The organism is Azospirillum sp. NS33, assembly GCF_059703765.1.
Map to the genome: position 1 here is coordinate 1 of NZ_BAAKJB010000023.1, position 55378 is coordinate 55378.

Annotated in this window: 53 protein-coding genes, 2 tRNA genes and 1 pseudogene (1 of these 56 cut by a window edge); 20 read left to right on the top strand and 36 right to left on the bottom strand. The window is 72.3% G+C overall.

The annotated features are described in order from the left end of the window. The 8 genes and pseudogenes from AC6H2I_RS19575 to AC6H2I_RS19610 all read right to left on the bottom strand — a co-directional run. A pseudogene (locus tag AC6H2I_RS19575) lies at window positions 1-968 on the bottom strand (hypothetical protein); the annotation flags it as partial. Between the two features lie 2 nt (window positions 969-970). Next, a complete protein-coding gene (locus AC6H2I_RS19580; protein WP_497502374.1) occupies window positions 971-1705 on the bottom strand; it encodes a flagellar motor protein MotB in 735 nt (244 codons plus the stop codon). Next, window positions 1702-2343 carry a hypothetical protein gene (locus tag AC6H2I_RS19585; RefSeq protein WP_497502375.1) on the bottom strand — a complete coding sequence of 214 codons (642 nt, stop codon included), beginning with the start codon at window positions 2341-2343 and terminating at the stop codon, window positions 1702-1704. The genes AC6H2I_RS19580 and AC6H2I_RS19585 overlap by 4 nt, the downstream gene beginning before the upstream one ends. A gap of 5 nt (window positions 2344-2348) precedes the next feature. After that, a complete protein-coding gene (locus tag AC6H2I_RS19590) occupies window positions 2349-3023 on the bottom strand; it encodes a protein phosphatase CheZ (RefSeq protein ID WP_497502376.1) in 675 nt (224 codons plus the stop codon). 216 nt (window positions 3024-3239) lie between these two features. After that, window positions 3240-4130 (bottom strand): MotE family protein, encoded by an 891-nt coding sequence (locus AC6H2I_RS19595; protein WP_497502377.1) that lies wholly within the window; start codon window positions 4128-4130, stop codon window positions 3240-3242. An 8-nt stretch (window positions 4131-4138) separates the two neighbouring features. Then, window positions 4139-4801: a DUF6468 domain-containing protein gene (locus AC6H2I_RS19600; protein ID WP_497502378.1), complete on the bottom strand. Its 663-nt coding sequence runs from the start codon at window positions 4799-4801 to the stop codon at window positions 4139-4141. After that, window positions 4798-5871: a flagellar motor switch protein FliM gene (gene fliM, locus AC6H2I_RS19605; protein ID WP_497502379.1), complete on the bottom strand. Its 1074-nt coding sequence runs from the start codon at window positions 5869-5871 to the stop codon at window positions 4798-4800. The genes AC6H2I_RS19600 and fliM overlap by 4 nt, the downstream gene beginning before the upstream one ends. Window positions 5872-5890: 19 nt before the next feature. Next, window positions 5891-6430, bottom strand: coding sequence for a flagellar basal body-associated FliL family protein (locus AC6H2I_RS19610; protein ID WP_497502380.1), 540 nt, complete (start codon window positions 6428-6430; stop codon window positions 5891-5893). Between the two features lie 467 nt (window positions 6431-6897). On the opposite strand from AC6H2I_RS19610, the gene flgF reads away from it, so the two are divergent. From flgF to flgH, 4 genes are read left to right on the top strand one after another with little or no spacing between them, the layout of a single operon-like run. Then, on the top strand, window positions 6898-7620 hold the full coding sequence (flgF, locus tag AC6H2I_RS19615) for a flagellar basal-body rod protein FlgF (RefSeq protein ID WP_497502381.1): 723 nt from the start codon (window positions 6898-6900) through the stop codon (window positions 7618-7620). Between the two features lie 28 nt (window positions 7621-7648). Further along, complete coding sequence (gene flgG / locus AC6H2I_RS19620; protein ID WP_497502382.1) at window positions 7649-8434, top strand: flagellar basal-body rod protein FlgG; 786 nt, start codon at window positions 7649-7651, stop codon at window positions 8432-8434. Between the two features lie 28 nt (window positions 8435-8462). Beyond that, window positions 8463-9224: a flagellar basal body P-ring formation chaperone FlgA gene (flgA, locus tag AC6H2I_RS19625; protein ID WP_497502384.1), complete on the top strand. Its 762-nt coding sequence runs from the start codon at window positions 8463-8465 to the stop codon at window positions 9222-9224. A 13-nt stretch (window positions 9225-9237) separates the two neighbouring features. Next, the gene (flgH, locus tag AC6H2I_RS19630; RefSeq protein WP_497502385.1) at window positions 9238-10014 is read left to right on the top strand and encodes a flagellar basal body L-ring protein FlgH; all 777 of its coding nucleotides are present in this window, start codon (window positions 9238-9240) and stop codon (window positions 10012-10014) included. A gap of 365 nt (window positions 10015-10379) precedes the next feature. Here the strand turns inward: flgH and dksA are convergent, their stop codons facing one another. Further along, on the bottom strand, window positions 10380-10799 hold the full coding sequence (gene dksA, locus AC6H2I_RS19635) for an RNA polymerase-binding protein DksA (protein ID WP_497502386.1): 420 nt from the start codon (window positions 10797-10799) through the stop codon (window positions 10380-10382). A gap of 162 nt (window positions 10800-10961) precedes the next feature. Then, entirely contained in the window at window positions 10962-11384 is a 423-nt protein-coding gene (locus AC6H2I_RS19640; RefSeq protein WP_497502387.1) for a flagellar assembly protein FliX, read from the bottom strand. A gap of 257 nt (window positions 11385-11641) precedes the next feature. Here AC6H2I_RS19640 and AC6H2I_RS19645 point away from each other — a divergent pair, with 257 nt between their 5' ends. From AC6H2I_RS19645 to AC6H2I_RS19680, 8 genes are all read left to right on the top strand, one after another. After that, window positions 11642-12784: a flagellar basal body P-ring protein FlgI gene (locus AC6H2I_RS19645; protein ID WP_497502388.1), complete on the top strand. Its 1143-nt coding sequence runs from the start codon at window positions 11642-11644 to the stop codon at window positions 12782-12784. Continuing rightward, a complete protein-coding gene (locus AC6H2I_RS19650) occupies window positions 12784-13167 on the top strand; it encodes a rod-binding protein (RefSeq protein WP_497502389.1) in 384 nt (127 codons plus the stop codon). Before AC6H2I_RS19645 ends, AC6H2I_RS19650 begins: the two co-directional genes overlap by 1 nt. Beyond that, window positions 13154-13702 carry a flagellar basal-body protein gene (locus tag AC6H2I_RS19655; protein WP_497502390.1) on the top strand — a complete coding sequence of 183 codons (549 nt, stop codon included), beginning with the start codon at window positions 13154-13156 and terminating at the stop codon, window positions 13700-13702. Before AC6H2I_RS19650 ends, AC6H2I_RS19655 begins: the two co-directional genes overlap by 14 nt. Before the next feature lie 326 nt (window positions 13703-14028). Next, a complete protein-coding gene (locus AC6H2I_RS19660; protein ID WP_497502391.1) occupies window positions 14029-15876 on the top strand; it encodes a flagellar hook-length control protein FliK in 1848 nt (615 codons plus the stop codon). 63 nt (window positions 15877-15939) lie between these two features. Beyond that, complete coding sequence (locus AC6H2I_RS19665) at window positions 15940-16680, top strand: flagellar hook assembly protein FlgD (RefSeq protein ID WP_497502392.1); 741 nt, start codon at window positions 15940-15942, stop codon at window positions 16678-16680. 204 nt (window positions 16681-16884) lie between these two features. After that, window positions 16885-17244, top strand: a complete 360-nt coding sequence (sciP, locus tag AC6H2I_RS19670; protein ID WP_497502393.1) for a CtrA inhibitor SciP — start codon at window positions 16885-16887, stop codon at window positions 17242-17244. Between the two features lie 175 nt (window positions 17245-17419). Then, a complete protein-coding gene (locus AC6H2I_RS19675) occupies window positions 17420-17593 on the top strand; it encodes a hypothetical protein (protein ID WP_497502394.1) in 174 nt (57 codons plus the stop codon). 167 nt (window positions 17594-17760) lie between these two features. Continuing rightward, complete coding sequence (locus AC6H2I_RS19680; protein WP_497502395.1) at window positions 17761-19200, top strand: M10 family metallopeptidase C-terminal domain-containing protein; 1440 nt, start codon at window positions 17761-17763, stop codon at window positions 19198-19200. Between the two features lie 67 nt (window positions 19201-19267). Here the strand turns inward: AC6H2I_RS19680 and AC6H2I_RS19685 are convergent, their stop codons facing one another. Further along, window positions 19268-19957 (bottom strand): alpha/beta fold hydrolase, encoded by a 690-nt coding sequence (locus AC6H2I_RS19685; protein ID WP_497502396.1) that lies wholly within the window; start codon window positions 19955-19957, stop codon window positions 19268-19270. Between the two features lie 225 nt (window positions 19958-20182). Between AC6H2I_RS19685 and AC6H2I_RS19690 the strand changes: the two genes are divergently transcribed. Further along, window positions 20183-20596 carry a DUF3830 family protein gene (locus AC6H2I_RS19690; RefSeq protein WP_497502397.1) on the top strand — a complete coding sequence of 138 codons (414 nt, stop codon included), beginning with the start codon at window positions 20183-20185 and terminating at the stop codon, window positions 20594-20596. 87 nt (window positions 20597-20683) lie between these two features. On the opposite strand, the gene AC6H2I_RS19695 is transcribed toward AC6H2I_RS19690, so the two are convergent. The 5 genes from AC6H2I_RS19695 to AC6H2I_RS19715 form a co-directional block, all read right to left on the bottom strand. Continuing rightward, entirely contained in the window at window positions 20684-20920 is a 237-nt protein-coding gene (locus AC6H2I_RS19695) for a type II toxin-antitoxin system Phd/YefM family antitoxin (protein ID WP_497502398.1), read from the bottom strand. A 105-nt stretch (window positions 20921-21025) separates the two neighbouring features. Further along, on the bottom strand, window positions 21026-21277 hold the full coding sequence (locus AC6H2I_RS19700; protein WP_497502399.1) for an AbrB/MazE/SpoVT family DNA-binding domain-containing protein: 252 nt from the start codon (window positions 21275-21277) through the stop codon (window positions 21026-21028). 189 nt (window positions 21278-21466) lie between these two features. After that, window positions 21467-21542, bottom strand: a tRNA-Lys gene (locus tag AC6H2I_RS19705). A 115-nt stretch (window positions 21543-21657) separates the two neighbouring features. Then, window positions 21658-24861 carry an efflux RND transporter permease subunit gene (locus AC6H2I_RS19710; protein WP_497502400.1) on the bottom strand — a complete coding sequence of 1068 codons (3204 nt, stop codon included), beginning with the start codon at window positions 24859-24861 and terminating at the stop codon, window positions 21658-21660. Further along, entirely contained in the window at window positions 24858-25946 is a 1089-nt protein-coding gene (locus AC6H2I_RS19715) for an efflux RND transporter periplasmic adaptor subunit (RefSeq protein ID WP_497502401.1), read from the bottom strand. The genes AC6H2I_RS19710 and AC6H2I_RS19715 overlap by 4 nt, the downstream gene beginning before the upstream one ends. Before the next feature lie 146 nt (window positions 25947-26092). Here AC6H2I_RS19715 and AC6H2I_RS19720 point away from each other — a divergent pair, with 146 nt between their 5' ends. Together AC6H2I_RS19720 and AC6H2I_RS19725 are read left to right on the top strand one after the other, a co-directional pair. Continuing rightward, a complete protein-coding gene (locus AC6H2I_RS19720) occupies window positions 26093-26725 on the top strand; it encodes a TetR/AcrR family transcriptional regulator (RefSeq protein WP_497502402.1) in 633 nt (210 codons plus the stop codon). A 168-nt stretch (window positions 26726-26893) separates the two neighbouring features. Then, window positions 26894-28513 (top strand): ABC-F family ATP-binding cassette domain-containing protein, encoded by a 1620-nt coding sequence (locus tag AC6H2I_RS19725; protein WP_497502403.1) that lies wholly within the window; start codon window positions 26894-26896, stop codon window positions 28511-28513. A gap of 33 nt (window positions 28514-28546) precedes the next feature. Here the strand turns inward: AC6H2I_RS19725 and AC6H2I_RS19730 are convergent, their stop codons facing one another. From AC6H2I_RS19730 to AC6H2I_RS19765, 8 genes are all read right to left on the bottom strand, one after another. Continuing rightward, the gene (locus AC6H2I_RS19730) at window positions 28547-31393 is read right to left on the bottom strand and encodes a PAS domain S-box protein (protein ID WP_497502404.1); all 2847 of its coding nucleotides are present in this window, start codon (window positions 31391-31393) and stop codon (window positions 28547-28549) included. 86 nt (window positions 31394-31479) lie between these two features. Further along, window positions 31480-31755, bottom strand: coding sequence for a hypothetical protein (locus tag AC6H2I_RS19735; RefSeq protein ID WP_497502405.1), 276 nt, complete (start codon window positions 31753-31755; stop codon window positions 31480-31482). Window positions 31756-31979: 224 nt separating this feature from the next. After that, window positions 31980-32055, bottom strand: a tRNA-Lys gene (locus AC6H2I_RS19740). Between the two features lie 125 nt (window positions 32056-32180). Then, window positions 32181-34079 carry a penicillin-binding protein 2 gene (gene mrdA / locus AC6H2I_RS19745; protein ID WP_497502406.1) on the bottom strand — a complete coding sequence of 633 codons (1899 nt, stop codon included), beginning with the start codon at window positions 34077-34079 and terminating at the stop codon, window positions 32181-32183. 25 nt (window positions 34080-34104) lie between these two features. After that, on the bottom strand, window positions 34105-34617 hold the full coding sequence (mreD, locus tag AC6H2I_RS19750) for a rod shape-determining protein MreD (protein WP_497502481.1): 513 nt from the start codon (window positions 34615-34617) through the stop codon (window positions 34105-34107). Then, the gene (gene mreC, locus AC6H2I_RS19755; RefSeq protein ID WP_497502407.1) at window positions 34614-35507 is read right to left on the bottom strand and encodes a rod shape-determining protein MreC; all 894 of its coding nucleotides are present in this window, start codon (window positions 35505-35507) and stop codon (window positions 34614-34616) included. Before mreC ends, mreD begins: the two co-directional genes overlap by 4 nt. A 92-nt stretch (window positions 35508-35599) precedes the next feature. Beyond that, complete coding sequence (locus tag AC6H2I_RS19760) at window positions 35600-36640, bottom strand: rod shape-determining protein (protein ID WP_435536355.1); 1041 nt, start codon at window positions 36638-36640, stop codon at window positions 35600-35602. 97 nt (window positions 36641-36737) lie between these two features. Continuing rightward, entirely contained in the window at window positions 36738-38300 is a 1563-nt protein-coding gene (locus AC6H2I_RS19765; RefSeq protein WP_497502408.1) for a 2-isopropylmalate synthase, read from the bottom strand. Between the two features lie 353 nt (window positions 38301-38653). Between AC6H2I_RS19765 and AC6H2I_RS19770 the strand changes: the two genes are divergently transcribed. Then, entirely contained in the window at window positions 38654-39910 is a 1257-nt protein-coding gene (locus AC6H2I_RS19770) for a hypothetical protein (protein WP_497502409.1), read from the top strand. Window positions 39911-39919: 9 nt separating this feature from the next. Here AC6H2I_RS19770 and AC6H2I_RS19775 read toward each other — a convergent pair whose 3' ends face one another. Next, a complete protein-coding gene (locus AC6H2I_RS19775) occupies window positions 39920-40384 on the bottom strand; it encodes a hypothetical protein (RefSeq protein WP_497502410.1) in 465 nt (154 codons plus the stop codon). A 233-nt stretch (window positions 40385-40617) separates the two neighbouring features. Here AC6H2I_RS19775 and AC6H2I_RS19780 point away from each other — a divergent pair, with 233 nt between their 5' ends. From AC6H2I_RS19780 to rodA, 4 genes are all read left to right on the top strand, one after another. Continuing rightward, complete coding sequence (locus AC6H2I_RS19780; RefSeq protein ID WP_497502412.1) at window positions 40618-41751, top strand: alpha/beta fold hydrolase; 1134 nt, start codon at window positions 40618-40620, stop codon at window positions 41749-41751. Window positions 41752-41797: 46 nt separating this feature from the next. Then, window positions 41798-42568, top strand: a complete 771-nt coding sequence (locus AC6H2I_RS19785; protein ID WP_497502413.1) for an RluA family pseudouridine synthase — start codon at window positions 41798-41800, stop codon at window positions 42566-42568. Between the two features lie 34 nt (window positions 42569-42602). Next, a complete protein-coding gene (locus AC6H2I_RS19790) occupies window positions 42603-43226 on the top strand; it encodes a TetR/AcrR family transcriptional regulator (RefSeq protein WP_497502414.1) in 624 nt (207 codons plus the stop codon). Between the two features lie 165 nt (window positions 43227-43391). Continuing rightward, entirely contained in the window at window positions 43392-44561 is a 1170-nt protein-coding gene (gene rodA, locus AC6H2I_RS19795) for a rod shape-determining protein RodA (RefSeq protein ID WP_497502415.1), read from the top strand. Between the two features lie 26 nt (window positions 44562-44587). On the opposite strand, the gene AC6H2I_RS19800 is transcribed toward rodA, so the two are convergent. The 11 genes from AC6H2I_RS19800 to cydB all read right to left on the bottom strand — a co-directional run. Beyond that, window positions 44588-45535: an MBL fold metallo-hydrolase gene (locus AC6H2I_RS19800; RefSeq protein ID WP_497502416.1), complete on the bottom strand. Its 948-nt coding sequence runs from the start codon at window positions 45533-45535 to the stop codon at window positions 44588-44590. Window positions 45536-45747: 212 nt separating this feature from the next. Beyond that, window positions 45748-46671 (bottom strand): LysR family transcriptional regulator, encoded by a 924-nt coding sequence (locus AC6H2I_RS19805; protein WP_497502417.1) that lies wholly within the window; start codon window positions 46669-46671, stop codon window positions 45748-45750. 150 nt (window positions 46672-46821) lie between these two features. Continuing rightward, a complete protein-coding gene (locus AC6H2I_RS19810) occupies window positions 46822-47877 on the bottom strand; it encodes a hypothetical protein (protein WP_497502418.1) in 1056 nt (351 codons plus the stop codon). A 130-nt stretch (window positions 47878-48007) separates the two neighbouring features. Then, window positions 48008-49336 carry a hemolysin family protein gene (locus tag AC6H2I_RS19815; RefSeq protein ID WP_497502419.1) on the bottom strand — a complete coding sequence of 443 codons (1329 nt, stop codon included), beginning with the start codon at window positions 49334-49336 and terminating at the stop codon, window positions 48008-48010. A gap of 157 nt (window positions 49337-49493) precedes the next feature. Beyond that, window positions 49494-50681, bottom strand: a complete 1188-nt coding sequence (locus AC6H2I_RS19820; RefSeq protein WP_497502420.1) for a sensor histidine kinase — start codon at window positions 50679-50681, stop codon at window positions 49494-49496. Further along, a complete protein-coding gene (locus AC6H2I_RS19825) occupies window positions 50678-51799 on the bottom strand; it encodes a cobalamin-dependent protein (RefSeq protein WP_497502421.1) in 1122 nt (373 codons plus the stop codon). The genes AC6H2I_RS19820 and AC6H2I_RS19825 overlap by 4 nt, the downstream gene beginning before the upstream one ends. Before the next feature lie 19 nt (window positions 51800-51818). Next, window positions 51819-52247 (bottom strand): response regulator, encoded by a 429-nt coding sequence (locus AC6H2I_RS19830; protein ID WP_497502422.1) that lies wholly within the window; start codon window positions 52245-52247, stop codon window positions 51819-51821. A gap of 301 nt (window positions 52248-52548) precedes the next feature. Beyond that, window positions 52549-53934 carry a PRC-barrel domain-containing protein gene (locus AC6H2I_RS19835; RefSeq protein WP_497502423.1) on the bottom strand — a complete coding sequence of 462 codons (1386 nt, stop codon included), beginning with the start codon at window positions 53932-53934 and terminating at the stop codon, window positions 52549-52551. 153 nt (window positions 53935-54087) lie between these two features. Next, the gene (locus AC6H2I_RS19840; RefSeq protein ID WP_497502424.1) at window positions 54088-54933 is read right to left on the bottom strand and encodes an MBL fold metallo-hydrolase; all 846 of its coding nucleotides are present in this window, start codon (window positions 54931-54933) and stop codon (window positions 54088-54090) included. Between the two features lie 29 nt (window positions 54934-54962). Further along, window positions 54963-55250, bottom strand: coding sequence for a hypothetical protein (locus AC6H2I_RS19845; RefSeq protein WP_497502425.1), 288 nt, complete (start codon window positions 55248-55250; stop codon window positions 54963-54965). Between the two features lie 107 nt (window positions 55251-55357). Then, on the bottom strand, window positions 55358-55378 hold the 3' end of the coding sequence (cydB, locus tag AC6H2I_RS19850) for a cytochrome d ubiquinol oxidase subunit II (RefSeq protein WP_497502426.1). It continues 1011 nt past the right edge of the window; only the last 21 of its 1032 coding nucleotides appear in the window; its start codon lies beyond the right edge, outside the window; it ends in the stop codon at window positions 55358-55360.

Genomic DNA, 55378 nt, shown 5'->3' on the forward strand with positions numbered 1-55378 from the left:
GCAACGGCAGCCGCGGGGGGCGTCCTGGCGGGCGCCTGGGCCTCTTCGGTCGCCGGCGCCGCCTCGGCGGGCGCGGCGGGCGGCGTGCGGGTGCCGGGGTTGTAGACGTCGACGACCACGGCGTTGCCATTGCGGAAACCGCGGACGTCGCCGTCGATCGGCGCGGAGAAGGTCACGCCGAGCCCGCCGTCGCCGGCCGTGAAGCCCTCCGCGTTGGCGACGTTGCGCAACCCCGGCCGCACCACCTGGGCGAGGTCGGCGGACGCCGGCCGGTCGAACAGCACGGTCACCGCCCGCCCGTCGCGCCGCACCGTGTAGTCCACGGCGGCCGGCCAGTCGAACACCATGCGGCTGTAGCCGGGATGGTCCGCGGCACGGACCTTGATCGTCCCGGCGGAGGGCCGCGCGGCGGCGGCCGGGCGCGTCTCCCCGGTGGCCGCCGCGGCCGGCGCCTCCGCCCCCGACGACGGGGCCGCAACGGCCGGCCCCGCCTCGGCGGCCGCTGCGGCGGTGGTCGTTGCGGCGGCGGCCGAGGTGGCGGCCGCTGCGGCGGTGGTCGTTGGAGCGGTGGCCGCTTCTTCGGCGGCAGCGGGCCGCAGGTCGATGGCGACGTGGTGGCCGTCGCGGAAGGAGGACAGGCTGACCGGCCGCGCCAGGGTGAACTCCACGCTGCGCCCGCCGCTGCCGAGGCGGGCCGCGGTGACGTAGGACGGCAGGCGGCGGAGCGCCTCGGCCAGCGAGGTTTCGATCGGCTGGCCGAAGGTGACGATCAAGGTGCCGTCGGCGACGCGGGTGTCGTAGTCGACGTGTTGCGGCCAGTCGAACACCATCCGCCCATAGGCGGGATGGGTGGCGGCGCGCAGCGACACCGACACCGCCGCGGCATCGGCCAGGGGCATCACGGCGAACAGCGCGGTGGCGGCCAGCAGGCCGCCGGCGCGGCGTTTCCAGCGTGCGGTGACGGCCATGGTCACCCCTCCCATTGGTCGCGGACCACGACATCGACGCGCGGGCCGGCCGCCGCCGGATCGCCGGTCGCGCCGCCCTCGCCGGCGCGCAACGTCGCCCGGGCCACCAGGTCCCGGCGATAGCCGGTTTCGCGCAGGGCCATGGCCACCGCCGCCGCGCGGCCGAGCGCACGGTCCCAGGCGTGGCCCGCCGGCACGTCCTCGCGTTCGGCCCGTCCGACGACCTCGACTCGGTTGCCGATCCGGCCGACCACCTGCCCCAGCAGGAACAGCGCGCGGCGCCCGGCGTCACGGAAGGCGGTGCCCTCCGCCTCGAACAGGAGATCGCCGGGGATGGCGATGACCAGACGATCGTCCTCGCGGTGCACCGCGATGCCGGAGAGGTCCGGGGCGCCGGCAACCTGGGTGCGCAGGATGACCCCGAGATAGTCGAGGTTGACCGCCTCGTGCCCCTCCAGGGACGCCGCGTTGAAGGCGGCGGTGGGGGTCGGGGCCCGGTCGCTCGGCGCGGGGGCGGTGGAGCGCGCCGACACCGCCAGCGACGAGGCCAGGGCCGCCCAGCGCTCCACCTCCGGCTCGCGCATGGCGTAGGTCATGACGAAAAACGTCAGCATCAGGCAGACGAGGTCGGTGAAGGTGAGCAGCCACGTCCCCCCCCATCCCGCGGCGGTGGTGGCGGTTGTGGTTGTGGCGCGCCCGCGGGACGCCATGGCGGCGCTGCGCGGCAGGCGGGTCACGGCGCGGCCTCCTCGTCGGCGCGCACGGAGAAGACGAAGCGGGCGGTGCCCGCCCGGCCGCGCTCGATGCCGACGCTGAGGGAATCGGCCGGGGCGCCGCGCCCCACCAGGTCGCGCGCCAGGGCGCCGGCGCGCTCCACCGGCCCCGGCGGCTGGCCCGGCGCGTCGGGCGCGAGGGCGACCAGGAACTCCACCTCGATCCGTTCCCCGGGCAGGGGCTGGCGCACCGCCTCGGCAACGCGGTCCAGCAGCCCGGTGCGGTCGAGCCGCAGCCGCGCCGTGCCCGGCACGAACAACCCGTCGGCGGGCAGCCGCACCTCCAGCCGTCGCCCGGGGGCGACGATCTCCACCTTGTCGACCGCGACCACCGAGGCGAACAGGTCGCCCAGGGTGTCGAGACGCTGCACCGCCAGCACGGTGCCGGAACGCGACGCCACGGGGTCGCGGCCGAACAGGAGGCGGGGGTCGATGGTGAAGCTCTGCTCGACCGACTTCAGCACCGCGCGGGCCCGACGCACGCTGTCGACCGAGATGGCGTTGAGAACGATGAAGAAGGCCAGCAGCAGCAGGAACAGGGACAGGTAGAGCAACATCCCGGCGTTGCTGGCGAACGGGGCCGTCTTGCCGGGGGTGGTCATGGCGCTCAGTCGAAGCTCGCCAGCAGGCGGTCGATCTCGTCCTGGTCGATCGCGTTGCCGGGCAGCTGGGGGCCGTGCAGCAGGCCGCCGTCGCGGTCGTCCGCGGTGGCGGCGGCGGGGGTGGCGGCCTCCGGGGTGACGGCGTGCCGCGCCTCCTCGCCGAACGCCACGAGCAGGGCGTCGACGTGGGCCTCGATGTGCTTGAGCGTCCGCACCACCTTGGTGATGCGCTGGCCGGTGATGTCCTGGAAGTTGCAGGCCTCGTAGATCGCCGTGACCGCGTCGTTGAGCTTCGCCGCCTGCGCCGGGTCGATGGCGCCAGCGACCGCGCCGATGGTGTCGCAGGCGTCGAAGATCGCGAAGGTGGCCTTCTCGGTGGCGCCGACGACGGCGTCCAGCTCGTCGGTGGCGGTGGGGATGTGCTGGTCGCGGATGTCGTTGGGCCGCAGCGTCGCCAACTCCGCCTTGGCGTCGTGGATGTAGCGGGCCAGCCCCTCCAGCTCCTTGTAGAGGCGGAGGTCGTCGGCCGACATGTCGCCACCCAGGCTGGACAGCACGCTGTGGACGATGTCCGCCACCTCGTCCCGGCTCAGCGGTTGCATGGCTTCCGTCCGCGCGGCGTCGAGCCGCTGGCGCAGCATCTTCTGATCGGAGAACGACGAGGCGTGGGGTGTCTGCATGGCGCGGGTCCGGCGGTCCAGAGAAGCGGTGGCGGCGCGTCGGTCGCGCCGTTCCGCGGCGCCCCGACCTGCCGGGGACGGCCGAACGACTCGCGGCCTGCGCCCGAGGGTCACCCTAGGGACTTTCGGTTAATCGCCCCTTAACGTCCTGGAATCCGGCGAGTCGCCGCGGCGGGAGAGACCAATCGGCAACACTGCTGCCCCAGGGCCGCGGTGCTACTGCGGCAGCGCCGGCAGGACCCGCCGCTCCACCAGGGCCGCGGTGACCTCCTTCGCCTTGAGCGGGTCCATCGCGGCGAGAATGGGCGCGGTCTTGCTTTCCTTCATGCGCTGGACGACGTCGAGGAGGACCGGCATGTCCAGCTCCTCGAAGATGCGGGCGGCGTCCTTGGGCTTCATCGTCTCGTAGATCTTGACGAGGCTGTCGAGCTGCGCGCTCTGGCGGTCGTCGCCGACCTTGAGCAGTCCCTGGATGTCGGTGCGCACCTTCTCCAGCTCCTGGAGCTTCTGGTCGATGCGGGTCTCGGCGGCGGTCAGCAGCGCCTCGCGCTGCTCCAGGTCCTTGGTCCGCCGCTCGATCTCGGCCCGTCGTTCGGCCAAGGCCTGAAGCACCTCCTGGGCGTTGACCGGCCCCAGCGGTTCGTCGGTGGCCCCGGCGGCGGGGGCCGGCGACGCGGGCGCGGCCGGCTCCGGCGACGCCGGGCTGGTGGCGGCCATCAGGACGCCCTTCGGCGCCCCGGCGGGCGGGGTCGGCGCCTCCGCCAGGGTGACCGGGAACTCGGGCAGGCGGGCGTCGCGGCTGGCGATGCGCCAGAGATCGCCGACCCGCACCCCCAGCATGAGCACGGCGGCGAAGATGGTCAGCGGCAGCAGCCGGGGACGGAAGCCGCGGATGCGCGCGCCCAGGCGGTGGTGCAGCGGAGGGCGCTTCACCGCCGGCCTGCGACGCCCCGCCTTGCCCTTGGCCTTGGCCTTTGCGGTGCCCGTGCCCTTGGCCGGCAGCCCCTTGCCGGGGCCGGCCGCGACGGCGGGCGGGCGGGCGGCGCCGCGCCCGGCGGAGGGCGATGCGGACGGCGAACCGGGGGGCGGGGTGGCGACGACGGGCATGGCGGTTCTCAGCGACGATTCTCAAGGGCGCGCAGCAGTTCGCGCTCGGCGCGCGACAGGTTCTCCTCGCCCTCGCGGGGCGCGTCGTCGGCCGCGGGCTCTCCGCCACGGCGCGACGGCGCCGGTTCCCCGCCACGGCGCGGCGGGGCCGGCGCCGGCTCGTCACCGATGATCTCGGCGTCGTGGGGCCGGAAGATCGCCGCCGCCGCGGCCGCCGCGGCCGGGCGCACGACGACACCGCCGCCCGACCCCCGCCCGATCGGCGCCGGCGGCGCCCCGGTGGCCGGCGGCGCGGCGAAGGCGGATGCGGGGAACGATGCGCCCGGGCCCGGCGGTCGCGCGGGACGCTCGCCGTGGCCGATGCCGCCCATGCGGTTGGCCAGGGCGTCGCCCGCCTCGATCATGAACTGGAGCTCGTCGCGCAGGGCGGCGGCCTTCTCGACGGTGCGCTGGAGCCCCTCGCCGGTGTCGGCGGCGGTGCGCTTCATGCCACGCACGCCCAGCTCGGCCTTCTCCATGGCGTCGTTGAGTCCGGCGATGAGGCCGGCCATCTCCGATCGGCTGTCGCGCAGGCGCACGATCTGCTTGTTGAGGATGATGGCGTAGGCGATGGTCGCCACCAGCAGGCCGACCAGGACGAGGTCGAGCACCAGGGACACGGTGGGGCTCATAGGCGCATGACCTCCTGCTTGGGCAGTTCCTTCTCGATCCGCACGGCGATGTGGCCGCCCTTGCGTCCCATCCGCCCCTGGAACATCGAGACGTCACCGCAGCGCAGCTCGATCGCCCCGTCCGGGGTCGCGTTAAGCAGGATACGCGTGCCGACGCGCCAATTCAGCACATCGTGCAGGGTCATCGTCACTTCGTCGAGCACCGCCGCGATGTCGACGTCGGTGACCAGCAGCTCCGACGCCAGGTGGGTTTCCCAGATGCTGTCGCGGCCGAACTTCTCGCCCATGAACATCTGCAGCAGCAGCTCGCGCACCGGCTCCAGCGTGGCGTAGGGGATCATCAGCTCCAGCCGGCCGCCGCGATCCTCCATGTCGATGCGCAGCTTGACCAGCACCGCGGCGTTGGCGGGCCGCGCGATGGTGGCGAAGCGCGGGTTGGTCTCCAGCCGGTCGAAGCGGAAGGTCACCGGCGACAGCGGGTCGAAGGCGGCGGAGAGGTCCGACAGCACCACGTGGACCATGCGCTCCACCAGATTGCGCTCGATGGTGGTGTAGGGGCGGCCCTCGATGCGCATGGCCGCGGTGCCGCGCCGGCCGCCCAGCAGCACGTCGACGATCGAGTAGATCAGCGCCGAATCGACGACCATCAGGCCGTAGTTGTCCCACTCCTCCGCCTTGAACACCGACAGCATGGCCGGCAGCGGGATGGAGTTGAGGTAATCGCCGAAGCGCACCGAGGAGATTTGGTCGAGGCTGACCTCGACGTTGTCGGAGGTGAAGTTGCGAAGGCTGGTCGACATCATGCGGACCAGGCGGTCGAAGACCACCTCGAGCATGGGCAGGCGCTCGTAGTTGACGAGCGCCGAGTTGACCAGGGCCATGATGCCCGAGTTGTCGCCGTCGCCGCCGGCGCCCTGGTCGAAGCCGAGCAGGCTGTCGATCTCGTCCTGGTTGAGAACCCGCGTCGAGCCGCCCGGCGCCGGGTCGCCCATGTCGCCGCTGTCCTCGGCCAGCGCGGCCCATTCCGCGGCCAGCCGCTCCTCTTCGCTCAGCTCCTCCGGATTGCTCATGCGCGCTCTCCGCCCCCCGTCACTGGACCAGCATTTCGCGGAACAGGACGTCCTTCACCTTGACCGGGTGGGCCGACGCGCTGATGCGCATCAGCAACTCCTGGCGCAGCCGGTACATGCCGGCCGACCCCTTCAGGTCCTCCAGCCGCAGTTCGCGCAGGTAGACCTGGAAGTTGTCGACGATGCGCGGCAGCACGTGCTCGATGGCGGGAATATCCTCCGGCTTCGCCACCTGGATCGAGATCTTGATCTTCAGGAACGCCGGCCGCCGCCCGGTGCTGTTGAGGTTCACCAGCATGTCCGGGAGGTCGTAGAAGATCGGCGCCGCCAGGGGATCGGCGTGGCCCTCCTCCGGCGGGTGGTCGCCGGCGCCCTCCTCCGCGTGCTCGGCCTCGCCGCCGCCCAGCAGCATGTCGAGGACACCGGAAAAGTAGATCCCCGCACCGGCGCCGATCAGCAGCACCAGGGGCAGGATCACGAACAAGACAAGCTTCTTGCCGCTGAACTTCTTGCGCGGCAGGCCTTCGGAAAGGCCGCCGTCATCCACATCCGCGCTCATGAGAATCCGTTGTGCGCCACAGAGACAAACAGGCCGAACCGGCACGTCCCAAACTACTTTGGGATAGTTAACAACTCCTTTCGGTTGCCGTTTGCCACCGCAACCCGCCTGGCGGACCGGCCGGCGGACGTGCCGTGGCGGAGGGTCAGCGGCACGGATCTTGATGGACGGCGGCCACCCGGACTCCGTCCGGGCACCGCGCCGCCGTGCGCGCCCCACCCCGCGCGCCGGAGCGCCGCGGCGACCGGGACGCTTGTGCCGGGTTCGCGCGGCAGGGGACGCCGGCCCCGGGGCAGGAATTGCCGGGCACCGGGTGCCGGGTCCGCGCCGGTGCCCGTCCCGGCCCGGCGACGGGCCGGCGGAACGGCGCCAAAGCCGCATGACGCCTCACTTGGCACGCCGGCTGCAAAGCTGTCGGCGCCGGTCGCGGAGGGCCGCACCGGCAACCAAGTCGCAAGAGGCCGCCGATGGAAAACTCGATCTACGTCGCCCTGTCGCGCCAGACCGCGCTGCGCCGCCAGATGGACGTGGTGGCGAACAACGTCGCCAACATGAACACCAACGGCTTCAAGCAGCAGCGCGTGCTGTTCACCGAGTTCCTCGAGCGGCCGGCCATGCACGAGCAGGTCAGCTTCGTCCAGGACCGCGCCGTGGTGCGCGACCTGCGGCCGGGTGCGCTGATCTCCACCGGCAACGACCTCGACCTGGCCCTGACCGGCCCCGGCTACTTCACCGTCGACACCGCGGCGGGCCAGCGCTACACCCGCGCCGGCGGGTTCGGGCTGAACGACACCCGCCAGATCGTCGACGGCGGCGGCCTGCCGGTCCTCGACGACGCCGGCCAGCCGCTGACCCTCCCCGCCGGCACCACCACCGTCAAGGTCGCCGGCGACGGCACGGTGTCCACCGAGCTGGGCCCCATCGGCCGCCTCAACATCGTGACCTTCCCCGACGAGCAGCTGATGACCGAGGTCGGCGGCGGGCTCTACGTCAGCGACCAGGAGCCGGTGCCCGCGCCGCCGGAGACCCGGGTGGCCCAGGGCATGATCGAAGGCTCCAACGTCAACGCGGTGATGGAGATGACCTCGATGATCGAGGTGTCGCGCCAGTACCAGCAGGCCCAATCGATGATCACCACCGAGCACGAGCGCATGCGGACCGCCATCCAGCGCCTCGGCCGCGCCGTCTGATCCACGAAGAGCAAGGGAACGACCAGCCATGCGCAGCCTCGCCATCGGTGCCACGGGAATGCTGGCCCAGCAGATCAACGTGGAGACCATCTCCAACAACATCGCCAACGCGACGACCACCGGCTTCAAGAAGCAGCGGGCCGAGTTCCAGGACCTGCTCTACCAGAACTTCCGTCGCATCGGCTCGACCTCGTCGGATGCCGGCACCATCGTGCCGACCGGGGTGCAGATCGGCGCCGGCGTGCGGGTCGCCGCCATCGGCCGGCTGATGGAGCAGGGCAACCTCAACGTCACCGACAACAAGCTCGACGTGGCGGTGAACGGCTCCGGCTATTTCCAGGTGCTGCTGCCCAGCGGCGACACCGCCTACACCCGAGCCGGCAACTTCAAGCTCTCGCCCGACGGGATTATCGTCACCGCCGACGGCTACCAGGTGCAGCCGGCGATCACCATCCCGGCCGAGGCCGTGGACGTGGCGATCAACCCGTCGGGCGAGGTTCTGGTGAAGCTGGACGGCCAGGTCGACAGCCAGAACGTCGGCCAGATCCAGCTCGCCACCTTCGCCAACTCCGCCGGTCTCGAGGCGGTCGGCGACAACCTGTTCATGCAGACCCCGGCGTCCGGCGAGGCGGTCGCCGGGGTGCCCGGCGCCCCCGGTTTCGGCCGGGTGGTCCAGGGCGCGCTGGAGACCTCCAACGTCAACATCGTGCAGGAGATCACCACCCTGATCTCGGCCCAGCGCGCCTACGAGATGAACTCCAAGATCATCAAGACCACCGACGAGATGATGCAGCAGGCCAGCCAGCTTCGCTGACGCCGGCACGAGCTAGGGAGCCCCCGCCATGATCCGCACCGCCGCCGCCCTCCTCCTCGGCACCGCCCTCGCCCTCGCGCCGCTGGCCGCCGCCGCCGCGCAGCCGGCGGACGCCCTCCAGCCGGCCGCCGCGGTCTACGGCACGACGCACGCCGAGGCCGCGCTGACCGACGCGCTGGCCGGCCAGATCCCGGTCGGCCGCATCCAGCTGCAGCTGGACGCCCGCGCGGTGGAACTGCGCGCCCCGGCGGGGACCGCCCCGGCCGGCGGGCTGGTGGTGGAGAACCTCTACTACAGCCCGGTCGGCGGCCGCTTCGCGGCGGAGCTGGTGATCCCCGGCTCGCAGCCCCAGGTGCGCCTGCCGGTGGCCGGCCGCGCCTTCGGCGTCGTCGAGGTGCCGGTGCTGGCACGCCGCGTCATGCCGGGCGACACCATCGAAGCCGAGGACGTGGTGTGGACCGAGATCCGCGCCGACTACGCCGGCAGCGACGTCGCCGCCACCGAGGCCGAGGTCGTGGGCATGACGCCCAAGCGCGGCGTCCCCGTCAACCAGCCGGTCCGCCTGCGCGACATCCAGCCGCCGCGCCTGGTCGACAAGGGCTCCATGGTCACCATCACGCTGGTCACCGCCAACCTCTCGCTGACCGCCCAGGGCAAGGCCCTGCAGGACGGCGGCAAGGGCGAGGTGATCCGCGTCGTCAACACCCAGTCGAACCGCATCGTCGAAGCGACGGTCGCCGGTCCCAACGTCGTGGCCGTGGCAAAGCCCGGCTCCGCCCTGTCCTATTGAGGAGAAAGCTCCGATGCCCGCCCCGATCCGCGCCCGCCGCGCCGCCCGCACCCTCGTCCGCGTCGCCCTGCTCGCCACCGTGGCCGCCGGCCTGCCCGCCTGCAACACCATGTCCCGCCTCTCCGACGTCGGCCGGGCGCCGGGCATGACCACCATCCAGGACCCGCAGGCGGTGGCCGGCTACCAGCCCGTGAGCCTGCCGATGCCGACCCCGCTGCCGGCCGAGCGCAACCCGAACTCCCTGTGGCGGACCGGGGCCAAGGCCTTCTTCAAGGACCAGCGGGCCGGCAAGGTCGGCGACATCCTGACCGTGCTCATCGAGATCGACGACCAGGCGCAGATGAACAACCAGACCAACCGGACGCGCAACAACAACGAGGGCCTGGGCCTGCCCAGCTTCTTCGGCTTCGAAAGCCAGCTCGGCGCCATCCTGCCCGACGAGGTCGACCCCGCCAGCCTGGTCGACGCCTCGAGCACCAGCGGCTCCACCGGCCAGGGCGCCATCCGCCGCAACGAGCAGATCGAGCTGAAGGTGGCGGCGCTGGTCACCCAGACCCTGCCCAACGGCAACATGGTCATCCAGGGCCGCCAGGAGGTCCGCGTGAACTTCGAGCGCCGCGACCTGATCATCACCGGCGTGATCCGTCCCGAGGACATCACCGCCCAGAACACCGTCAGCTACGAGAAGATCGCCGAGGCCCGCATCGCCTACGGCGGCAACGGCCAGATCACCGACGTCCAGCAGCCCCGCTACGGCCAGCAGGTGTTCGACATCATCAGCCCGTTCTGATCGCCCTTCCCCGACCTGGGACGTCCTTGCCCGGCAGTGTCTGCCGGGCAACCGGCGTTGGCACGCCCGGCGCCACCGTGCCCCTCCTCCGGCCCCGGCGGGGTGGAGCCAGGTGGGCGGGGTGGGAAGCGGACGGCCCAAAAAGAAAGGGCCCGCCGCGGGACGCGACGGGCCAAGGCTAGGGAAAAACGTTCCGAATTGGACGCACCCAATCGGCACGACGGACACTACCCCGCCGGCGGCGGCTCGGGAAGCGGGGGACGAAAAGCATTCCGCATCCCGGAAAGACCGCCCCCGGGGCAGGCCGCGGCAGCACCGCCCGAGCCCGCCCTCCCCCGGGGGTCCATCCCCCCGGGGCGGCCCCGTCAGTCGTCGCGCTGGGTGCGCTCCATGCGCTCGTGGCGCTCCTGCGCCTCGAGGCTGAGGGTCGCGATGGGCCGGGCGTCGAGGCGGCGCACGCCGATCGGCTCCCCGGTCTCCTCGCAGTAGCCGTAGCTGCGGTCGGCGATCCGCTCCAGCGCGGAGTCGATCTTGGAGATCAGCTTGCGCTCGCGGTCGCGGGTGCGCAGCTCCAGGGCACGGTCGGTCTCCGCCGAGGCGCGGTCGGCGATGTCCGGCTCCTGGATGCCGCCCTCCTGGAGGCTGGCGAGGGTCTCGGTCGACTCCGCCAGCAGTTCCGCCCGCCACCGCAGCAGCTTCTGGCGGAAGTACTCCCGCATCGCGGGGTTCATGAACGGTTCGTCTTCCGACGGCTTGTAGTCCGGTGGCACGAGCGGCGAGGACATCCGAGGGCTTCCAAACTCGATAAGGGTAGTCAAAGCGGCGCGGAGTATATGTATGGCGGGGCTGCGCCGCAACCCTGGCGAACGACGATGCGCTGCGGGGAAAATGCCTCGGAAACGGCGGCGAACATGACCATTGCGTGACCGCGGGCGGGTCTGGCCCGGTCAGGGCTGGAGCTTGGCCAGCTCAACCTGGGCGCGCAGGTCGATCTCGTCGAGGATCTCGGCGAGGTGGGGATCGTCGACGTGGACCTTGCGGGTCTGGACGATGTGCGACAGCTCCATCACCTTGTCCCGCGGCAGGACGCCGGCCAGGATGGCGTGACGGATCTCATCCATCTTGTCGAGCATCTCCTGGGCGCGCATCTTGCCGCGCGAGGCCCGGGCCGTCGCGTCGTCGACCTCCTGCAGGGCCAGCACACCGGTCACGCCGTGCACACCCGCCGTCCCGGAGACGCCCTGGGCGGGCGCGGCCTCGCCGTCGTTGGTCAACTGCTTGGCGAACGTGCCGCCGCCGGTCCCGTCGGACCGGCCGGTGCGCCGCACCGACGCGTTGCCGCGAAGATTGCCGGGGCCTTCGACTTTCATGATCTGCGCAACCGATCTCGCTGAAACGCGGATATAAAATGGTGGATAAACCTTAACATCCGGTCAAGGGTTGCCGCAATCGGGCAATTTTTGCCGGTCCGGCAAGTCGTCGCCGCGGGAGATGGCAAGGGATTGAGGCAAAACGCCGGCGATTTCGGCGGGGACTCACCCTTTTTTGCTGTGGGTCGGCCGCCGCCGGGACTGGCACGGGGTTCGCATGGAAGCGGGCGACCCTTCGTTCGAGCAGGACCGCCATGATGACCGATCCGATCCTCCGCCTGCTGCGCTTCTCCGGCCGCGCCCTGTGCGCGCTGGGTGTCGCCGCGGCGCTGGCGCTTCCGCTGCCGGCCGGCGCGGCGTCGGCCCGCATCAAGGACGTCGTCGACGTCGAGGGCGTGCGCGACAACATGCTGATCGGCTACGGCCTGGTGGTCGGCCTGAACGGGACCGGGGACAGCCTCAACAACTCCCCCTTCACCGAGCAGAGCCTCACCGGCATGCTCGAGCGCATGGGGGTGAACGTGCGCGGCGCCAACCTGCGCACCAAGAACGTGGCCGCCGTGATGGTGACCTCCACCCTGCCGCCCTACGCCGCCCAGGGCACGCGGATCGACGTCACGGTCAGCGCCATGGGCGATTCCAAGAGCCTGCTGGGCGGCACCCTCCTGGTGACCCCGCTGCTGGGCGCCGACGGCGAGGTCTACGCCGTGTCCCAGGGGCCCATCGCGGTCTCCGGGTTTTCCGCCCAGGGCCAGGGCGCCAGCATCACCCGCGGCGTACCGACCTCGGGGCGCATCGCGTCGGGCGCGCTGGTGGAACGGGAGATCGAGTTTTCCCTGGCGGAGCTGCCGGTGCTGCGCCTGTCGCTGCGCAACCCCGACTTCACCACCGCCCAGCGCGTCGCCACCGCGATCAACACCCAGCTCCGCGGCAACCTGGCCCAGGCCACCGACCCTTCCTCGGTGCTGTTGACCGTGCCCAACGCACGGCGCGGCGACGTGGTCGGCCTGATCACCGAGATCGAGCAGCTCCAGGTCATCCCGGACCAGGTCGCCCGCGTCATCGTCGACGAGAAGTCGGGCGTCATCGTCATGGGCGAGAACGTGCGGATCTCCACGGTGGCCATCGCCCAGGGCAACCTGACCATCCGCATCACCGAGACCCCGCAGGTGAGCCAGCCCGGCCCGTTCAGCGAAGGCGAGACGACGGTGGTGCCGCGCACCGACATCCAGGTCGACGACCAGTCCGACCGCCGGCTGGCGGTGATGCCCTCCGGCGTCACCCTGCAGGAGTTGGTACAGAGTTTGAATGCGCTTGGCGTCGGGCCCCGCGACATGATCGCCATCTTGCAGTCGATCAAGGCCGCGGGGGCCCTGCAAGCCGAGATCGAGGTGATCTGATGGACGTCGCCCTGTCCCTTCCCGCCGTCGCCGCGCCCCCCCTCTCGCCCCGTCCGTCGCCGCTGGTGGAGCGTCTGCGCGAGGGTGCCGGCCCCCGCGACCCCGCCGCCGACGAGAGCCGCATCGACCCCGCCAAACGCGAGCAGATCCGCCGCAAGGCGAACGAGTTCGAGGCGATGTTCATCGGCCAGATGCTGTCGCCGCTGTTCGAGAGCGTGGCGGTCGACGACCAGTTCGGCGGCGGCAAGGGCGAGGAGATGTTCCGCGGCCTGCTGGTGCAGGAATATGGCAAACAGATGATGTCGCGCGGCGGCTTCGGCCTCGCCGACCAGGTGTACCGCGAACTGCTGCGCGCACAGGAGGTGTCCCATGGACAAGGTTGACGTCCGCTTCCCCGCCCGCCGGCCGGCGGCCGACGGGGCCACCCCGGCTCCGGCTCTGCCCAGGACGGCGGAGGAACGGGCCACCGCGCTCGCCGGCCTGATGGAGCGGCTGACCACCCATCTCGACCGCGAGACGGCCGCCGTCCAGGGGCGCCTCAGCGCCGCGACGGTGGCGGCGCTGGCCAAGGACAAGCAGCCGATGGTGCTGGTCTACGAGGAGGTGTCGCGCCTGCTGCGGATCGATCCGGAGGGCATGCGCAGCCTGCCGGAGGCGCTGAAGCGCCGGCTCGGCGACGCCACCCGTGCCCTGCAGGCCAGCGCCGCCGCCAACGCCGAGTCCCTGCGGGTGACCAACGCCGCCCAGCAGACGCTGGTCGACACCGTGGTCGGCGCCGTCAACCGCGCCCGCCAGGCCCAGCCGGGCGTCGCCTACGGCCCCGCCGGGCCGGTGCGCGGCCACGGTCCGGCGACCCGCGGCTATGGCCCGGCGTCGCACGGGCCCGGGACGTCGGCGACGCTCAACACCCGGCTCTGACACCCCCGCCGTCGGCCGGTCGCCGCGCCGGTCCCGGTCCCGGTCCCTCACCGGGCCGCCATCGTGCGGCCCGTCCTTTTGCCCGGCCGCCATCGTGCGGCCCGTCCTTTTGCCCGGCCGCCATCGTGCGGCCCGTCCTTTTGCCCGGCCGCCCGCGTGCGGCCCGCCCTTTTTTCCCGGTCCCGGCAAGAACGCCCTCGCCGACCCGGTCGTTTTTGCCGCCCCGCGGCCCGATCCCCGGCATCCGCCCCGCGGCGGAGTTTGGCCCGGGACTTGCTACAGGATCGGTCGAGAGCACAGCGGTCACCCAACCAGGAACACGACCCATGGATATCCGGTCCATTTTCCCGTCCGCCCCGATCGACACCGCCGGCCCGACCGCGCCGACGGCCCAGACGGACGACATGTTTGCCAAGATGATGGACCGGCTGATGGCTCAGGCGGCGGACCGCAAGCGCGACGCCGCCCGCGCCGAATCCGCCCGCGCCGAATCCGCCCGCGAGCCGGTCCGGCCCACGGCAGCCGACCGTCCCCCGGTGCGGGCCGCCGTCGACGACGCCCCGCCGCCCCGCGAGGCGCCGCCGGCCGCCGAGCACAAGGCGCCGGTGCCGGAGCGCAAGGCCGAGGCGGCGCGGCGCGACGAGCCGCCCGCCGCCACACCGGCCAAGGCCGACCCGCCGGCGCGCCCCGCCGCCAAGGACGACGCCAAGCCCCCGCACGCCGACGCGGCGAAGGCGGATGGCGCGGCCGCCGATGGCGCCGCCGCCGACACCGGCTCCGACACCGCCGCCGCAGCCACCGATGACGCCGATACGACCGCCGGGACGGAGGCCGAGGCCAACGGGTCCGACGCGTCGGGCGACGGCGCCGAGGCCGACCCCGAGGGCGAGGGCGAGACCGGAGCCGGCGGCGACGGCACGGAGACCGATCCCCTGGTGGCGCTGCCCGACGGCACGCCGCCCGACGCCACGCTGCCCGACGCCACGCTGGCGAACGGCACGCCGACCGACGCCACGGCGGCCCTGGGCGCCACGGCGGCGGACGGCGCGCCCGCCGGCGCGGACGCCGCGGAGGCCGCCGCGACCGACGACGCCGCCGCCACCACGACCGGCGCGACCGACGCCACCGCCGGCACCACCCCGGCCGCCGACGCGGCCGCCGACGCGGTCGTCCAGGACGACGGCCTCGGGGCCGTCGCCGCCGGCCCCGGAGCCGCGGCCGGCGCCGCGACCCCGGGTGCGTCCGGCACCGACGGCGTCGCCGCGGCGACGCCCGGCGGTGCCATCGACGGGGCCGACGCCGTCGCCGGGCGCACCGTGGCCGCCGCGGGCGATCCGTCGGCCGACACGCTGCCCACCGAGGAGGACGCCGACCTCCCCGACTCGCTCACCGAGCTGGCCACCGAGGCCGCACGCAAGAAGTCCGAGAGCGCCTCGAACGGCGCGGGCAGCGGCACCGGCGACGGCGCCGGTGACGGCCAGGGCCAGGCCCAGCAGCAGGCCACGGGCGGTGCCGAGACGCGCACCTCCGGCGCCACCGCGGCGGCGGCGGCGAAGGACGCGCTGGCGGCCCTGACGCCGGCCGGCGACGCCACGGCCCCGGCCGACGGCGACCCCGCCGGACGCCCGGGCGCCGCCGTCGACCCGGCCCATGGCCCGCTGACGCTCGACGGCCTGCGCGGCCCCGGCGCCGCCGACCCGGCGGGATCGCTGGCCCACCTGCGGGCGACCCGGGGCCATCCCAACGCGCCGCTGGGGGTGCCCGACCAGGTGTCGATGCACATCCAGAAGAACGTCAAGGACGGCAAGGACCAGTTCACCATCAACCTGCGCCCCGACGAGCTCGGGCGGATCGAGATCAAGCTGGAGTTCGCCCAGGACGGCCGGGTCCACGCCGTCGTCGCCGCGGACAAGCCGCAGACCCTGGAGCTGCTGATGCGCGACTCCCGCGGCCTGGAACGGGCCCTGCAGGACGCCGGCCTCAAGGCCGACTCCGGCAGCCTCAGCTTCAACCTGCGCGGCGACGGCAACACCGGCGGTGACGGCGACGACCGCCGCGGCGGCGGCGGCCGCCGTGGCCGCGGCGCCGCCGCGGGCGAGGGGGACGGCGCCGATCTGGCGGCCGCCAGTTACACCCTGACCCTGGCCCCCGGCCGCGTCGATTTCCGCGTCTGACCGCCGCCCCCCGCCCGCCACGCCACCCGCGCCGCCGCCACGCCAGGCCAAAGGACCCGGACCATGAGCATCACCACCGACACCAACCAGTACACCCTGAACCCCTACGGCACGGCCAAGCAGAGCAGCGCCTCGAAGACCGCGGAGAAGGCGGAGACCAAGACCGAGGAGGAGCAGAAGACCGACACCGCGCTCAAGGGGCTCGGTGACAATTTCGAAAGCTTCCTGCGCCTGCTGACCACGCAGATGCAGAACCAGGACCCGCTGAAGCCGATGGACACCAACGAGATGACGAACCAGCTCGTGCAGTTCGCCAACGTTGAGCAGAACATCGCCACCAACAGCCGCCTGGACAAGCTGCTGAAGAGCCAGCAGACCGCGGCGACGGCCAGCAACCTCTCCTACCTCGGCCGCGTCGTGGAGTACGAGGGCGACGTCTTCCCCTACATCTCCGGGATGGAATCGGCCGAGGTGTCCTACGACCTCGACCACGCCGCGGAAACCGTGCGGGTCGACATCCTCGACGCTCAGGGGCGCACCGTCCGCTCCTTCGACGGCACCACCAACGCCGGCGCGAATCCCGTCACCTGGGACTTCAAGGACGACCAGGGCAACGCGGTGCAGCCCGGCAACTACCGGCTCAACGTGGCGCCGCGCGGCAAGACCGAGGACGACACCTTCGACGTGACGACGACCACCTACGGCTACGTCGCCGGCGTCGACTACTCCAAGGACGGGGAACCGATGCTGGCGGTCGCCGAGGACCTGACGATCCCCGTGTCGAGCGTGAAGAAGATCCACTGACGCCGCCGCGGCGATCGGCCGCACCGGCGGCGGCGGCCGTTGCGCGGCGGCGGTGGCCGCCACCGTTTGCGCACCAAGCGTGCGCCGCGCCATACCGGTTGTTTCAAGTCTAAAGCATTAACCCTATCGATTAGGCATTTTTTAAGTGCCTACGGTTACGCTCCCGTCCCAACAGGGCACTAGGAAGTGGTGGAGCGTCCGCGCATGTCATCTCGCGAGCACGAACAGAGCGACGATGGCTCCAGTGGAGCGTTGATCGTCGGTCCCGTTGGCCGTCCCATGAGCGAAGACGACCTGCCGCCACCGGACACCAAGCGTTGGGTGATGCGGCGCAAGGCGGAGGTGGTGGCGGGCGTGCGGTCCGGCCTCATAAGCCTGGAGGAGGCCTGCCGGCGCTACACCCTGTCCGTGGAGGAGTTCCTGTCCTGGCAGCGGCTGATCGACAGCCACGGCATGCGCGGACTGCGCGCCACGCGGCTGCAGGACTACCGCCACAGCGACGCCGACGGCGATCCCGTGGTCGCGCCGCAGCGCCCGCGCGTGATGAACGGCCCCGCCGGATAGGACCGCCCGGCGCCCCACCCCCGCCCGCCGCCGCGAAGCCGCCGCTTCGCGGCGTTTTTGATTCGGCCCCGGCGGGGTGCCCGGCGCCGTGGGCTGACGCATCGCAATGCCCGCCGCGCGCGACCCGCTATGCTGGACCGCGACTCCCGTCCTCGCAACGCCACGGAGACCGGCCATGGAATCGACCACCGACACCCTCAAAGCCCTCGCCCTGCTCGTCGTCGCCCTGGGGGCCATCGTCGGCAGCCTGCTCGTCGACCCCGCCTGGACGGTGTGGCTGGTGGTCCTGCTGACCGCGCTCAACGGCGCCGTCCTGGTGAAACTGACGCTGATCCCCAAGAAGGGCTGAGCGGGGCGGCCCGGGGGCCTTCCGTCGACCCCGCGGGGGTGTGGTAGGGTGCCCCATCGCACCGCCGCCCCCACGGGAGTCGCCATGCCTTCGCCGTCCGCCGCTCCACGCCTCCGGGTCCCGACGGCCCGCGCCCCCGTCCCGCCGGCGGGTCCCGGGAGGGCGCCATGGCGGGGGTGACCGGGGTGCGGCCGTCGGGCCTGCCGAATCACATCGACGCCCTGCTGATGGACCCGGACGGCCGGCTCTACGGCGACACCTGGCAGGCCGAGCCCGGCATCACCGGGCAGCCGGTGGCCCTGACCTACAGCTTCCTCCAGGCCGCGCCGGACTACGCCACGGCGTACGGCATCGCGGACGTGCGCGCCATGTCGGAGGCGCAGATGGCGGCGGCACGGGAGGCGCTGGGACTGTGGGCCGCGGTCGCCAACGTCACCGTCACCGAGGTGGCGACGGGCGGCGACATCGCCTTCGGCACCGCCGGCACCGGCCCCTCGGGCTTCGCCTTCGCGCCGGGCGACTGGAGCGGAGCCGGCGACGTCTACCTCAACCACACCGTCGGCGACAACACCACGCCCATCGCCGGCTACACCGCCTACCGCCGGCTGATCCACGAGACCGGCCACGCCCTCGGCCTCAAGCACCCCGGCCCCTACGACGTCAACGAGGCGCCCTACCTGCCCACCGCCCAGGACAATTTCCAGTACACGATCATGTCCTACAGCGGCCATCCGACGACCGGCTACCAGCCGACCACCCCCCAGCTCTACGACGTCGCGGCGATCCAGTACCTCTACGGCGCCAACACGGCGACCCGCAGCGGCGACGACACCTACGTCTTCAGCGCCACCGAGGAGCAGGTGCTGACGGTGTGGGACGGCGGCGGCCTCGACCGTTTCGATCTGTCCAACCAGTCCGTCGCCCTGTGGGTCGACCTGCGCGACGGCCATTTCAGCAGCGTCGGGGTGGAGCGCGACGGGTCGCCCAGCGAGGCCAACATCGCCATCGCCTTCGGCGCCACCATCGAGAACGCCACCGCCGGGGCCGGCGCCGACACGGTGTTCGGCAACGACGGCGCCAACGCGCTGCGGGGCAACGCCGGGGCCGACCTGCTGTCGGCGCTGGACGGCGCCGACGTGGTCTACGGCAACTGGGGGGCCGACCGGCTCTACGGCAACGGCGGCGCCGACACCCTGTTCGGCGGCCAGGGCGACGACCTCGCGGCCGGCGGCCAGGGCGACGACGTGGTCTACGGCAACCTCGCCGGCGACGTGCTGTGGGGCGGCGACGGGGCCGACACCCTGTTCGGCGGCCAGGGCGACGACGTGCTCGACGGCGGGACGGGCGACGACGCGCTGGCCGGCAACCTCGGCAACGACGCGCTGACCGGCGGCGCCGGGGCCGACCGCTTCCTGGTGGGGGCCGGCACCGGCGACGACACGGTGACCGATTTCGACGCGGCGGCCGGCGACCGCCTGGACCTCCTGCCCGGCCAGGCCTGGACGGTGAGCGCCACCGCCGCCGGGGCGCGGGTGGAGCTGGCCGGCGGCAGCGTCACCCTGCAGGGCGTCGACGCCGCCCAGGTCACCCAGGGCTGGTTCGTTTAAGCAGGCTCACCGGACCCCGCCCATGGCTGGGCGGCGTTCGGAATACCTGCCTTAGGGCGGGCCGCCGTCAGCCGGCGCCGCGCGCCGCCTCGGCGATCACGGCGGCGACCGCGCGGGGCTGCGACAGGTGGGGGCAGTGGCCGGCCGCCACCTCCACCGCGCGGGCGCCGATTCGCGCCGCGGTGTCGCGCAGGAAGGCCGGCGGCAGCATGCGGTCGTCGGCCGCGACCACGCACCACGACGGCTTGGTCCGCCACGCCGCGGCGGTGACCCGGGTGCGGAAGCACTGGGCGTTGCACGGCCCCTGAACCGCGGCGAGGATGGCCAGCTCGCCCGCCGGCAGGTCGTGGGCGAAGGTGCGGGCGAAGTTCTCCGGCGTCAGGTGGAGGTAACCGGCGGTGTCCACCGACACCGCCGACAGGCCGGGCGAGGCCGGATAGCCCTTCAGGGTGTCGTTGGGCGACTGGCCGGCGTCGGGGGCGAAGGCGGCGACGTAGACCAGGGCGGAGACCTTGTCCTGGCCGCCGATCTGGGTGATGACCGCACCGCCCCAGGAGTGCCCGACCAGGACCACCGGGCCGCGCGCCCGGTCGATGGCGCGCTGTGCATGCGCCGCGTCCTCGTCCAGCGCGGTCAGCGGGTTCTGCACGGCGTGGACGTCGAGCCCCTCGGCGCGCAGCAGCGGGATGACCCGGTGCCAGGCGGAGCCGTCGGCGAAGGCGCCGTGGACGAAGATGACGGACGCGGCCTGGGCCATGGCGGGAGCTCCGGACGGTGGTGGGATGTGGGGGGGGGGACGGACGGCGTCCGTCAAAGCACAGGGCGCCGGTCCCGTCCAGCCCTCGGAACGGGATTTTCCTCTGCGCGGAAGGCGCTGCCCGGCGCCACGGGAATGTGTATCGTGCCGGTGCGGCGGGCGCGCCGCGCCGAGGCCGCCGCCGGCGGCCGGCCTCACGCCAGACTTCAGACAGGAGACCCGTTGATGACCGCCTTGACGATCACCGCCGGCCCGTTCGTGTACGACGCCGTCCTGGAAACCGCGAAGGCGCCGGAGACCTGCGCCGCCTTCCTGCGCAACCTGCCCTTCGAGAACAAGGTGGTGCACGTGCGCTGGAGCGGCGAGGGCGTGTGGATCCCGCTGGGCGACATGGACTTCGCGGTGGGCTATGAGAACCACACCAGCTACCCCGCCCCGGGCCAGTTCATCCTCTATCCCGGCGGGATCAGCGAGACCGAGATCCTGCTGGCCTATGGCGGCGTGCACTTCGCGTCGAAGATGGGCCAGCTCGCCGGCAACCACTTCATCACCCTGACCTCGGGCCTGGAGACCCTGCCGGAGCTCGGCCGGCTGGCCCTGTGGGAGGGCGCCCAGTCCATCCGCTTCGAGCTGGCCTGACGGTCGCCGCGGCGCCGGCCCCCCGGGCTGGCGCCGCGCCTTGGATCGGTCCCGGCGCCGGTGCCGTCAGGCCCGGGCGCAGACCCATCAGTCACGCCCGTCGAAGAGCGCCGCCGTTTGATCGTCCGGTGCATCGAAATCAGGCGCGATGCAGGTGATCCCCAAGGACCCGGCCGGTTCACGCCGGCGCATCTTCTGGGGCAATGGAACCAGCTTGGCCAGCGGAACACCGTTCTTGGCGATGATGATCTCCTCGCCCGCCGCCGCCCGATCCACCAAACCCGACAGATACGCCTTCGCCTCGCGCAAACCGACCTGTTCCATCGGCCCCCTCCGGCTGACGTCCATGAGATGACGGCACTTGCCACATGAGCCCGACCCGTGGGTCGAAGTCGGTCCAGATGAGGTCGCCGGCGTCGGGCTCATAGGTCACGGCGCGACATCCTCGCGGCCGATCTCCGGTCCCCAGTCGAAGGCCTCGCGCATGGCGTCCGGCGACACGCCGACCAGCAGATCGTCAAGGTTGTAGCGCGGACGCTCGGTCCGGATGACGATCCGGTCGCCCTCCGCCTCGATCTCGACGCGCCCACCCTCGGCCAGTCCAAAACGGGCCGCGATGTCCTTGGGAATGCGAAGTCCGAGGCTGTCGCCCCAACGGGCAAGGAATACCTGCACGCTCACCCCCCAACGATACCCTGCGGATATCCTATATTTGGCAAGGCACAGCCAGCAAGCAACCGGCACGGAAAGTGCCGCTTCCATGTCCCAGACGAGCACCCCCGCCCCGCATGCGATGCGACGGCCGCACAACGCGAAAAGCCCGGCACATGGCCGGGCTTCGCGACAGCGTCGGAACGCTTGGGGTGGCGATGGTGGGTGCACAAGGACTCGAACCTTGGACCCGCTGATTAAGAGTCAGCTGCTCTACCAACTGAGCTATGCACCCGGCGCCACCGGTCCCGCCGGCGGGTGGCCCGCCCGGCGAGGACGGCGGTATAGCAAAGGGCGTCCGGCGTGTCGACAGGAAAGTGACACATCCCCGGACGCCCCTCTCCGCCTCCCTACTCCGCCGCGCAGACCAGCGCCCGGCCGGTCGCACCGGCGGAGGCGCTGGCGTTGGCCGGGACCGCGGCGGCGGCCGACGGCACCTCGACCCGGTACCAGGCGGCGTAGAGGGCCGGCAGGAAGAACAGGGTCAGCACCGTGGCCCCGGCCAGCCCGCCCATGATGGCGACCGCCATCGGCCCCCAGAACACGCTGTGGGTCAGCGGCACCATGGCCAGGATGGCCGCCGCCGCGGTCAGCACGATGGGGCGGGAGCGCCGCACCGTGGCCTCGACGATGCCCGACCAGCGGCTGGCGCCGGCGCGCACGTCCTGCTCGATCTGGTCGACCAGGATGACCGAGTTGCGCATGATGATCCCGGCGAGCGCGATCACCCCGAGCATCGCCACGAAGCCGAAGGGCATGCCGGAGATCAGCAGCGCGGCGGTGACCCCGATCAGCCCCAGCGGCGCCGTCAGCAGCACCAGGGCGAGGCGCGAGAAACTCTGCAGCTGGATCATCAGCGTCACCACCATGATCAGCAGCATGACCGGCAGCATGGCGTTGATCGAGCCCTGACCCTTGGCGCTCTCCTCGATGGCGCCGCCCATGACGATGGCGTAGCCGGCGGGCAGGCCGGCGCGCAGATCCTCCAGGGCCGCGTCGACCCGCTGGCTGACCACCGGCGCCTGCAGCCCGCCGGTCACGTCGGCCTTCACCGTCATGGTGGTGTCGCGCGAGCGCCGCCACAGCACCGGCTCCTCCATCTCGTAGCGCGGCACCGCCACCTGGCCCAGCGGCACCGTGCCGCCGTCGCCGGTGCGGATCACCAGGTCGTCGAGCCGTGCCAGGTCGAGCCGCTCGGCCGCGGGGGTGCGGACGACCACGTCGATCAGCTCCGTCCCCTCGCGGTAGCGGGTGACGGTGATGCCGCCCAGCAGCATCTGCAGCCCCTCCGACAGGTCCTGGCGGGTCACCCCCAGGGCGCGCGCCTTGGCGGCGTCGATCTCCAGGCGGACGCTCTGCGCGCGCTCGCCCCAGTCGAGATGGACGTTGGCGAGGTTGGGGTCGGCGCGCATGCGGTCGCGCACCGCGTCGGCGACGGCGCGCAGCGCCGTGGGGTCGCTGCCGCTGACCCGGAACTGCACGGGGTAGCCGACCGGCGGGCCGTTCTCCAGGCGGCTGACCCGGACGCGCGCCGCGGGGAAGGCGTCGGCGCGGGCCTCCAGGTCGGCGACCACCGCCTCGCGCGCCTCCAGGTCGGTGGTCATCACCACGAACTGGGCGAAGTTGGCGGTGGGCAGCTGCTGGTCCAGCGGCAGATAGAAGCGCGGCGCCCCGGCGCCGGTGTAGGCGGTCCAGTGGGCCACCCCCTCCTCGGCGGCCAGGATCTCCTCCATCCGCGCGACCTCGCCGGCGGTGGCGGCGAAGGACGCGCCCTCGGCCAGGCGGATGTCCACCAGCAGCTCGGGGCGGCTGGCCGACGGGAAGAACTGCTGCTGCACCAGGCCGAACCCCGCCACCGAGAGGGCGAAGACCCCGGCGGTGGCGGCGATCACGCTCCAGCGCCGGCGCACGCAGGCGGTCACCGCGCGGCGCAGCAGGCGGTAGATCCGGCCGTCGTAGACGTCGTGGCCGGCCTCCCCGTGCCCGGCATGGGCGCGCTTGGGCACCGGCAGCAGCACGTAGCCGAGATAGGGCGTGAAGACGACCGCCACCACCCAGGACAGCATCAGCGACAGCCCGACCACCCAGAAGATGGAGTTGGTGTACTCTCCGGCCGCCGAGCGGGCCAGCCCGACCGGCACGAAGCCGGCCGCCGTGACGACGGTGCCGGTCAGCATGGGAAAGGCGGTGGAGGTCCAGGCGAAGGCACCGGCCTGGAGGCGGTCCCAGCCCTGCTCCATCTTCACCACCATCATCTCCACGGCGATGATGGCGTCGTCCACCAGCAACCCCAGGGCGATGATCAGCGCGCCCAGCGAGATGCGCTGGAGGTCGATGCCCAGCAGCAGCATGGCCACCAGGGTCAGCGCCAGCACCAGGGGGACCGCCAGGGCCACCACCACCCCGGTGCGCCAGCCCAGGGTGAGGAAGCTGACCGCCATCACGATGGCCAGCGCCTCGCCCAGCGCCTTCATGAACTCGCCGATGGACTGGTCGACCACCGCCGCCTGGTCAGCCACCTGGAGGATCTCGGCGCCCAGCGGCAGGCCGTCGCGCACCGTCGCCAGCGCCGCGTCCAGCGCCTCGCCCAAGGCCAGGACGTTGCCGCCCGCGGCCATCACCACGCCCAGGCCGATCGCGTCGCGGCCGTCGACCCGCATGGTCTCGCGCCGCGGGTCGATGTAGCCGCGGCGGATCTCCGCCACGTCGCCCAGGGTCAGCAGGCGGCCGCCGGCCTCCAGGGGCAGCGCCTGCACCCGCTCCACCGTGTCCAGCCCCATGTCGACCCGCACCCGCACGCGGGCCGGGCCGGATTCCACCGTCCCCGCCGCGGCCACCGCGTTCTCGCGCTGCAGCGCGGCGACCACCGTGTCGACCGGCAGGCCGAAACTGGCCAGCCGCTGGGCCGACAGCTCGACGTAGACCCGCTCCTCCTGGGGGGCGATGAGGTCGACCTTCGCCACCGCCGGCAGGGTGAGCAGCCGGTCGCGCAGGTCCTCGGCGATTCGCTTGCGCTGCGCCGGGGTGAAGTCCTCGCCCACCACCGCGTAGATGGCCGAGTAGACGTCGCCGAACTCGTCGTTGAAGAACGGCCCCTGCACCCCGGACGGCAGGGTGTGGGCCATGTCGCCCACCTTCTTGCGCGCCTGGTACCACAGGTCGGGAACGCGGTCCGGCGGCGTGAAGTCCTCCAGGGTCAGGAACACGACCGATTCGCCGGGGCGGGAGTAGCTGCGGGCAAAGTCGTAGTGGGGAAGCTGCTCCAGCGTCTTCTCGATCCGGTCGGTCACGAAATGCTCGACCTCCGCCGCGGTGGCGCCGGGCCACAGGGTGCGGATCGTCATCACCTTGAAGGTGAAGGACGGATCCTCCGCCCGCCCCAGGGCACGGTAGGCGATGGCCCCGGACAGCACGCTGGCGATGATCAGGAACAGCACCAGGGTGCGGTGCCGGAGCGCCCAGGCCGACAGGTTGAGCGGGCCGGGAGGCGCGGCCTCGCCGGCGCCGTCCCCGGGGGTCGACTCGCGGTCCGCGGATGCATGGGGTCCGCTCATGGCGCCGGCTCCTCCCACACCCGGACGGTCAGGCCGGGGTCCAGCTTGTGCACGCCGGCGCTGACCACCCGCTCGCCGTCCGCCAACCCGCCGGCCACCACCACCTCGTCGCCGGTCAGCGCGGCGATCTCCACCGGGCGCAGCTCCAGGCGGCCCGCCCGCGGGTCCACCACCCACACCGCCGGGGCGTCGCCGCTCTGGGTCAGCACGGTCATCGGCAGGCGGGCCACCAGGGCGTCGCGCCGCAGCGTCGCCACCAGGGTGGCCGTCATGCCCAGCTTCGCCGCGTCCGGCGGCGCGTCGAGGCTGACCCGCGCCCGGAAGGTGCGGGTGGCGGGGTCGGCGCTGGGCGCCAGCTCGCGCAGCCGGCCGGGCACCGCGACGCCGGGCAGCGCCCACAGCTCCACCGCCAGCGTCCGCCGCTCCAGGTCGGGCAGGCGGTGCTCCGGCACGTCGGCCACCGCCTCCAGCTCGCCCAGTCGGGCGATGCGGAAGGCGGCGGCGCCGGCGGCCACCACCTGCCCCGGCTCCACCAGCGCCGCCGTCACCACCCCGGGACCGTCGGCCTCCAGGGTGGCGTAGGCCGCGGCGTTGACCAGCACGCGCAACCGCGCCTCCGCCTCGCGCACCCGGGCCTCGGCGGTGTCCAGGTCGGCCTTGCGGCGGTCGAACTCCTGCTGGGTCGCCCAGTCGCCGGTGCGCAGGCGCTGGTAGCGGCCGAAATCGGCGCGGGCGTTGGCCGCCTCGGCGCGGGCCGAGGCCAGCTGGGCCTCGGCGGCGCGGACCTGCAGCTCGGTGTCCACCGGGTCGAGCCGGGCCAGCACCGTGCCGGCCTCGACCCGCGCGCCGACGCCGACCCGCCGCTCCACCACCTTGCCGGCGATGCGGAAGCCCACGTCGGCCTCGACCCGCGGCCGGATCACCGCGGGGTAGCGGGCGACGTCGTCGGCCGGCCGCAGCACCACCTCGGCCACCCGCACCGGCCGCGGCCCGGCCACCCCGGGTGCCGCCGACTCCGGTGCCGCCGACTCCGCCTGGCATCCCGCCAGGGCCAGCGCCAACAGCATCACCGGCGCCACCACCATCGGGCGTGCGTGCCCCCTTCCCCTGCCCCGTCCGGACATGGCCGTTCCCCGTTTCCGTCGCTGTACTGAACCGTACCGTACTGCTATCCTTGCGCCATGCCGCGCCCGCGGTCAAGATTAAACGATACAGTTCAGTTCAGATGAATATGACCGCCGCCCCGCCCCCGCCCGGCCCCGCCGACGACCCCAAGGCCGGCAAGATTCTCGCCGCCGCCAAGGCCGCCTTCCTCGACCTCGGCTATTCCGAGACGTCGATGGACATGGTGGCCCAGGCGGCGCGGGTGTCGAAGACCACGCTCTACACCCGCTTTCCGTCGAAGGAGGCGCTGTTCGCCGCCACCATCGCCGCGGAGTGCGAGCGCCGCGGCGCCCGCGTCCGCCCCGACGAGTTCGCGGGGATGGCGACGGAGGAGGCGCTGCTCGCCATCGGCCGGCGCTTCGTCGACCTGGTGTGGTCTCCCGAGGCGCTGCGCATCTACCAGATCGTGGTCGGCGAGGCGCACCGCTTCCCGGAGCTGGCCCGCCTGTACTTCGCGGCCGGGCCGGTCCAGGCCAAGACGGCGGTGGCCAGATGTCTCGCCGATTTCCAGGCCCGCGGCGACCTTCCGGCGGGCGACCCGGTGGTGGCGACGCGGCTGTTCCTGTCGATGCTCCAGAGCGGCCCGTGGTTCGAACTCACCCTGGGCATCGGCATGGCGCCGCCGGTCGAGGAGCGCGACGCCTTCGTGCGGCAGGTGGTGCGGGTGTTCCTGGGCGGCATCGCCGCGGCGTCCTCTTAGGCGGCACCGCCGCCGTCTGTTCCTGGGCGGCACCGCCGCCGTCTGTTCCTGGGCGGCACCGCCGCCGCGGGGCGACGCCGCGCCCCGGCCTCGGGGCGATCGGGACTCTGGCGCGGCGCGCGCGCTGTGGCATAAGGGGCCGACCACGCCACCCACCCCCGGACCCCCATGATCCGCTTCGACAGCATCAGCAAGCACAACAGCCACCGCATCCTGTTCCTGGAGGCGTCGGCGAGCTTGAATCGCGGCGAGAAGGTCGGGCTGGTCGGCCCGAACGGCGCCGGCAAGACGACCCTGTTCCGGCTGATCACCGGCGACGAGCAGCCCGACACCGGCCAGGTCGCGGTCGAGAAGCAGGTCACCATCGGCTACTTCGACCAGGACGTCGGCGAGATGTCCGGGCGCAGCGCGGTGGCCGAGGTGATGGACGGGGCCGGGCCGGTCAGCGCCGTGGCCGCCGAGCTGGCCAGCCTGGAGGCGGCGATGTGCGATCCCGACCACCCGGACATGGACGCGGTCATCGAGCGCTACGGCGAGGCCCAGGCGCGCTTCGAGGAGCTGGGCGGCTACGGGCTGGAGGGCCGGGCGCGCGAGGTGCTGGCCGGGCTCAGCTTCAGCCAGGAGATGATGGACGCCGACGTCGGCGCCCTGTCGGGCGGCTGGAAGATGCGCGTGGCGCTCGCCCGCATCCTGCTGATGCGGCCCGACGCCATGCTGCTGGACGAGCCGAGCAACCACCTGGACCTGGAAAGCCTGATCTGGCTGGAGTCCTTTCTCAAGGACTACGACGGCGCCCTGCTGATGACCTCGCACGACCGCGAGTTCATGAACCGCATCGTCACCAAGATCGTCGAGATCGACGGCGGGGCGCTGACCAGCTACTCCGGCGGCTACGCCTTCTACGAGCAGCAGCGGGCGCTGAACGAGAAGCAGCAGCAGGCCCAGTTCGAGCGCCAGCAGGCGATGCTGGCCAAGGAGCTGAAGTTCATCGAGCGCTTCAAGGCCCGGGCGTCCCACGCCACCCAGGTGCAGAGCCGGGTCAAGAAGCTGGACAAGATCGAGCGGGTCGAGCCGCCGCGCCGCCGCCAGACCGTGGTGTTCGAGTTCCCGCCCGCCCCGCGCTCGGGCGACGACGTGGCGGTGCTGAAGAACGTCCACAAGGGGTATGGCGGGCGCGCCATCTACCAGGGCTTTGACCTGACCATCCGGCGCAAGGAGCGCTGGTGCGTCATGGGGGTGAACGGCGCCGGCAAGTCGACGCTCCTGAAGCTGGTGGCGGGCGCCACCGAGCCCGACGCCGGCAGCGTCGCCGTCGGCGGCAGCGTCAAGATGGGCTATTTCTCGCAGCACGCCATGGAGCTGCTGGACGGCGACAACACGGTGTTCGAGCACCTGGAGGCGTCGTTCCCCCTGGCCGGCCAGGGGGCGCTGCGGGCGCTGGCCGGCTGTTTCGGCTTTTCCGGCGACGACGTGGAGAAGAGGTGCCGCGTCCTGTCGGGCGGCGAGAAGGCGCGGTTGGTGATGGCGACCATGCTGTTCGACCCGCCGAACTTCCTGGTGCTCGACGAGCCGACCAACCACCTCGACCTCGACACCAAGCAGATGCTGATCGCGGCGCTCGCCGCCTACGAGGGCACCATGCTGTTCGTGTCGCACGACCGCCATTTCCTGGCGGCGCTGTCGAACCGGGTGCTGGAGCTGACGCCGGAAGGCGTCCACCAGTACGGCGGCGGCTACACCGAATACGTGGCCAGCACCGGGCAGGAGGCGCCGGGCCTGCGGAGCTGACTCCGGTGGGCGGCGGGCGGCGGGCGGGGCCGCTTACCGGTCGTCCGCCAGGATGCCGTCGAGAGCGTCGCCGAGTTGTCGCGGCGTGACCGGCTTGTAGATCACGTGGAGGCGGTGCGCCCGCGCGTCCTGCTCCGCCTCGCGTCCCGTCTCGCCGGTCAGGATGATGCCCGGGAGTTCGGCGCCGTAGGCCTCGCGCACGCGCAGGATCGCTTCGGTCCCGTTCCGCTCCTCGCGCAGGCGGTAGTCGGCGATCACGATGACCGGCCGCCGTTCGTGGCCCCGAAGCGCGGCCAGCGCCCGGTCGGTTGAGTTGGCGGCCAGCACGTCGTAGCCCCACCCCTCGAAGGTCGCCTTCAACCCGAGCAGCACGATGGCGTCGTCGTCGACCAGCACGACCAGCCGGCCGTTGCCCGCCACCTCGATGGTCGCCGCGGCGGGCGGCTGCGGCACGGCCCGGCCGAGTGGCACCACGACGGAAAACACCGATCCTTCGCCCCATGTCGAGCGCACCTCCACCGGATGCTCCAGGAGGGTCGAGAGACGCTGGACGATGGCGAGCCCGAGGCCGAGGCCGCGGTTGCGGTCGCGCTCAGGGTTGCCGACCTGGTGGAACTCCTCCCAGATCCGCTCCAGATGCTCGCCGGGGATGCCGATGCCGGTGTCGGCGACCTCGATGCGCAGCGCGTTCCCCGTCCTGTGGCAGGCGATGGTGATGCGGCCGCGGTCGGTGTAGCGCAGCGCGTTCTCCACCAGATTGCGCACCATCCGCGCCAGCAGCGTGGGGTCGCTGCGCACCGCCGCCTCGCACGGCATCACGCGCAGGTCCAAGCCTTTGGCCGCGGCGACCGGCCGGTAGGCGCTGCCGATCTGTTCGACCACCTGTCCGACGGCGAAATCCTCGACCGCGGGCTGGACGATGCCGGCGTCGAGACGCGAGACGTCGAGCAGGCTGTCCAGCAGGTCGCGCAGGGCATCGAGCCCGCGCCCCAGGTGCTTGAGCGCATCCTGCCCCTGGGGGGCGACGTGCGGCTTCAGCACGTCCAGGAACAGCAGCAGCGACTGCATGGGCTGGCGCAGGTCGTGGCTGGCCGCCGCCAGGAAGCGCGACTTGGAGCGGTTCGCGGTCTCGGCCGCGCGGCGCGCCTCCTCGGCCGTGTCGTGCGCCGCCCGCAGCTCCGCCTCCGCCTCCTTGCGGTCATGGATGTCGGTCGACGCGCCGAACCACCGGACGATGGCGCCGCTGTGGGGATCGCGAAACGGCTCGCCACGGACCAGGAACCAGCGGTAGCGGCCGTCCTTCCCGCGGATGCGGTGCTCGACACGGTAGGTGCCGCCGGTCCGCCGGGCCTCCTCGAACCGGTCCATCGTCAGCGCCGCGTCGTCGGGATGGACGAAGCCGGCGGCGACCTCCCGCGCCGTCCCGGGCTTCTCGGCGATCCCGGTGTAGTCGGACCATTGGGTGTTGAAGAACTCCACCCGTCCCTCGGCGTCGGTGATCCAGACGATCTGCGGAACCGCGTCGGCCATCAGCCGGAACCGCTCTTCGCTCTCGCGGAGCGCCGTTTCCGCCGCCTTGCGGTCCGTGACGTCGCTGGCCGCGCCGAACCACTCGTCGATTTCGCCGTCACGCCCCAGGATCGGCACCGCCCGCGACAGCGTCCACCCCAAGGACCCGTCGGCCCGTCGGACCCGGTGCTCCATCTCGAAGACGCCCTTCGTCCGGATCGCCTCCTGGACCGCCCGCCAGACCCGCGGCTGATCGCCGGGGTGGATGTACTCGGTCCACCAGGCCGTGGTGGGGCTTTGCGTGCCGCTGAGAAAGCCGCCGCCGTCGAGTTGGCGCAATTCGGTCCAGTCCGCGTTCATGCGATAGAGCACGTAGGACGTCGCGTTCACCAGGGCCCGGAGCCGCTCCTCGCTTCGGCGCAGGTCGGCCTCGGCGCGTGCCCGTTCCACGGACTGCCAGGTCCGTTCGGCGACCTCCCCGGCAAGGGCGACGTCGGCGGCGGACCATCGGCGCGGCAGGCGGCTGTGGGCCGACATCACCGCGACCAGCCGGCCCGCCTTGATCAGCGGCAGGCTCATCACGGCGCCGATGCCTCTCCGCGCAAAACTGGCGACGGCGCTCGGCGTCGCCGTGCGCGGATCATGCCGGACGTCGTCGATGACCACGGTCTCGCCGCGCCTCAGGACGGCGACGAGCGCGGGACCGAAATCCTCCATCCGATGACGGCCGATGCTGCTGGGCACGGTGCCGTCGTTCCATTCCCGCTCAATGGTGGCGAAGACACCGGCATCGTCGACACCGGCGTAGAGCACCTGACCGGCGCCCAGGTGGTCGCCCAGCATCGCCGAGGCGGTGGCCATGACGCCGTTCGGATCGGAAAGCCCACGCAGGCGATCGTCGAGCAGCCCCCGGAACGCGGCGCGGCGGTCGGCGAACACCCGTTCCGTGATCTCCACGCAGGCGCAATAGACGCCGCTCACCCGCCCCTCCGGGTGCTGGTCATCGGCGGCCTCGCGCACCGGCGCGTAGAAGAAGGAGAAATGCGTTTCCTCCGGATACCCCTTGCGGACCATGACCAGCTCGAGGTCGTCCATGTAGGTCGGTTCACCGGCGTAGCCGCGGTCCATGATCGGCCCGACGCTGTCGACGAGTTCCGACCATGCCTCGAAGAAGGGGCGGCCGAGGGCGGCGGGATGCTTGTTGCCGAGGATCTCGGCATAGGCATCGTTGTAAAGCATGGCGCGCTCGGGGCCCCAGGCGACGAACATCGCCTGATTGGCGGCAAGCATCAGGCCGGTCACCGTCTTCAGGGGCTGCGGCCACCCGTCCGGTGGACCGAGGGGCGAGCGGGACCAGTCGTGCGCACGCATGCGCGCTCCCATCCCGCCACCACCAACGAGGAAGCCGGACCCGCAGCCCGCGGTGCCGGCCGGCGGCGCGGCGGACGCAGGGCCGGTCATCGCGCGCCGCCGCTGCCGACGCGATCGCGCCAGACCCGCGCTCGACGTGCGGCGGCGGCGATCCGGCGATCGCCGCTCTCTTCGTCGTCCGGCCCCGGGACGTCGGCGGAGCGCAACGCCTCCAGCACCAGGGAGCGCACGGTCGTGCCGCGTCGCTCCGCCTCGGTGCGAATGGCGTTCCGCGCGCGGCCACTGACCATGACGCAACGCTGCACGTCGCGGGGCGCCGCCGACGCGCCGCTCACATCCTTCGTTTCCTCACGCGCGGTCATCGTTCTTCCGGACGTTGGCACTTCCGGGAAAGCCTAGCGAGGGCCGTCACCGGGCGCACCCGATCTTTGAGCGTATTTCCGATGGTCGCCGTGCCGGAACGCTCCGCCAATCGGCAGCATCGGGCTGTGGCTCCCAGCGTCCGCGGATGCCCCCGGCAGCGAACGCGAGAAGCCCGGCGCAGGGGCCGGGCGTCGCGACAGCGCTGGAACGCATGGGATGGCGATGGTGGGTGCACAAGGACTCGAACCTTGGACCCGCTGATTAAGAGTCAGCTGCTCTACCAACTGAGCTATGCACCCATCGCCGCTGCGGTCGGCGGAGCGTCCCGAAGGCGTCTCCCGACCGGCGAGGCCCGCGTTATAGCGAAGCGGTCCCGGGTTGTCGACAGCAAATCCGCAGCGCCGGGCAGATTGCCGGCGCCCGCTCAGCCCGGCGTGCCGGTGCCGCCGGGCAGGCCGAAGGGCTGCGGCGCGTCGGCCACCGAGGCACGGCCGGGGTCGCGCTTCTGGCACTCCAGCAGGATGTCGCGGGCAATCGGCGCCGCCACCGCCGAGCCGCCGCCGCCGTGCTCGACGATGATCGAGCAGGCGTAGCGCGGCGCGTGCACCGGGGCGAAGGCCACGAACAGGGCGTGGTCGCGCTCGCGCCACGGCAACTGCTCGTTCTTCAGCACCCCGCCGGCGCGCTCGGCCATGGTGATGCGGCGCACCTGGGCGGTGCCGGTCTTGCCGGCCAGCTCGAATCCCGGCTCCTTGATGCGGGCGCGGAAGGCGGTGCCGTTGGCGCTGTTGGACACCTCGTTCATGCCGCGCAGCACGACGTCCAGGTTCTCCTTCCTCACGCCGATGGCCGGCCAGGTCGTCTGCTCGTGGGGGCCCAGCTTGATCTGCTTGGTCAGGTGCGGGCGGATGGCGTAGCCGCCGTTGGCCAGGCGGGCGGTCATCACCGCCAGCTGCAAGGGCGTGGTCAGCACGTAGCCCTGGCCGATCGAGGCGATCAGCGTCTCGCCCGGCTGCCAGGTGTTGCCGATCCGCCCCAGCTTCCAGTCCCGGGTGGGGATCAGGCCCGGCCGCTCGTGGGGCAGGTCGAGGCCCAGCGGCTGGCCCAGGCCGAAACGGTTGGCCATCTCGGCGATGCGGTCGATGCCGATGCGCCGCGCCACGTCGTAGAAGAACACGTCGCACGAATGGCGCAGCCCCCCCACCATGTCGACGGTGCCGTGGCCGCCCCGCTTCCAGCAGTGGAAGCGGTGGTCGCCCAGGTCCATGTGGCCGGGGCAGAAAGCGGTGTGGCGCGGCCCGATCAGCCCCGATTCCAGCGCCGCCAGCGCCACCACCATCTTGAAGGTGGAGCCCGGCGCGTACTGCCCGGCCACCGCCTTGTTGGACAGCGGGTTGGTCGGGTTGGACAGCAGCTCCTCCCACAGCTCGGCGCTGATGCCCATGGGGAACTGGTTGGGGTCGTAGCTGGGGTGGGAGGCCAGCGCGTAGATGCCGCCGGTGTGGACGTCCATCACCACGCAGGCCGCGCTCTGCTCCTGGGACAGGCGGGACTGGACGAACTGCTGCAACCCGATGTCGACGGTCAGCTGGACCTCGCGGCCCGGCTGGCCCTCGTCGCGCGACAGCTCGCGGATCACCCGCCCCACCGCGTTGACCTCGAGCTGGCTGGTGCCGGCGGTGCCGCGCAGCGCCTTCTCGTGGAACTTCTCGATGCCGCTCTTGCCGATGCGGAAGCCGGGCAGCGACAGCACGGGGTCGCCGTTCAGCTCCGACTCCGACACCGCCCCGACATAGCCCAGCACATGGGCGATGGAATCGGCGTAGGGGTAGTAGCGGATCTCGCCCACCTCGATCGACACGCCGGGCAGGTCGGGGGTGTTCAGCTCGATGGTGGCGACCTGCTCCCAGGTCAGGTTCTCGCGCACGGTGACCGGCACGTAGCGGCGCTTCTTCTGCACCTCGCGCAGGACGCGGCGGCGGTCCGCCTCGGTCAGCGGCACGATGCGGGAGATCTTGTCCAGGGTCTCCGACACGTCCGAGGTCCGCTCGGCCACCACCACCACGCGGTAGTTCTGCTGGTTGATGGCCAGCGGGATGCCGAAGCGGTCGACGATCGGCCCGCGCGACGGCGCCACCAGGCGCAGGCTGATGCGGTTCTCCTCGGCCAGCATGGTGTACTTCTGCGACTCGACAACCTGCAGGTAGTAGAGCCGCCCCGCCAGCGCCGACACCAGCCCGACCTTCATCCCGCCCAGCACCAGGGTGCGCCGGGTCAGGCTGCGGTAGCGGTCGGTGTCACGGTCCATCGACGACCCCGCCATCACGCCTCCGCCTCGCCCGCCGCGGTCATGGCTGGAGGAACGCGCGGTGGATGCGGATGAACAGCCACGCGAACACCGGGAACAGGATCAGCGTCAGCAGCGCCTGGAAGAACGCGGCCTCGTAGGGCAGGACGGTGGCGTAGTAGGCGCTCAGGGCCGCCCACTGCACCACCGACGCGCCGATCGCCACGGTGGCGAAGCCGAACCACATCAGCGCGAAGGTGCTGGCCAGGAAGACGCGGCGCTGGTTCAGCACCAGCCAGTAGGCCAGCACCAGCACCAGCGCGGTCATCCCCAGGGGCGCCCCGCTCAGCAGGTCCTGCAGCAGCCCCACCGCGAACACGGCGGCCGGGCGCAGCAGGTCGGGACGGTGGATCGCCCAGTAATAGACCGCCATCAGGGTGAGCGCCGGGGCCACCTGGGTGAAGGCGGGGATGTGCAGCGGCACCATGCCCAGCAGGACCAGCATCACCGTCACCGCGAAGGGCGCCAGATTGCGGCCCGCCCGGTCGAGGCGCTGCCACCAGGTCAGCGTCATTTCCACTCGGCGAGACCTTCCATGCCGCCGGCGGCGCCCTCGGCGGCGGCCGCCGCCGCGGCGCCGAACTCGACCAGGCGCAGGTGCTCGATCCGCGACAGGTCGGCGATCGGCGTGACCTTGACGCCGCGCTCGCCGACCGAGGCCACCACGCCGATCGGGATGCCCGGCGGGAACAGGCCGCCATGGCCCGAGGTGACCACCCGCTCGCCCGTCGCCACCGGTGATTCCGGCGGCAGGTACATCAGCTTGGGCTGGTCTGTGTTGTCACCGGCCAGCACCGCGCGCAGGCGCGAGCCCTCCAAGGTCACCGGGATGCGGGAGTTGATGTCGGTGATGAGCAGCACCCGGGACGACCACTCGCCGACCTCGACGGCGCGGCCGACCATGCCCGGCCCGGCGATGGCCGCCTGCCCCTTCTTCACCCCGTCACGCCGCCCGGCGGTCACCACCAGGGTGCGGAAGAACGACCCGCCGGGCGACGCGATGACCCGGGCCGAGATGTAGGAGGCCGCCGGTTCCGGCGCGTAGCGCAGCAGCGAGCGCAGGGAGTTGTTCTCGCCCTCCAGGCGCAGCGCCGCCTGCTTCCATTGCAGCAGCCGGGCGTTCTCGGCGCGCAGGCGCTGGTTCTCCTCGAACACGTTCTGCATCTGCACCACCGACTCGACGGCGCGGGCGGCCGTCGCGGCGGGCCGCGACAGCGCCTCGAGGATGGGGGCGAAGGCGTCGGTCACGCGTGTGCGGAGATTGTCGACGAACACCGCGTCCACTTTCCCCGTCATCATCAGCGCCAGCGACGCCAGGATAAGCAGAAGGAAAGAAAAACGCTGGGCGAGGGCCCGCAGCGGTGCCGCCAGACGCACAACGGATCCGGAGGTTCGTGGCTTCACTGGATGATCCCGTCCAGGAATGCGAACTCCCCCGGACTTGCGGCAGTGTCGTCACCGCAAGTACGGAGGCAACAGACCTGAGAATTACACGATCAGTAAGCGCTGACCAAGACGTTTCTCAGGGTTTTCATCTCTTCCAGGGCACGGCCGGTCCCCAGGGCGACGCAACTCAGGGGATCGTCGGCGATCGACACCGGCAGGCCGGTGGCGTGGCGCAGGACGAAGTCCAGATTGCCCAGCAGCGCGCCGCCGCCGGTCAGGACAATGCCCTTGTCGACGATGTCGGCGGCCAGCTCGGGCGCGGTGTGCTCCAACGCCACCTTGACCGCCTCGACGATGGCCGAGACCGGCTCGGCCAGGGATTCCGCGATCTGGCGCTCGGAGATGATGAGCTCCTTGGGCACGCCGTTCATCAGGTCGCGGCCCTTGATCTCGAGGATGCGGCCCTCGCCGTCCTCGGGCGGGCAGGCGGAGCCGATCTCCTTCTTGATCCGCTCGGCCGAGCCCTCACCCACCAGCAGGTTGTGGGCACGGCGGATGTAGCCGATGATCGCCTCGTCCATCTTGTCGCCGCCGACCCGCACCGAACGCGAGTAGACGATGCCGCCCAGCGACAGCACCGCCACCTCGGTGGTGCCGCCGCCGATGTCGACAACCATCGACCCGGTCGGCTCGGTCACCGGCAGGCCGGCGCCGATCGCCGCGGCCATCGGCTCCTCGATCAGGAAGACGCGGCGCGCGCCGGCGGCCTCGGCCGATTCCTGGATGGCCCGGCGCTCCACCGCGGTGGAACCGGAGGGCACGCAGATGATCACCTGCGGGCTGGCGAAGCTGCGCCGGTTGTGCACCTTGCGGATGAAGTGCTTGATCATCTCCTCGGCGACTTCGAAATCGGCGATCACGCCGTCGCGCAAGGGACGGATCGCCTGGATGTTGCCAGGGGTGCGCCCCAGCATCATCTTGGCCTCGTCACCGACCGCCAGCACCTGCTTCTTGCCGCGGACGTTGGCGATGGCGACCACCGAGGGCTCGTTGAGGACGATGCCGCGGCCCTTGACGTAGACCAGGGTGTTGGCCGTCCCCAGATCGATTGCCATGTCGGCGGACAAAACGCCGAGTAGTTTGGAAAGCATGGACCCGACTAGCTCTTCATGTTGAGACGGCCTGACCGGAGACGATAGGGATCGACCGCTGCGGTCCCCGGTTCCATAGACGAACGTCGATTTGCGCTCAAGCGGAGAGTGCGTCCGGTGCGGCCTTCTGCCGCTTAACCAGGAGTTTGTTCAGGGCGTGGACGTAGGCCCGGGCCGACGCCACCAGCGTGTCGCTGTCGGCCCCCTGCCCGTTCACCGTGCGCCCCTGCTCCTCCAGCCGCACCGTCACCTCCGCCTGGGCGTCGGTGCCGGCGGTGACCGCGTGAACCTGGTACAGTTGCAGGCGCGCGGCATGGGTCACCAGCGCGCCGATGGCGTTGAAGGTGGCGTCCACCGGCCCGTTGCCGGTGGCGGTGGTCGCCGCCGTGGTGCCGTCCACCTCCAGCTCCAGGGTGGCGGTCTGCGGTCCCTTGGACCCGGCCACCACCGCCAGCGACACGAAGCGGATGCGGTCGTCCTCGTGGCCGATCCCGTCGTCGACCAGGGCGACGATGTCCTCGTCGAACACGTCCTTCTTCTTGTCCGCGAGGTCCTTGAAGCGCCGGAACGCCTCGTCCAGCGCCGCGTCGGTCAGCTCGTAGCCGAGCTCGCGCAGCTTGGAGCGGAAGGCGTTGCGCCCGGAATGCTTGCCCATCACCAGGGTCGAGCGGTTCAGCCCCACCGACTCCGGCGTCATGATCTCGTAGGTCTGGGCGTGCTTGAGCATGCCGTCCTGGTGGATGCCCGACTCGTGGGCGAAGGCGTTGGCGCCGACGATCGCCTTGTTGGGCTGGACCACGAAGCCGGTCACCGCCGACACCAGCCGCGACGCCTTCATGATCGCCTCGGAGGCGATGTTGGTGCGGTACGGCAGGCGGTCGGCCCGGGTGCGCAGGGCCATGACGATCTCTTCCAGCGCGGCGTTGCCGGCGCGCTCGCCCAGGCCGTTGATGGTGCACTCCACCTGGCGGGCGCCGGCAGCGACCCCGGCCAGGGAGTTGGCGACCGCGAGGCCGAGGTCGTTGTGGCAGTGGACCGAGACGATGGCCTTGTCGATGTTCGGCACCCGGTCGAACAGCATGGCGATCAGCGCCCCGAACTCGTCGGGAACGGCGTAGCCCACGGTGTCCGGGATGTTGATGGTGCGCGCCCCGGCGGCGATCGCCGTCTCGACGCAGCGGCACAGGAAATCGGGCTCGGTGCGCGCCCCGTCCTCGGCCGACCATTCCACGTCGTCGACCAGGGTGCGGGCGAAGGTGACGCTGTCGCGCACCGCCTGCACCACCGCGTCCGGCGCCATCTGCAGCTTGTATTTCATGTGCAGCGGGCTGGTGGAGATGAAGGTGTGGATGCGCTTGCGCGCGGCCGGGGCCAGCGCCTCGGCGCAGCCCTCGATGTCGCGCCTGGTGGCGCGCGCCAGGCCGCAGACGGTGGCGGTGCGGACCAGCCGGGCGATGCCCTGGACGGCGTCGAAATCGCCCCGCGAGGCGACGGGGAAGCCCGCCTCGATGACGTCGACCCCCATCTCCTCCAGCACCAGGGCGATGCGCCGCTTCTCCTCCAGGTTCATCGAGGCGCCCGGCGACTGCTCGCCGTCGCGCAGCGTCGTGTCGAAGATGACGACCGTATCGCCGGCGCCGTCGCTGTGGGGAGGTGTCATGCGCTTCGGGTCCTCGGCTGAGCCGTGCGGTGGCGGTGCCGTGCAGGGTGTGACGAGTCGGCGGGGTGATGCCGCCGCGGGGCGGGTGTTGCACCGCGGGAACCCGACCTTGCCCGCCCAGGGTTAACATTCCGTCAAGCCGGGAAGGCCGCGCTGTTCTAGGCCGATTCGCGCAGGCCCCGCAACGCCATTCGTGTCGCGAAAGTGACAGCGGGCACCGAAAGGGGGCCGCCGCCGCGCGCCGGGAGCGGCGGCGTTGCGACGGAAGAGGCCGGGGGGCTCGCCATCCGGACAGGCGACGCGGTGGCGGCGCGCCCCACTTCCCTTCCCAGTGCGCAAGCGAGGAGGGAACGATGCTGCGGACCATCCTGGCCGCCGGGCTGGTCGCCGGAGGGCTGGTGCTGGCGCTGACCGCCCGGGGCTCGATGGCCACCGACCCGACGCCGTCGGCCGCGACCGCCGCGGCCGCCACCGGCATCGGCGCCGACTCCGGAGCCGGCATCGACTCCGGGATCGGCGCGCTGTGGGCCGAGGTCGACGAGACGGCCGGCGAGATCCTCGACCGGCGCGAGCCGGAATGGCGCAGCGAGGCGCTGCGCTACGATCCGGCGGCACAGCGCTCCTACGCCCTCAACAGCCTGCTGGACGAGGCGGTGGAGCGGCTCTCCCAAGGCCAGGCGACGGCGTTGCGGGCCAGCATCGCCGGCCTGCGCCAGGAGCGCGAGGGCCGGGCGTCCGACGCGGCCGGGCTGCGCGCCGCGCTGGCGGCCCTGCCGGAGGAGCGCTGCGACGCCGCCGGGGCCGACGCCTCCTTCGTTGCGCGGCAGCTCGCCTGCGTGTTCGCCACCTCGCGCGAGGACCAGGTCGAGCGCATCGCCGCCGCCCACCGCGAGATCGCCCGCATCGACGCCGAGATCGACCGGCTGACCGCCGATTTCGCCACCTCGCTGGAGGGCCTGGGCATCGCCCTGACGCCGCAGCAGGTGGACGGGCTGCTGCGCCTCGCCACCGCCGAGGGCATCGTCGCCGCCCACACCGTCTACGACAACCTGCGCGCCGTGAACGAGGAGCTGCAGCGCGCCACCGTCGCCACCGACGAATCCCTGGAGGTGGCGCGGCGCTATTACGGCGTCTACGCGGTGCTGCTGGAGGTGGCGCTGCACATGCACGAGCGCTTCCTCGACACCGTGCGCTACCAGCACCTGCCCCAGCTGGCCTCGATCGAGGCCGACGCCCGGCGCGCCCGCGACGAGGCCGCCCGCCTCAAGACCCGCGAGGCCGACACGGCGCTGACCGCCCAGCTCGACGCCAACCTGCAGGCGCTGGACACCACCCTGGAGGCGGCCGGCCTCTACCGCCGCGCCCTGGAGGAGCAGGCGGCCGCGGTGAAGACGGCGTGGCAGCGGGTCGCCCGGCAGCGCGACGTCGCCGTGAACACCTGGCGGACGGTGCGCGCCTCGGCCGACATGCTGGCGATGATGAACGAGAGCGGGCGCGCCTTCGAAACCCTGCTGACCCTGGAGCTGCCGCCGCCCCGCGCCTTCGAGAACGCCCGCCTGGAGCGCGAGTTCGAGCGCCTCACCGACCGCCTGGTCGCCCACCGCGACTGAGCGGGGCGCCTACTCCGCGGCCATCGGGGCGGCCATCGGGTAGGCCGACGCCCGGCAGGGCAGGAACACGCCCGCGGCGCCGAGGATGCGGCCGAGGTCGCGGGCGGCGGCCGACGCCATGCACAGGGCGACCAGGGGCAGCCAGCGGTCCAGCATGTCCATCCCGGCGGCGTCCTCGCCATGCTGGAAGGCGCCCAGCGCTTCCAGAAGGTGACGCTCGTCGCCATTCACCGCCTCGGCACCGGGCCGCTCCACCCGCAGCCGCCGTCCCCGGTCGGGGTCGGAGGCGAACACCCCCAGCAGCGCGAACAGCGGCAGCAGGGCATCGCCGGGGATGCGGGCCGACGACAGGGACAGGCGGATCGGCGTCATCGCCTTCGCCGTGCCGGAGCGGAACCACAGGCGCACCGCCGCCAGCAGGGCGCGTTCACCCTCCGTCATCGCCTCCATGCTCAGGGCGCTCATCCGGGTCATCGTCGTCCTCCCAGGTTTCGGTCGTGGCACCATCCTAGCGCATCCCGCCAAGATATGCGAGTCATTCTCATTTGCAGAAATCGGGCGCTCGGCCGCAGGCCGACGGCGCGACCAAGCGTGAGCGTGGCCGGTGACAAAGTCGGGACGGGCCCCGGCATAAAGTTGGTATTAAGGAGGATGCCGAACTCTGGTCGGTGCGATCGTAAGGGTTACGACCTTCGGAGGGAGGCAGGATGAATCACGCCATCGCCCGCGTGCTGCTGCTGCTGTTGACCATCGCCGCGACCCCCGCCGCGGCACAGATCCGCCTGGTGCCGGCGTACGGCGAAGCCGCCCTTGCCGGGCCCCAGGCGGCGACCGGCGCCCTGGTGTGGAGCCACGGCCGCTCGGTGGAGTCGGAGGATTCCGAGGCGCCGACCCCGGCCTATCTGCGGGCCGCCCGCGAGGCGGGGTGGGATGTCTACCGGCTCGACCGCATGCGCGTCTCCGACACCCTGACGCGCAGCGCCGACGCCCTGGCCGGACACGCCGAAGCGCTGCGCGCGCGCGGCTACCGCCGCGTCGCGCTGGCCGGCCAGTCGTTCGGCGCCTTCATCTCGCTGATCGCGGCGGGCCGGACCGACGCCGCCGACGCGGTGATCGGCACCGCCCCCGCGGCCTATGGCAGCTTCACCGAGAGCTACGACAGCTACCGCGAGAACGCCCGCCAGCTGTGGCGCATCCTGCGCAACGTGCGTTCGGCCCGGGTCATGCTGTTCTTCTTCCACGGCGACGATTTCGACCCGGGCGGCCGCGGCGAGACGGCGCGGGCCATCCTGGCCGCCCGCGGGCTCGAACACCTGGTGGTCGACCAGCCCGCCGCCCTGACCGGGCACGGCGCCGCCAACTCCGGCCTGTTCGTGCGCCGTTTCGCCGGCTGCATCGTCCGCTTCGCCGAGGCGCCGCCGCGGGACGGCGACCCGCCCTGCGACGGGTCGTGGGGGCGCAGCCCGACCACCGACTTCCTGGAGGCCGCGCTCGGCTCGTCGCGCGCCGAGCCGGTGCGCCGCCGGAGCGGTGCCGGCACCGACCTGCTGGGGCGCTGGTACGGCACCTACGTCAACGGGCGCGAGGTCATGCTCGACGTGGCGCGGGTCAGTGGCGACCGGGTCCAGGCCGACTACGTCCTGGGGCCCGGCGTCGAACCGGAGCAGCGCTTCGAACGGGTGCGCCGCAGCGGCCGCCTGGAGGAGGACACCCTGGTGTTCGACGAGCCCGGGCTCAACGTGCTGCGCTACCGCCTGCGCCACGACGGCCGCCTCGCCGCGACCTGGGTCGACCGCCGCAGCGACGCCCGTCTGGAAACGGTGCTGCGCCGGGTCAAGTGAACGACGGCGTTGCCAGGGGCCGCGCCGGCATGCTTCGGTGCGGCCCATGATCACCGCCCCTGCCCCCGCCGCCACTCCCGCTGCCACTCCCGCCGCCGCCCTGCCCTACAGCCTCGACGACCTGCGCACCCGCGTCCTCCACCTCGACCCCCATGTCCTGGTGCTCGACAAGCCGGCCGGGCTCGCCGTCCACGCCGCCCACCGCATCGAGCACCATCTGGGGCAGTACATGGACCTGTTGGCGTTCGGCGCACCGGAGGCGCCCCGCCTGTCGCACCGCCTGGACCGCGACACCGCCGGCTGTCTGGCGCTGGGCCGCACCGCCCACGGGGCGACGCGGCTCGGCCGGCTGTTCGCCACGGGGCAGGTGCGCAAGACCTACTGGGCGGTCGCCGACGGTGTGCCGGACGAGCCGGCCGGCGTCATCGACCTGCCCCTGCTGAAGCTCACGGTCCCCGGCTCCTGGAACATCGTCACCCATCCCGACGGTCAGCCCGCGGTCACGGAGTACCGGCTCCTGGGCAGCGACGGCGCCCGGTCGTGGCTGGAGCTGACGCCGCGCAGCGGGCGAACCCACCAGTTGCGGGTGCACTGCGCGGCCATCGGCTGCCCGCTGTCCGGGGAGCCCTACTATGGCCCGGAGCGCCGGCCGCCCGGCAACCTGCACCTGCTGGCCCGCGCCATCGCCTTCCGCCTCGACCCCGAGGGACCGGAGACCGCCGCCACGGCGCCGCCGCCGCCCCACATGGCGGCGGCCCTGGCGGCCTGCGGCTGGGCGGGCGATAGCGGTTGCCGGGACCGGCCTGCCGGGGTTTAGTCGGGTGGACATGGACGCGATCGGGAGAACGGCGATGGCGCGTGCGGAGGCGATCCCCGAGGCGGGGTCCAAGCCGGCGCAGATACTGGAGGCGGCGGGGCGGCTGTTCCTGGACGGCGGCTATGGCGCCGTGTCGATGGACGCGGTGGCCCGCACGGCCAACGTGTCGAAGGCCACGCTCTACGCCCATTTCCACAGCAAGGAGGCGCTGTTCGCGGCGATGATCGGCTGCGAGTGCCGCAACCACATGGCCAGCCTGTCCGCCGAGGACGTGGCGCGGATGGACACTGCCGACGCCCTGCGCACCATCGCCCGTCGCTTCCTCGGCCTGGTGCTGTCGGCCAAGGCGCTCGCCGCCTACCGCGTGGTGATCGGCGAGGCCCAGCGCTTCCCCGAGCTGGCGAGCGCGTTCTACGAGGCGGGCCCGGCGGGCTGGATCGAGAAGCTGGCCGACCATCTCGCCGAGGCCGACCGCCTCGGCCGGCTGCGGGTGGCCGAACCGCGCCAGGCGGCGGAGTGCTTCCTGGCCATGCTGAAGGGCGACCTGCACCTGCGCCTGCTGCTGGGCATGCGCGACCCGCCCGGAGCCGAGGAGGTCGAGCGCCAGGTCGAGCGCACGGTCGCCCACTTCCTGGCCGGCTACGCCGCGCGCGACTGACGCGCGGCGCGCCCCGCCCGCCCGTGTCCTTGATGGGCCGGGGCCGCGGGCGGCTTTACCCCGGCGGCGGAGTGGGGCACACTCCCGGCCGATCCGCATCCCGATCCGCATCCCGACCCGCATCCCGGCCGTCCCGCACGGCCCTCACTCGGCAAAGCGCAGCGCATGGTCGCCATTCTTCAGCACGGCTCCGGCGGGCTGGCGCCGCAGCGCCCGCATCTCACGCTGGGCACCAAGATCCGCATGATCAACTGGGGCCTGGTGCTGCTGGTGTGCGTCATCTCCGGCACCGGCATCGCCCTGCTCTACTCCGCCGCCGGCGGGGACTGGGACCCCTGGGCGAAGTCGCAGCTCATCCGCCTGATCCCCGGCCTGGTGCTGATGCTGGGCATCGCCCTGGTGGACGTGCGCATCTGGATGCGCTTCGCCTACGTCATCTACCTCGGCGTCCTGCTGCTGCTGATCGCGGTGGAGATCATGGGGCACATCGGCATGGGCGCCCAGCGCTGGATCAACCTCGGCTTCTTCGTGCTGCAGCCGTCGGAGCTGATGAAGCCGGCCCTGACCCTGGTGCTGGCCCGCTACTTCCACGGCCTGACCCTGGACCAGATCGGCAAGCCGCTGGTGCTGATCCCGCCGCTGATCCTGGTGTTCCTGCCGGTCGGTCTGGTGCTGCTGCAGCCCAACCTCGGCACGGCGCTGCTGCTGATCCTGGGCAGCGGCGCCATCTTCTTCGCCGCCGGGGTGCGGCTGTGGAAGTTCGCGATCGCCATCGGCAGCGGCCTCGCCGTGATCCCGATCGGCTGGGAGTTCCTGCACGACTACCAGAAGCAGCGCGTCTACACCTTCCTCGACCCCGAGACCGATCCCCTCGGCGCCGGTTACAACATCCTCCAGTCGAAGATCGCGCTGGGCTCCGGCGGCCTCTTCGGCAAGGGATTCATGATGGGCTCGCAGAGCCAGCTCATGTTCCTGCCGGAGAAGCACACCGACTTCATCTTCGTCGTCCTGGCCGAGGAGTTCGGCATGGCAGGGGCGGTGGCGCTGCTGTTCCTCTACTGCCTGCTGCTGATCTACGGCTACGTGATCGCGCTGTCGTGCCGCAACCAGTTCGGGCGGCTGGTGGGGGTCGGCCTGACCACCACCTTCGCCCTCTACATGTTCGTCAACGTCGCCATGGTCATGGGCCTGATCCCGGTGGTCGGCATCCCGTTGCCGCTGGTGTCCTACGGCGGCACGGCCATGCTGACCCTGCTGATCGGCGTCGGCCTGCTGCTGAGCGTCTCCGTCCACCGCGAGATCCGCATTCCCCGCTCCGGTGTCGGCGACGTGTGAACCGGCGCCGGCCGCGGGCGCCCACCTCAGAACTGCCAGTCGCTGGGCACCCAGGCGTACCAGCCGTCGTCGGTCTTCAGCATCCGCCCCAGCCCGGGAAACGGATAGTGGAAGCCCAGGACCAGCAAGCGGTCCGCCGCCGCCATGTCGAAGATGCGCCGGCGCGACGCCAGCGCGGTGTCCGTGTCGCGGTCCGGGCCCGGGCGCCAGGGCCGGTCGACGTTGACCACGGGGTGATACGCCAGATCCGCGGTCAGCAGCAGTTGCGCGTCGCCGGAGTGGAGAAGAAACGACACCATGCCGGGCGTGTGGCCCGGGGCGGCGAGCGTCGTCAGGCCCGGCACGATCTCGGCGCCGGCCCGGTAGAGTTCCACGGCATCGGCCACCGGCTCCAGGCTGCTCTTGATCGCCGCGGCGAAGCGGCGCCGGAAATCGGCGCCGACGGGCATGTAGCTGAGGTCGGGGTCGTTCTGCACGAAGAACGCCCAATCCTCTTCGGGCACATGGACGGCCGCGCGGGGGAAGGTCTTGCCGCCGTCGCGGTTGCGGAGGTTGCCGAGATGGTCGGGGTGGGCGTGCGACACGACCACGACGTCGATGTCCCGCGGGGCCACGCCGATGGCGGCGAGGTTGTCGAGAAGGCGACCGCCGTTCGGCCCCATGGTCTGGGCGGCTCCGGCTTCGATCAGGATGCGCCGCCCGCCGGTTTCGACCAGCAGCGTGTTCATGTTGAGCGTCATCCGATCGGTGGGCAGGAAGGCCCGCCGCAGGACCGCCTGCAGCTCGGCCTCCGGTGCGTCGTGCGCATACACCTGGGGCGGCCCGGTGAGCAGGCCGTCGCTCACGACCGTCGCCCGGATGTCGCCGATCGCGAACCGATACACGGCCGCGTTGCCGATGACGGACGGCGCCTGCCCGCGCGCCGCCCCCGGCCCGATCATCGGCGCCAGCGCGCCGCCCGCCGCGAAAAGCATGACGCGTCGTCGCCTGATCTCGAATGCCGACATGGGATTGCCCTCCATCGCTCGTTGCGTCCGACGCGGCGGCGTCGTGCCGGGCCACGTGGTGAGGTGGATATACGGCGCAGGAGGTGTTCCGAAAATCGAAACAAAGAAATAGTCTTCATCCGAATATTGGATAACGCGAGCGGTCGGCCGCCCCTGCCCGGTCGCGACGCCGGCGCCGCTCAGCGATCGGCGGCGACCACCTCGGCGACCACCCGGCGCAGCCAGACATGGCCGGGGTCGTCGTGGACCCGCTCGTGCCAGACCATCCGGTAGCCGAAATCGCCAAGCTCCAGGGGAGGTTTCAGCAGCACCAGGCGCATGCTGTCGGCGAACGCCTGCGCCGCCCGGTGGGGCATGGTCAGCATCAGGTCGGAGGACGCGGCGGCCAGCGCCGCCGTTGCGAAATAGGGCAGGACGAGTGCGATCTTGCGGGCACGGCCCATGGCGGCGAGCGCGCGGTCGACGGTCCCGGTCCGGCCGCCCGTCACCGTGACCAGGATGTGGGGGTAGGACAGATACGCGTCGAGCGGCAGGCACCCGCCGCCGGCCGCGGCCGCCGGGTGGTCCGAGCGCACGAGGCAGGCGAAGTGTTCCCGGTAGAGCTCCTTCGCCCGGAGCGCGGTCGGGACCGGGTTGTCGCTGTAGAGGGCGAGATCGAGATCGTTGCTGCCGAGCTCGTCGAACGAGGTCGGCGCGAGCGGCTTGATGTCCAGCTCCACCCCGGGTGCCGAGCCGAAGAAGCGGGGGGCGAGGCGCGGCAGGACGACGGTGGCTCCGTAATCCGTGGTCGCGATCCGGAACCGGCGCTGCGAGGTGGCCGGATCGAAGACGGCGGGCGGATCGAGGACACGCAGAACGCTCGTCAGCACGTCCTCCAACGGCTCGGCCAACGCCAGCGCGCGCGGAGTCGGCTTCATCGTCGAACCGCTCTTCACGAACAGGCGGTCGTCGAACAGGACGCGCAGCGCTGCCAGCGCGCGGCTGGTCGCCGGCTGGCTCATGCCAAGCAGCTTCGCCGTCTGCCCCACACTCGACGTCGCCAGCAGGCTCCTGAGAACGACGAGCAGGTTCAGGTCAACCTTGCGAAGATTCTGCTCCAGCATGTCCAGTCCCCAACCAAAGGACGGGCCGGCGCCGTCCCCCTTGTCCGACTCCCCCGGGTTGCTGTCCTCGGCATCCCGCCCCGGGGGAGGCGCGTGCGGCGGTCCCCACCGCGTCGTGGTCCGTCGCCGCGACGGTGGCGCAAGGCTGGGTCAGCCGAGGCGGCGCGAGGACGCCGGTCCGAGCCCCTGCCGCCACTCCCGCAGTTCGGCCTCGACGCGCTCGGCCGCGCGCTGGTCCCGGTAGCGTTTGCGCGCCCGGCCGGTGTCGCCGCGCTTGGCCATCGACTGCAGGCGCTCCGCCACCTCGGGCTCGGCGGCCACAGCCTGGCGCCAGCGGTCGAAGCGGATCTCCGCGACCGCGTCGACGACGGCCTGGAAGCCGGGCACGCGGCCCAGCTTGCCGACGCCCGGCGCCAGCCGCGCGGCGGTGGCCGCGGCGACGTCCCGGGGCATGCCGGGAAAGACCTTGCGCACCGCCTCGGCGAGGCGCTGCTTGAGCTCCTCGCTGCGCTCACGCGAGTCCGCCCCCCGCCCGGCCCGGACGGCGGTGCGGGCCAGCTTCCGGGCGTGCCAGGCGAGGATTTCGGCGGCGACGCCGCAGGCGTCCTCGTCCATCCAGACGGCGGTGTCCGTGTCGTCGCGCAGATGGCCGCGCACCGTCTCCGCGCATTCGCCATCCGCGGCGGTCGCCAGGGTCACCAGGTGAAGCGTCGTCAGTGACCGCAGGGACCGCTCCCGCGCCGCGTCGCCGGCGAGAAGGTGGTCAAGGCTGACGACGCCCCCCTCCAGCAGCATGCGGAGCAGGTCCAGGTCGTTGTGCGTCCAGCGCCGCGCCGCGACCAGACGGTCGGCCAGCGCCCGGTGCAGCCGCACGGCGGCCGCCTTGCCGGTCGCCGGAACCACCGACTGCACCCGCCAGAGCCCACCCTCGTAGCGGGCCATGGCCCACTGCCCTGCGCTGTCCACCGGCTGGTCGGTGGCAAAGCCGGTGGCCGCCCCCGCGTCCCCGGGGATGTTCCACAGACGGCTCACACGCAGACAGCCTTCGGGCGGGGGCTCGGCGGGCGGTCCCGGCTCCGAATAGAAGCTGCGGGCCGCCGGGCTCTTCACGACGTGGCGCCAGCCGGCGACCTCGGCGGCGAGGCTGTCGGGCATGCTGGCGGGACGGTCCCACTCGGCAAGTTTCAGGACGGTTTCGGGGGACATCGCGCTCCGGCGGGGACTGAAGGGTTGGACGGAGCGGATCTGAGGCCCCCGGACCGGGGCTTGTCAACCGGGCAGGCGCCCGGCCGGCGGCCAGGGAGGCCGGAGGGCCGGTGGCGCGTGCCCATCCCGGTCAATCCCGGCCGGACCGGGGCGTGTCGCGGAGGGCGTCGGGTGGCGCCACGGCGACCGGCTGCACCAGCACCTTGTCGACCCGGCGGCCGTCCATGTCGACGACCTCGAAGCGCAGACCGCGCCACTCGAAGGTTTCGGCCGCCGCCGGCAGGTGGCCCAGCCGGTCGAGCACGAAGCCGGCCAGCGTGTGATAGCCGCCGTCGCCGCGCAGCTCGGCCACGCCGAGCAGCGCCGCCGCCTCGTCGATCGGGGTCATTCCGTCGAGCAGCCACGAGCCGTCGGCGCGGCGCACCGCCGCCTCGCCGTCCTCGCCGGGCTGCGGCAGCTCGCCGGCGATGCTCTCCAGGATGTCGGTGACGGTGACGATCCCCTCCACGCTGCCGTATTCGTCGACCACGACCGCCATGTGCACCGAGGCCTGCTTGAACAGCTCCAGCACCCGCATCACCGGGGTGCCGTCGTGCACCACCAGGGGCGCCACCAGTGCGGCGCGCAGGTCGATGGGGCGGCCGTGCAGCGCCTGGTCCAGCAGGGTCTTGGCGGCGGCCACCCCTTCCACCTCGTCCAGCTGGCCGCGGCACACGGGAAAGCGCGAGAAGCCGCTGGCGGCGATCTCGCGGCCAATGGTGTCCGCCGGGTCGTCGGGGTCGAGCCACACCACGTCGCGGCGCGGCGTCATGATCGCGCGCGCCGGGCGGTCGGACAGGCGCAGCACCCCTTCGATCATCTGCTGCTCGACCGGAGCGAACACGCCGGCGCGCGTCCCCTCCTCGATCAGCGCCTTGACCTCCTCCTCCGTCACCGACTGCTCGCCCGCCTTGGGCAGGCGCAGCAACGCCAGCAGCCCCTCGGTGGAGGCGACCAGGAGCCACGCCACCGGGCCGCTGAACCGGGTGAGCGCGGCCATCGGCCCGGCCACCATCGCCGCGATGCCCTCGGCCCGGGCCAGCGCCACCCGCTTGGGCGCCAGTTCGCCGACGATGAGCGAGAGGTAGGTGATGGCCGCCACCACCAGGACGAAGGCGAGCTCGGCCGCGTAGGGCCGCAGCCAGGGCACGGCGGCCAGCTCCGCCGCCAGCGGCTCCGCCAGGGTCGCGCCGCCATAGGCGCCGGCGACGATGCCGACCAGGGTGATGCCGATCTGCACCGTCGACAGGAAACGCCCGGGGTCCTCGGCCAGCGCCAGCGCGGCCCGGGCGCCGCGGCTGCCGGCCTCGGCCATCTGCCGCAGGCGGACCCGGCGCGCCGAGACCACCGCCAACTCCGACATCGCGAAGAAGCCGTTGACGACGATCAGAAGCAGGACGATCAGCAGTTCCCAGATCATGGCTCGCTGCGGCTCCCGCGGCGCGCGCCGCGGCGTCGGACCGTCCGGTGGGTGGACCAGGCTCCCCGCCGTTCTACCGGATCGCGGCGCGGAAGGCCAGCTTGAGCCGGGCCGGGGCGGGGGTCGCGGCGGCCGGCCCGCGCCGGCGACCCGCCGGTCATCCCTCCACCGGCAGCTCGAAGCGGAAGGTGCTGCCGCGGCCGGGCGCGCTCTCCACCGCGATGGTGCCGCCATGGGCCTCGACGATGCTGCGGCAGATGAAGAGCCCGAGGCCGACCGAGGCGTCGCCCGAGGCCGCCACGACCGAGGTGCGGGAATAGGGCCGGAAGAGCTGGTCGACGTCGTCGGCCGGGATGCCCCGGCCGTGGTCGATCACGGCGACGCCGACGCCGCGCGCGGCGCGTTCCACGACCACCCGCACATGCCCTCCGGCGTCGGAGAACTTGATGGCGTTGGACACGAGGTTGTTCATCACCTGCTCGATTCGGGGCGGATCGACCGGCACCGGCGGCAGGCCGTCGGCCACCGCGGCGGCGAGCGTGACGTCGCGCCCGGAGGCCAGGATGGCGTTGCTGGCCAGGTTGGCGCGGACCAGCGCACCGAGGTCCACGGGTCGGCGCACCAGGGTGAGCCGCCCGGCCTGGAGCGCCGACAGGGAAAGCACGTCCTCGATCAGGTGGCGCATGAACTGGCTGGATTCGCGGATGCGCTCCAGGCCGGCGATGTCGCGCGGCTCGACCCGGTCCTTCAGGCGCCCCGTCAGCATCCAGGCGAAGCCGGCGATGATCTGAAGCGGGGTGCGCAGGTCATGCGCCAGCATGCCGAGGAGGCGGCTCTTCTGCGCGTCGCTGGCCGCGAGCTCGGCGTTGGCCTTGGCCAGTTCGCGCTGGGTGGTGGCGAGCTGGCTGTTGAGCCGCGCCATCTCGTCGAACAGCGCCTCCATGGTCGGCGCCGGCCGCGCCTCGCCCAGCGCCGTCAGCAGCGTGGCGAGATCCGGCCGGACGCGGCCGACGGCGGCGCACAGGGATGGCGCGGCCCCCGGCGCGTCGGCGACCGCCAGGGCGATGATCGCGCCCAGCGTCCGCCCTGACACGTACAGCACGCGCTCCGCCGCGGCGTCCACGGTCTCCAACGGCCAATCGACCACCACCCCGTCGCGGCGCAGGGTGGCGAACAGGTCCAGGGCGCGGCCGAAGGGCTGCAGGCCGAACAGCACCGGGAACGGCACGTCGATCCGCGGCTCGAGCCCGGCGATCCCTCCGCCGACCGCGTGCACGGCGGTCACCCGTCCGTCACGGTCGCACACCAGGACGGCGCCGGCGCCGCGACCGTCGGCACCGGTCACGGCGGCGCCCCTGCCGCGAGCAGCCGTCCCACGGCGCGCACCGCACCGTCGGCGCCCGCCGCCGAGGCGTCGGCGCCGACCTTGCGCCACAGGTCGGGATCGATGTTGAACGGGTAGCCGCCGACCAGGATGCGTGGCGCCGCGGCGCCGGCGTCGGCGCGCACGGCGGCGATCATCTCGGCCACCTTGCCGATGTGGCCGGTGATGGTGGCCGACACCGCCAGCACGTCCGCTCCGCGCTCGCGCACCGTCCGCACCACCGCCGCCACCGGGACGTTGGCGCCGATGTAGTAGGTGTCCCATCCCTCCATCTCGAAAAAGTCGGCGACCATGCGCATGCCGACCTCGTGCAGCTCCCCGCCGACGCAGGCGGCGACCAGGGTGCGGCCGACACGGGCGCCGGCGAAGATGCGGGGGTAGAGGATGGCCATCGCCGCCTGGGTCGCGGCGGTGGCGAAATGCTCGTGGGCGACGCTGATGCGCCCGGTCTGCCATTGCCGCCCGACCTCGCGCAGGACCGGCTGGAAGACGTGGAGGTACACCTCGCGCACCGGCAGCCCGGCCTCGACGCGCTCGAGCACCAGCCCCGTGGCGTGGCGGCGGTCGCCGGCCAGCAGGGCCGCCAGGTAGGCCTGGGCGAGCGCCGCGTGGGGCGCCTCGGGACCGATCGCCGGCGGCAGGTCCACCGGGGCGGTCGGCAGGATGGCCAGCGCCGCGGCGATGCAGGCATGGGCCCGCCGCGCCGGCTCGCCCCCGACCGCCTCGTCGATCACCTCGCCCAGCAGCACGAGGCTGTCCGCCATCTCCTGGACGGGAATGCGCAGCCCGGCGAACAGCACCTTCGCCCAGGCGATGTACTCCCGGAACAGGCCGGGACTGTCCACCGCCACCGCCTCGCCCAGGTACAGGAGATGGTACCCGACGTCCTCGACGCATTTCTCCCGGCCGGCGTCCCCGTATCGCGCGTACAGGTCCGGTCTGCGGGCGAACTGGCGTTCGACCACCGCGCGGGCAAGCTCGCCGCGGCGCTCGACGATCGCCGTCGCAGTCTGCATGGAGGCCATCCCCTGGAACCAGATGCGGGGCGATGATACACGCCGGCCAGCGTGCCCTGCCATCGGCCATGGGACAGAGTGTCTAGCGCGCCTGTTGGATGGCGAAGGTCAGACGTTTCATCAGATCGGCCTTCGACACCGGCTTCACCAGGTAGCCGGAGATGCCGTAGGCGATGGTCTGCTTGACGGTCTTCGCCTCGCTGTGGGTGGTGAGCACGATCACCGGCAGGTTGGACAGGGGGTTGCCGGTCGCCGTGCGCAGCGCGTGCAGGAGATCGAGACCGCCCATCCTCGGCATCTCGAGATCGCAGATCGCCACGTCCACCGCTCCACCCTGGCGGCGCAGCACCTCCAACGCGGCCACCCCGTCGGCCGCCTCCCATGACTCGCGGACGTGGAGATCCTGAAGCAGGCGCAGCACCAGCTTGCGGGTGAAGGAATCGTCCTCCACCACCAGAACGCGGAGATCCTCGATCGAGCGCAGCCGCGCACCGCCACCGCTTACACCCATCGCAACTCATCCTCCGCCCCGGCGGGCGCGTCAAATTCATTGTCACACAAAGGAAAACAAGCACGAATCCCTTGTCCATCACTTTTGCAATCGGCGGTGTGAGCGGTCCGGCGGGCGACCCTGGCCGACACCGAAGCGGCGGAGCCCGACCCGACCGGCGCGGCGCCAGCGTGCGGACCGGGGCCGGGCCAGGCCGGGGCCGCAGGCCGGGAACGCAGACGCGCCAAGGGCGCCGGACCGCTGGTCCGGCGCCCCCGACACGCCTTCGGAAACCCGCGAAGGCGACGCCGCGCGGTCCGCCCTACTCGACGCCCCGGTCGCGCAGCGACGTCATGGTGTCGTTGTATTCGAACGACTCCATCGCCTCGAGCTGCTCGCGGGTGGTGTCCACCGAGAGCCCGTCCTGGCCGGCGTCGAACGACAGGCGGTCGAACTGCAGCGCCACGTCGTGCTCGCCGATGCCGAGGAAGCCGCCGACGGCGACCACCACCTGCTGGATGTTCCCGCTCTCGGGGTCGAGGATCACGTCCTCCACCTCGCCGATATCGTCGCCGGTGCGCGAGTAGACGTCGCGGCCCAGCAACTCCTCGACGCGCATGCCGGCGGGCCAGCCCTGGATGCCGTAGTCGGCACCGCCGGCCGCGGCCAGGTCGCTGCCCGACCCGCTCTCGTCGACCCCGCTCTCGTCGACCGGAGCGATCACGGCGAGGTCACCGGCATCCCGGTCCACACCCAGCGTCGCGCCGCCCATCGCGGAGCCCGGCTCCACCCCGCCCTGGCCGGCGTCGGCCGACTGCTGGCGCTCCACGTCGACCTGGGGCGCGCCCTCGCTCTCCACGGCCACCTGGGGCTCGCCCTGGCGCTCGACCGTGACCTCCGGCCGGGCCTGCTCGACCGTCACTTCGGGACGGGCCTGCTCGACGGTGACCTCCGGCCGGCTCTGCTCGACCGTCACCTCGGGCTGCGCGCGCTCGACCGTCACCTCGGGCCGGGCCTGCTGGACGGTGACCTCCGGCTGGGGCTGCCGGACCGTCACCTCGGGCTTGGGCTGCTGCACCGTCACCTGCGGCCGCGGCTGCTGCACCGTCACCTCGGGCTGCCGGGTCTGGACGGCCACCTGCGGAGCCTGCGTGTCCACCGTCACCTCGGGCGGCTCGGTCTGGACGGCGATCTCCGGATTGGCGGGGTCGACGGTCACCTGGGCGCCCTCGGCACCCTGGGCGCCCTGGAGGTCGGAGCGCTGCTGGCGCGCGCCGGTTTCCTCGAAGGCGATGATCACGGCCTCGACGTCGGCAATGGCGTTCATCGCCTCGGGGGACAGGTCGCCGCCGTCACCGACGGCCGTCATCGCCGAGCGGCTGCTCGATTCCAGCTGCGTCCCGACCTGGCCGTACTGGGCGTCCCCCTTCAGGTCGGCCGCTGCGTCCTCGAGGTCCTGCAGCGCCTGGCGCAGCTCGGTGCGCGCCTGCTCGCCGGCTCCGCCGGGCTGGGACATGCCCTGCTTGGCCTGCTGCAGGGTCTGCTTGGCCTCGGCGATGGTGTCCTTGGCGCTCTGGATCTCGGCGGATGCCGAGGCGCCACTCTGGCTGGACGGCTGGGTTGCGGGCTGCCCCTGCTGCGCCGACGCGACACCCGGAAGGGCCAGCGACAGGACAACCGCGGTGGTCATGAGAAGGGGGGTTCGCATGGTAGTCTCCGACGGTTTCGTGGCGTTCGTCTCGGGGCGCCGGCAGGGGAGACAGGCTCCCCCCGACACCCACACGCTGCGAACCGGCGGTGCCGCGAATGGTTCCGCTGTGGGTGCCCGCAAACCGCGCCGCACCATCCCCGGCCCGCAACCTCAGCCGCCGGTTCCCGGCCCGTCCGCGAGGTCGATGGTGGTGCCTTCGCGGGCCGCGAACACCGGCGGCCAGACCGCCTGGGCCGCCGCCTCGATGGCGGCCATGGCCGCGTCGTCGTGGTCGGGATCGTGGTGGAACAGGGCCAGGCGCCGGACGCCGGCGGCCTGGCACAGCCGGACACCCTCCGTCCAGGTCGAGTGCCCCCATCCCACGCGCCGGGCGTGTTCCTCGTCGGTGTAGGTGGCGTCGTAGAGCACGAGGTCGGCGCCGGTGATGAGGTCGAGGACATGACGGTCGGGCCGGCCGGGCACGTGCTCGGTGTCGGTGACATAGGCCATCGCCCGCCCGCCGCACTCGATGCGGTACCCGGTGGCCCCGTCGGGGTGGTTGAGGGGGGCCGTGCGCACCCGCACGCCGGAGCCGAGGTCGATGGTCTCCCCCGCCGTCACCTCCAGATAGCTGAGGTCGCCGGCCAGGGTGCGCAGCGGCACGGGGAACAGCGGATGCTCCATCTGCCGCGCCAGCACCGCCTCGATCCCGGGATTGCCGGTGACGTGGGCGCTGACGACGCGCAGGGCGAAGCCGGGGGTGTAGGCCGGCGCGAAGAACGGGAAGCCGCTGATGTGGTCCAGGTGGGTGTGGCTGAGCAGCAGGGTGGCCGAGCGCGCGCCCTCCTCGAGCAGACGCCGGCCCAGAAGGCGGATTCCGGTGCCGGCGTCGACGACGATGGTCTGCCCCGCCGCCCGGATCTCCACGCACGCGGTGTTGCCGCCGAACGCCATGTGCGAGCGCGCCGGACAGGGGACCGTTCCGCGCACGCCCCAGAAGGTCACCGTGAAGCCCATGCCCACCCCGCCGCCGCCAAGCGGTCACTTTAGCACAGGTCGGGCGATCCGCTGGTATGGCCATCGAACGGGTGGGCGTCCGGTGCCGGCGGCCCGGCTTCGGCCGCCCCGATGATGTCGATGACCCGCGCTTCGCAGTCGATGCGCAGGCCGCACCGCGCGCAGGCGGCCGGCGGACAGCCGCGCGTGGCCTTGAGCGCCGCGAGCTCCGCCGGCATCGCGCGCTCGCGCGCCGGGCCGTCCACGTCGCTGCCGACCACGCACACGAACGCCTCTTGCAGGATGTCGCCGGCCGCCGGCCGCAGATCGAACCGCATGGGGCCCCCTCTGCGCGTCGCCTCCACCGCCCGTGTTCGCATGGCCGTGTTACGCCCCGATTGCCGCCGCGTTGGCGCGCTGAAACCCGCGCCGCGAGGACGCTTCCTCAGTGGTAGCCTTCGGCGTC

Excerpts from the sequence above, each read along its gene's own strand:
- AC6H2I_RS19585 (WP_497502375.1), bottom strand. The coding sequence starts at position 2,343 with ATGACCACCCCCGGCAAGACGGCCCCGTTCGCCAGCAACGCCGGGATG.
- AC6H2I_RS19590 (WP_497502376.1), bottom strand. The coding sequence starts at position 3,023 with ATGCAGACACCCCACGCCTCGTCGTTCTCCGATCAGAAGATGCTGCGC.
- AC6H2I_RS19595 (WP_497502377.1), bottom strand. The coding sequence starts at position 4,130 with ATGCCCGTCGTCGCCACCCCGCCCCCCGGTTCGCCGTCCGCATCGCCC.
- AC6H2I_RS19600 (WP_497502378.1), bottom strand. The coding sequence starts at position 4,801 with ATGAGCCCCACCGTGTCCCTGGTGCTCGACCTCGTCCTGGTCGGCCTG.
- fliM (WP_497502379.1), bottom strand. The coding sequence starts at position 5,871 with ATGAGCAATCCGGAGGAGCTGAGCGAAGAGGAGCGGCTGGCCGCGGAA.
- AC6H2I_RS19610 (WP_497502380.1), bottom strand. The coding sequence starts at position 6,430 with ATGAGCGCGGATGTGGATGACGGCGGCCTTTCCGAAGGCCTGCCGCGC.
- flgF (WP_497502381.1), top strand. The coding sequence starts at position 6,898 with ATGGAAAACTCGATCTACGTCGCCCTGTCGCGCCAGACCGCGCTGCGC.
- flgG (WP_497502382.1), top strand. The coding sequence starts at position 7,649 with ATGCGCAGCCTCGCCATCGGTGCCACGGGAATGCTGGCCCAGCAGATC.
- flgA (WP_497502384.1), top strand. The coding sequence starts at position 8,463 with ATGATCCGCACCGCCGCCGCCCTCCTCCTCGGCACCGCCCTCGCCCTC.
- flgH (WP_497502385.1), top strand. The coding sequence starts at position 9,238 with ATGCCCGCCCCGATCCGCGCCCGCCGCGCCGCCCGCACCCTCGTCCGC.
- dksA (WP_497502386.1), bottom strand. The coding sequence starts at position 10,799 with ATGTCCTCGCCGCTCGTGCCACCGGACTACAAGCCGTCGGAAGACGAA.
- AC6H2I_RS19640 (WP_497502387.1), bottom strand. The coding sequence starts at position 11,384 with ATGAAAGTCGAAGGCCCCGGCAATCTTCGCGGCAACGCGTCGGTGCGG.
- AC6H2I_RS19645 (WP_497502388.1), top strand. The coding sequence starts at position 11,642 with ATGACCGATCCGATCCTCCGCCTGCTGCGCTTCTCCGGCCGCGCCCTG.
- AC6H2I_RS19650 (WP_497502389.1), top strand. The coding sequence starts at position 12,784 with ATGGACGTCGCCCTGTCCCTTCCCGCCGTCGCCGCGCCCCCCCTCTCG.
- AC6H2I_RS19655 (WP_497502390.1), top strand. The coding sequence starts at position 13,154 with ATGGACAAGGTTGACGTCCGCTTCCCCGCCCGCCGGCCGGCGGCCGAC.
- AC6H2I_RS19660 (WP_497502391.1), top strand. The coding sequence starts at position 14,029 with ATGGATATCCGGTCCATTTTCCCGTCCGCCCCGATCGACACCGCCGGC.
- AC6H2I_RS19665 (WP_497502392.1), top strand. The coding sequence starts at position 15,940 with ATGAGCATCACCACCGACACCAACCAGTACACCCTGAACCCCTACGGC.
- sciP (WP_497502393.1), top strand. The coding sequence starts at position 16,885 with ATGTCATCTCGCGAGCACGAACAGAGCGACGATGGCTCCAGTGGAGCG.
- AC6H2I_RS19675 (WP_497502394.1), top strand. The coding sequence starts at position 17,420 with ATGGAATCGACCACCGACACCCTCAAAGCCCTCGCCCTGCTCGTCGTC.
- AC6H2I_RS19680 (WP_497502395.1), top strand. The coding sequence starts at position 17,761 with ATGGCGGGGGTGACCGGGGTGCGGCCGTCGGGCCTGCCGAATCACATC.
- AC6H2I_RS19685 (WP_497502396.1), bottom strand. The coding sequence starts at position 19,957 with ATGGCCCAGGCCGCGTCCGTCATCTTCGTCCACGGCGCCTTCGCCGAC.
- AC6H2I_RS19690 (WP_497502397.1), top strand. The coding sequence starts at position 20,183 with ATGACCGCCTTGACGATCACCGCCGGCCCGTTCGTGTACGACGCCGTC.
- AC6H2I_RS19695 (WP_497502398.1), bottom strand. The coding sequence starts at position 20,920 with ATGGAACAGGTCGGTTTGCGCGAGGCGAAGGCGTATCTGTCGGGTTTG.
- AC6H2I_RS19710 (WP_497502400.1), bottom strand. The coding sequence starts at position 24,861 with ATGAGCGGACCCCATGCATCCGCGGACCGCGAGTCGACCCCCGGGGAC.
- AC6H2I_RS19715 (WP_497502401.1), bottom strand. The coding sequence starts at position 25,946 with ATGGTGGTGGCGCCGGTGATGCTGTTGGCGCTGGCCCTGGCGGGATGC.
- AC6H2I_RS19720 (WP_497502402.1), top strand. The coding sequence starts at position 26,093 with ATGACCGCCGCCCCGCCCCCGCCCGGCCCCGCCGACGACCCCAAGGCC.
- AC6H2I_RS19725 (WP_497502403.1), top strand. The coding sequence starts at position 26,894 with ATGATCCGCTTCGACAGCATCAGCAAGCACAACAGCCACCGCATCCTG.
- AC6H2I_RS19730 (WP_497502404.1), bottom strand. The coding sequence starts at position 31,393 with ATGCGTGCGCACGACTGGTCCCGCTCGCCCCTCGGTCCACCGGACGGG.
- AC6H2I_RS19735 (WP_497502405.1), bottom strand. The coding sequence starts at position 31,755 with ATGACCGCGCGTGAGGAAACGAAGGATGTGAGCGGCGCGTCGGCGGCG.
- mrdA (WP_497502406.1), bottom strand. The coding sequence starts at position 34,079 with ATGGCGGGGTCGTCGATGGACCGTGACACCGACCGCTACCGCAGCCTG.
- mreD (WP_497502481.1), bottom strand. The coding sequence starts at position 34,617 with ATGACGCTGACCTGGTGGCAGCGCCTCGACCGGGCGGGCCGCAATCTG.
- AC6H2I_RS19760 (WP_435536355.1), bottom strand. The coding sequence starts at position 36,640 with ATGCTTTCCAAACTACTCGGCGTTTTGTCCGCCGACATGGCAATCGAT.
- AC6H2I_RS19765 (WP_497502408.1), bottom strand. The coding sequence starts at position 38,300 with ATGACACCTCCCCACAGCGACGGCGCCGGCGATACGGTCGTCATCTTC.
- AC6H2I_RS19770 (WP_497502409.1), top strand. The coding sequence starts at position 38,654 with ATGCTGCGGACCATCCTGGCCGCCGGGCTGGTCGCCGGAGGGCTGGTG.
- AC6H2I_RS19775 (WP_497502410.1), bottom strand. The coding sequence starts at position 40,384 with ATGACCCGGATGAGCGCCCTGAGCATGGAGGCGATGACGGAGGGTGAA.
- AC6H2I_RS19780 (WP_497502412.1), top strand. The coding sequence starts at position 40,618 with ATGAATCACGCCATCGCCCGCGTGCTGCTGCTGCTGTTGACCATCGCC.
- AC6H2I_RS19785 (WP_497502413.1), top strand. The coding sequence starts at position 41,798 with ATGATCACCGCCCCTGCCCCCGCCGCCACTCCCGCTGCCACTCCCGCC.
- AC6H2I_RS19790 (WP_497502414.1), top strand. The coding sequence starts at position 42,603 with ATGGCGCGTGCGGAGGCGATCCCCGAGGCGGGGTCCAAGCCGGCGCAG.
- rodA (WP_497502415.1), top strand. The coding sequence starts at position 43,392 with ATGGTCGCCATTCTTCAGCACGGCTCCGGCGGGCTGGCGCCGCAGCGC.
- AC6H2I_RS19800 (WP_497502416.1), bottom strand. The coding sequence starts at position 45,535 with ATGCTTTTCGCGGCGGGCGGCGCGCTGGCGCCGATGATCGGGCCGGGG.
- AC6H2I_RS19805 (WP_497502417.1), bottom strand. The coding sequence starts at position 46,671 with ATGCTGGAGCAGAATCTTCGCAAGGTTGACCTGAACCTGCTCGTCGTT.
- AC6H2I_RS19810 (WP_497502418.1), bottom strand. The coding sequence starts at position 47,877 with ATGTCCCCCGAAACCGTCCTGAAACTTGCCGAGTGGGACCGTCCCGCC.
- AC6H2I_RS19815 (WP_497502419.1), bottom strand. The coding sequence starts at position 49,336 with ATGATCTGGGAACTGCTGATCGTCCTGCTTCTGATCGTCGTCAACGGC.
- AC6H2I_RS19825 (WP_497502421.1), bottom strand. The coding sequence starts at position 51,799 with ATGGCAGGGCACGCTGGCCGGCGTGTATCATCGCCCCGCATCTGGTTC.
- AC6H2I_RS19830 (WP_497502422.1), bottom strand. The coding sequence starts at position 52,247 with ATGGGTGTAAGCGGTGGCGGTGCGCGGCTGCGCTCGATCGAGGATCTC.
- AC6H2I_RS19835 (WP_497502423.1), bottom strand. The coding sequence starts at position 53,934 with ATGCGAACCCCCCTTCTCATGACCACCGCGGTTGTCCTGTCGCTGGCC.
- AC6H2I_RS19840 (WP_497502424.1), bottom strand. The coding sequence starts at position 54,933 with ATGGGCTTCACGGTGACCTTCTGGGGCGTGCGCGGAACGGTCCCCTGT.
- AC6H2I_RS19845 (WP_497502425.1), bottom strand. The coding sequence starts at position 55,250 with ATGCGGTTCGATCTGCGGCCGGCGGCCGGCGACATCCTGCAAGAGGCG.